Origin of the sequence: Lampropedia puyangensis (assembly GCF_004833285.1) — a bacterium.
GTDB classification, from domain to species: domain Bacteria; phylum Pseudomonadota; class Gammaproteobacteria; order Burkholderiales; family Burkholderiaceae_C; genus Lampropedia; species Lampropedia puyangensis.
This window is the reverse complement of the sequence record NZ_STFG01000009.1, coordinates 57,135-114,805: the sequence shown is the minus strand read 5'-3', so window position 1 is coordinate 114,805 and position 57,671 is coordinate 57,135. Positions and strand designations below refer to the sequence as shown.

55 protein-coding genes (2 of these 55 cut by a window edge) are annotated in these 57,671 nt (G+C 54.6%); 39 read left to right on the top strand and 16 right to left on the bottom strand.

The annotated features are described in order from the left end of the window. The 4 genes from E9531_RS09915 to E9531_RS09900 form a co-directional block, all read left to right on the top strand. A protein-coding gene (locus E9531_RS09915) for an ABC transporter substrate-binding protein (protein ID WP_136573598.1) crosses the window boundary here: on the top strand, positions 1-972 show its 3' portion. The gene continues 48 nt to the left of window position 1, outside the view; only the last 972 of its 1,020 coding nucleotides appear in the window; its start codon lies beyond the left edge, outside the window; the stop codon is at positions 970-972. A gap of 174 nt (positions 973-1,146) precedes the next feature. Beyond that, positions 1,147-2,169 carry an ABC transporter ATP-binding protein gene (locus tag E9531_RS09910; RefSeq protein ID WP_136573597.1) on the top strand — a complete coding sequence of 341 codons (1,023 nt, stop codon included), beginning with the start codon at positions 1,147-1,149 and terminating at the stop codon, positions 2,167-2,169. Then, entirely contained in the window at positions 2,166-3,848 is a 1,683-nt protein-coding gene (locus tag E9531_RS09905; RefSeq protein ID WP_211343410.1) for an ABC transporter permease subunit, read from the top strand. The genes E9531_RS09910 and E9531_RS09905 overlap by 4 nt, the downstream gene beginning before the upstream one ends. Positions 3,849-3,930: 82 nt before the next feature. After that, positions 3,931-4,704: a DeoR/GlpR family DNA-binding transcription regulator gene (locus E9531_RS09900; protein WP_136573596.1), complete on the top strand. Its 774-nt coding sequence runs from the start codon at positions 3,931-3,933 to the stop codon at positions 4,702-4,704. 199 nt (positions 4,705-4,903) lie between these two features. Here the strand turns inward: E9531_RS09900 and E9531_RS09895 are convergent, their stop codons facing one another. The 3 genes from E9531_RS09895 to E9531_RS09885 form a co-directional block, all read right to left on the bottom strand. Further along, positions 4,904-7,099, bottom strand: coding sequence for a TonB-dependent siderophore receptor (locus tag E9531_RS09895; RefSeq protein ID WP_136573595.1), 2,196 nt, complete (start codon positions 7,097-7,099; stop codon positions 4,904-4,906). A 259-nt stretch (positions 7,100-7,358) separates the two neighbouring features. Beyond that, the gene (locus E9531_RS09890) at positions 7,359-8,288 is read right to left on the bottom strand and encodes a LysR family transcriptional regulator (RefSeq protein WP_136573594.1); all 930 of its coding nucleotides are present in this window, start codon (positions 8,286-8,288) and stop codon (positions 7,359-7,361) included. Between the two features lie 57 nt (positions 8,289-8,345). Continuing rightward, a complete protein-coding gene (locus E9531_RS09885) occupies positions 8,346-9,080 on the bottom strand; it encodes a FadR/GntR family transcriptional regulator (RefSeq protein ID WP_136573593.1) in 735 nt (244 codons plus the stop codon). Positions 9,081-9,394: 314 nt separating this feature from the next. On the opposite strand from E9531_RS09885, the gene lhpI reads away from it, so the two are divergent. Both lhpI and E9531_RS09875 read left to right on the top strand, forming a co-directional pair. Continuing rightward, complete coding sequence (gene lhpI, locus E9531_RS09880) at positions 9,395-10,330, top strand: bifunctional Delta(1)-pyrroline-2-carboxylate/Delta(1)-piperideine-2-carboxylate reductase (RefSeq protein ID WP_136573592.1); 936 nt, start codon at positions 9,395-9,397, stop codon at positions 10,328-10,330. A 40-nt stretch (positions 10,331-10,370) separates the two neighbouring features. After that, entirely contained in the window at positions 10,371-11,672 is a 1,302-nt protein-coding gene (locus E9531_RS09875; protein ID WP_136573591.1) for an MFS transporter, read from the top strand. 126 nt (positions 11,673-11,798) lie between these two features. Here E9531_RS09875 and E9531_RS09870 read toward each other — a convergent pair whose 3' ends face one another. Further along, positions 11,799-12,302 carry a YraN family protein gene (locus E9531_RS09870; protein ID WP_244610063.1) on the bottom strand — a complete coding sequence of 168 codons (504 nt, stop codon included), beginning with the start codon at positions 12,300-12,302 and terminating at the stop codon, positions 11,799-11,801. On the opposite strand from E9531_RS09870, the gene rsmI reads away from it, so the two are divergent. Continuing rightward, positions 12,303-13,226: a 16S rRNA (cytidine(1402)-2'-O)-methyltransferase gene (rsmI, locus tag E9531_RS09865; protein ID WP_136573590.1), complete on the top strand. Its 924-nt coding sequence runs from the start codon at positions 12,303-12,305 to the stop codon at positions 13,224-13,226. It begins immediately after the preceding gene. Positions 13,227-13,619: 393 nt separating this feature from the next. Then, positions 13,620-14,531: a bifunctional GNAT family N-acetyltransferase/nucleoside diphosphate kinase regulator gene (locus tag E9531_RS09860; RefSeq protein WP_136573589.1), complete on the top strand. Its 912-nt coding sequence runs from the start codon at positions 13,620-13,622 to the stop codon at positions 14,529-14,531. A 76-nt stretch (positions 14,532-14,607) separates the two neighbouring features. Here E9531_RS09860 and E9531_RS09855 read toward each other — a convergent pair whose 3' ends face one another. Continuing rightward, positions 14,608-15,435 carry an AraC family transcriptional regulator gene (locus tag E9531_RS09855; RefSeq protein ID WP_136573588.1) on the bottom strand — a complete coding sequence of 276 codons (828 nt, stop codon included), beginning with the start codon at positions 15,433-15,435 and terminating at the stop codon, positions 14,608-14,610. Between the two features lie 288 nt (positions 15,436-15,723). Between E9531_RS09855 and E9531_RS09850 the strand changes: the two genes are divergently transcribed. Then, positions 15,724-17,391: a 2-isopropylmalate synthase gene (locus E9531_RS09850; protein WP_136573587.1), complete on the top strand. Its 1,668-nt coding sequence runs from the start codon at positions 15,724-15,726 to the stop codon at positions 17,389-17,391. A gap of 242 nt (positions 17,392-17,633) precedes the next feature. Further along, a complete protein-coding gene (locus E9531_RS09845) occupies positions 17,634-18,092 on the top strand; it encodes an acetyltransferase (protein WP_136573586.1) in 459 nt (152 codons plus the stop codon). 6 nt (positions 18,093-18,098) lie between these two features. Here the strand turns inward: E9531_RS09845 and E9531_RS09840 are convergent, their stop codons facing one another. The 4 genes from E9531_RS09840 to msuE all read right to left on the bottom strand — a co-directional run bounded on the left by E9531_RS09840 (position 18,099) and on the right by msuE (position 21,860). Beyond that, complete coding sequence (locus E9531_RS09840) at positions 18,099-18,842, bottom strand: SDR family NAD(P)-dependent oxidoreductase (protein WP_136573585.1); 744 nt, start codon at positions 18,840-18,842, stop codon at positions 18,099-18,101. A gap of 321 nt (positions 18,843-19,163) precedes the next feature. Continuing rightward, complete coding sequence (locus E9531_RS09835; RefSeq protein WP_136573584.1) at positions 19,164-20,192, bottom strand: methionine synthase; 1,029 nt, start codon at positions 20,190-20,192, stop codon at positions 19,164-19,166. A gap of 36 nt (positions 20,193-20,228) precedes the next feature. Further along, positions 20,229-21,206: a DUF1852 domain-containing protein gene (locus E9531_RS09830; RefSeq protein ID WP_136573583.1), complete on the bottom strand. Its 978-nt coding sequence runs from the start codon at positions 21,204-21,206 to the stop codon at positions 20,229-20,231. Between the two features lie 48 nt (positions 21,207-21,254). Next, complete coding sequence (gene msuE, locus E9531_RS09825; protein WP_136573615.1) at positions 21,255-21,860, bottom strand: FMN reductase; 606 nt, start codon at positions 21,858-21,860, stop codon at positions 21,255-21,257. A 227-nt stretch (positions 21,861-22,087) separates the two neighbouring features. On the opposite strand from msuE, the gene E9531_RS09820 reads away from it, so the two are divergent. From E9531_RS09820 to E9531_RS09760, 13 genes are all read left to right on the top strand, one after another. After that, on the top strand, positions 22,088-22,978 hold the full coding sequence (locus tag E9531_RS09820; protein WP_136573582.1) for a LysR family transcriptional regulator: 891 nt from the start codon (positions 22,088-22,090) through the stop codon (positions 22,976-22,978). A gap of 431 nt (positions 22,979-23,409) precedes the next feature. Next, positions 23,410-23,730: a hypothetical protein gene (locus E9531_RS09815; RefSeq protein WP_136573581.1), complete on the top strand. Its 321-nt coding sequence runs from the start codon at positions 23,410-23,412 to the stop codon at positions 23,728-23,730. Between the two features lie 144 nt (positions 23,731-23,874). Continuing rightward, positions 23,875-24,369, top strand: a complete 495-nt coding sequence (locus tag E9531_RS09810; protein WP_136573580.1) for a TspO/MBR family protein — start codon at positions 23,875-23,877, stop codon at positions 24,367-24,369. A 96-nt stretch (positions 24,370-24,465) separates the two neighbouring features. Continuing rightward, on the top strand, positions 24,466-24,783 hold the full coding sequence (locus E9531_RS09805) for a hypothetical protein (RefSeq protein WP_136573579.1): 318 nt from the start codon (positions 24,466-24,468) through the stop codon (positions 24,781-24,783). 426 nt (positions 24,784-25,209) lie between these two features. Next, positions 25,210-26,253 (top strand): taurine ABC transporter substrate-binding protein, encoded by a 1,044-nt coding sequence (gene tauA / locus E9531_RS09800; protein ID WP_211343409.1) that lies wholly within the window; start codon positions 25,210-25,212, stop codon positions 26,251-26,253. Then, positions 26,240-27,154 (top strand): taurine ABC transporter ATP-binding protein, encoded by a 915-nt coding sequence (locus E9531_RS09795; RefSeq protein WP_136573578.1) that lies wholly within the window; start codon positions 26,240-26,242, stop codon positions 27,152-27,154. The genes tauA and E9531_RS09795 overlap by 14 nt, the downstream gene beginning before the upstream one ends. A gap of 10 nt (positions 27,155-27,164) precedes the next feature. Beyond that, entirely contained in the window at positions 27,165-28,016 is an 852-nt protein-coding gene (locus E9531_RS09790; protein ID WP_136573577.1) for an ABC transporter permease subunit, read from the top strand. Positions 28,017-28,237: 221 nt separating this feature from the next. Next, a complete protein-coding gene (locus tag E9531_RS09785) occupies positions 28,238-29,365 on the top strand; it encodes an acyl-CoA dehydrogenase family protein (protein WP_136573576.1) in 1,128 nt (375 codons plus the stop codon). 81 nt (positions 29,366-29,446) lie between these two features. Then, complete coding sequence (locus E9531_RS09780; RefSeq protein ID WP_136573575.1) at positions 29,447-30,316, top strand: phosphate/phosphite/phosphonate ABC transporter substrate-binding protein; 870 nt, start codon at positions 29,447-29,449, stop codon at positions 30,314-30,316. After that, positions 30,276-31,490 carry a ferritin-like domain-containing protein gene (locus E9531_RS09775; RefSeq protein ID WP_136573574.1) on the top strand — a complete coding sequence of 405 codons (1,215 nt, stop codon included), beginning with the start codon at positions 30,276-30,278 and terminating at the stop codon, positions 31,488-31,490. The genes E9531_RS09780 and E9531_RS09775 overlap by 41 nt, the downstream gene beginning before the upstream one ends. 17 nt (positions 31,491-31,507) lie before the next feature. Further along, the gene (locus E9531_RS09770) at positions 31,508-32,623 is read left to right on the top strand and encodes an acyl-CoA dehydrogenase family protein (protein ID WP_136573573.1); all 1,116 of its coding nucleotides are present in this window, start codon (positions 31,508-31,510) and stop codon (positions 32,621-32,623) included. 9 nt (positions 32,624-32,632) lie between these two features. Beyond that, complete coding sequence (gene selD, locus E9531_RS09765; protein WP_425293575.1) at positions 32,633-33,712, top strand: selenide, water dikinase SelD; 1,080 nt, start codon at positions 32,633-32,635, stop codon at positions 33,710-33,712. A gap of 52 nt (positions 33,713-33,764) precedes the next feature. Beyond that, positions 33,765-34,397, top strand: coding sequence for a YbhB/YbcL family Raf kinase inhibitor-like protein (locus E9531_RS09760; RefSeq protein ID WP_136573571.1), 633 nt, complete (start codon positions 33,765-33,767; stop codon positions 34,395-34,397). Between the two features lie 67 nt (positions 34,398-34,464). Here the strand turns inward: E9531_RS09760 and E9531_RS09755 are convergent, their stop codons facing one another. The 3 genes from E9531_RS09755 to moaA form a co-directional block, all read right to left on the bottom strand. Beyond that, a complete protein-coding gene (locus tag E9531_RS09755) occupies positions 34,465-35,394 on the bottom strand; it encodes a formate dehydrogenase accessory sulfurtransferase FdhD (protein ID WP_136573570.1) in 930 nt (309 codons plus the stop codon). A gap of 218 nt (positions 35,395-35,612) precedes the next feature. After that, positions 35,613-36,125 carry a molybdopterin-guanine dinucleotide biosynthesis protein B gene (gene mobB, locus E9531_RS09750; protein ID WP_136573569.1) on the bottom strand — a complete coding sequence of 171 codons (513 nt, stop codon included), beginning with the start codon at positions 36,123-36,125 and terminating at the stop codon, positions 35,613-35,615. A gap of 7 nt (positions 36,126-36,132) precedes the next feature. Beyond that, positions 36,133-37,131 carry a GTP 3',8-cyclase MoaA gene (gene moaA / locus E9531_RS09745; RefSeq protein WP_136573568.1) on the bottom strand — a complete coding sequence of 333 codons (999 nt, stop codon included), beginning with the start codon at positions 37,129-37,131 and terminating at the stop codon, positions 36,133-36,135. Positions 37,132-37,431: 300 nt separating this feature from the next. Here moaA and E9531_RS09740 point away from each other — a divergent pair, with 300 nt between their 5' ends. After that, positions 37,432-38,184, top strand: coding sequence for an RnfABCDGE type electron transport complex subunit B (locus E9531_RS09740; protein WP_136573567.1), 753 nt, complete (start codon positions 37,432-37,434; stop codon positions 38,182-38,184). A 111-nt stretch (positions 38,185-38,295) separates the two neighbouring features. On the opposite strand, the gene E9531_RS09735 is transcribed toward E9531_RS09740, so the two are convergent. The 4 genes from E9531_RS09735 to ftsY all read right to left on the bottom strand — a co-directional run bounded on the left by E9531_RS09735 (position 38,296) and on the right by ftsY (position 41,777). Continuing rightward, complete coding sequence (locus E9531_RS09735) at positions 38,296-39,099, bottom strand: IPTL-CTERM sorting domain-containing protein (RefSeq protein ID WP_136573566.1); 804 nt, start codon at positions 39,097-39,099, stop codon at positions 38,296-38,298. Positions 39,100-39,246: 147 nt separating this feature from the next. Beyond that, a complete protein-coding gene (gene pyrC / locus E9531_RS09730) occupies positions 39,247-40,293 on the bottom strand; it encodes a dihydroorotase (protein WP_136573565.1) in 1,047 nt (348 codons plus the stop codon). Between the two features lie 57 nt (positions 40,294-40,350). Then, positions 40,351-40,668, bottom strand: coding sequence for a DOPA 4,5-dioxygenase family protein (locus tag E9531_RS09725; protein WP_136573564.1), 318 nt, complete (start codon positions 40,666-40,668; stop codon positions 40,351-40,353). Then, positions 40,665-41,777, bottom strand: a complete 1,113-nt coding sequence (gene ftsY, locus E9531_RS09720) for a signal recognition particle-docking protein FtsY (RefSeq protein WP_136573613.1) — start codon at positions 41,775-41,777, stop codon at positions 40,665-40,667. Before ftsY ends, E9531_RS09725 begins: the two co-directional genes overlap by 4 nt. Positions 41,778-42,511: 734 nt before the next feature. On the opposite strand from ftsY, the gene E9531_RS09715 reads away from it, so the two are divergent. From E9531_RS09715 to gspD, 15 genes are all read left to right on the top strand, one after another. Further along, positions 42,512-44,035: a M16 family metallopeptidase gene (locus E9531_RS09715; protein ID WP_136573563.1), complete on the top strand. Its 1,524-nt coding sequence runs from the start codon at positions 42,512-42,514 to the stop codon at positions 44,033-44,035. 53 nt (positions 44,036-44,088) lie between these two features. Beyond that, positions 44,089-45,432: a M16 family metallopeptidase gene (locus tag E9531_RS09710; protein WP_425293576.1), complete on the top strand. Its 1,344-nt coding sequence runs from the start codon at positions 44,089-44,091 to the stop codon at positions 45,430-45,432. Beyond that, on the top strand, positions 45,429-46,097 hold the full coding sequence (rsmD, locus tag E9531_RS09705; protein ID WP_136573562.1) for a 16S rRNA (guanine(966)-N(2))-methyltransferase RsmD: 669 nt from the start codon (positions 45,429-45,431) through the stop codon (positions 46,095-46,097). Before E9531_RS09710 ends, rsmD begins: the two co-directional genes overlap by 4 nt. A 35-nt stretch (positions 46,098-46,132) precedes the next feature. Then, entirely contained in the window at positions 46,133-47,197 is a 1,065-nt protein-coding gene (locus tag E9531_RS09700) for an asparaginase (protein WP_136573561.1), read from the top strand. 300 nt (positions 47,198-47,497) lie between these two features. Beyond that, on the top strand, positions 47,498-49,198 hold the full coding sequence (locus E9531_RS09695) for a GspE/PulE family protein (RefSeq protein WP_136573560.1): 1,701 nt from the start codon (positions 47,498-47,500) through the stop codon (positions 49,196-49,198). Further along, positions 49,191-50,456, top strand: a complete 1,266-nt coding sequence (locus E9531_RS09690; protein WP_136573559.1) for a type II secretion system F family protein — start codon at positions 49,191-49,193, stop codon at positions 50,454-50,456. The genes E9531_RS09695 and E9531_RS09690 overlap by 8 nt, the downstream gene beginning before the upstream one ends. Positions 50,457-50,526: 70 nt before the next feature. Continuing rightward, positions 50,527-50,985, top strand: coding sequence for a type II secretion system major pseudopilin GspG (gene gspG, locus E9531_RS09685; RefSeq protein ID WP_136573558.1), 459 nt, complete (start codon positions 50,527-50,529; stop codon positions 50,983-50,985). A gap of 128 nt (positions 50,986-51,113) precedes the next feature. Then, positions 51,114-51,602: a type II secretion system protein gene (locus E9531_RS09680; protein ID WP_158291757.1), complete on the top strand. Its 489-nt coding sequence runs from the start codon at positions 51,114-51,116 to the stop codon at positions 51,600-51,602. Continuing rightward, positions 51,599-52,066, top strand: coding sequence for a prepilin-type N-terminal cleavage/methylation domain-containing protein (locus E9531_RS09675; protein WP_136573556.1), 468 nt, complete (start codon positions 51,599-51,601; stop codon positions 52,064-52,066). Before E9531_RS09680 ends, E9531_RS09675 begins: the two co-directional genes overlap by 4 nt. Further along, a complete protein-coding gene (locus tag E9531_RS09670) occupies positions 52,066-52,761 on the top strand; it encodes a prepilin-type N-terminal cleavage/methylation domain-containing protein (protein ID WP_136573555.1) in 696 nt (231 codons plus the stop codon). The genes E9531_RS09675 and E9531_RS09670 overlap by 1 nt, the downstream gene beginning before the upstream one ends. Next, on the top strand, positions 52,758-53,549 hold the full coding sequence (locus E9531_RS09665) for a type II secretion system minor pseudopilin (RefSeq protein WP_342210855.1): 792 nt from the start codon (positions 52,758-52,760) through the stop codon (positions 53,547-53,549). The genes E9531_RS09670 and E9531_RS09665 overlap by 4 nt, the downstream gene beginning before the upstream one ends. 7 nt (positions 53,550-53,556) lie before the next feature. Further along, entirely contained in the window at positions 53,557-55,047 is a 1,491-nt protein-coding gene (locus E9531_RS09660; RefSeq protein WP_136573553.1) for a PilN domain-containing protein, read from the top strand. Beyond that, positions 55,044-55,622 (top strand): type 4a pilus biogenesis protein PilO, encoded by a 579-nt coding sequence (pilO, locus tag E9531_RS09655; RefSeq protein ID WP_136573552.1) that lies wholly within the window; start codon positions 55,044-55,046, stop codon positions 55,620-55,622. The genes E9531_RS09660 and pilO overlap by 4 nt, the downstream gene beginning before the upstream one ends. A gap of 134 nt (positions 55,623-55,756) precedes the next feature. Continuing rightward, positions 55,757-56,239 carry a hypothetical protein gene (locus tag E9531_RS09650; protein WP_158291754.1) on the top strand — a complete coding sequence of 161 codons (483 nt, stop codon included), beginning with the start codon at positions 55,757-55,759 and terminating at the stop codon, positions 56,237-56,239. A gap of 167 nt (positions 56,240-56,406) precedes the next feature. Beyond that, positions 56,407-57,671: the 5' portion of a type II secretion system secretin GspD gene (gene gspD / locus E9531_RS09645; RefSeq protein ID WP_158291753.1), read on the top strand. The gene runs 1,171 nt beyond the window's last position; 1,265 of the gene's 2,436 nt are visible here — the first part of the coding sequence; it begins with the start codon at positions 56,407-56,409; its stop codon lies beyond the right edge, outside the window.

Genomic DNA, 57,671 nt, shown 5'->3' with positions numbered 1-57,671 from the left:
CCTCTGACGTTGGCCTGCGCCATGGCGTACGCAGGCACCATCACGGTTTACACCTCGCTGGAAGAAGATGAAATCAAAGACTATCTGGCACAAGCACAAAAAGACATGCCTGATGTCAAAGTCGATGTCCTGCGCTTGTCCACTGGTGACTTGGGCGCACGCATTCTGGCCGAAGCTGCCAATCCGCGCCACGACGTGATCTGGGGTTGGGCTGTCACGAACATGATGGACCCGCGCATTCTGGCCTTGCTGCAGCCCTACGAACCAGCCGGTAGTGACAAGCTTCAAGCCAATTACCGCGCCACCGATCACAAATGGACTGCGGCCACCGGCTACATGGCCGCATTTTGTGTAAACACCGCCGTACTGGAGGCTAAGAAACTGCCTGTTCCGCAAAGCTGGGCGGACTTGCTCAAACCAGAATACAAAGGTGAAGTGGTCATGCCCAACCCCGTATCCTCCGGCACGGGCTATTTGCAAATTGCTGCCTTGCTGCAAAAGCTAGGCGACGACCAAGGCTGGAAACTACTGAAAGACTTGGACCAGAACGTCGCACAGTACATCAAATCTGGCTCGCGCCCCTGCAAGGCTGCCCAGGCGGGCGAGTACGCCATCGGCACATCACTGGCGTTTGCCGCCATCAAAGCGGTAGAGTCCGGCGCACCCATGAAAATGGTCATTCCAACAGATGGCGCAGGGTATGAGCTAGAAGCTTCTGGCTTGATGGCCAGCTCCAAAAACAAAACCGATGCACAGAAATTTCTGGATTGGACCTTGTCTGCCCATGCCGCAAACCAATACGTGAAATACAAAGAAATCGTCACCATTGCTGGCGCGCCGCAATCGCAAGCAGCGAAAGCAGCGGGTCTTCCTGCCGATATTTCCTCTGTCGTATTTCCTGTGGACTTCGTGAAGTCTGCGCAAGAACGCACGGCCATCCTCGAGCGCTGGAACAAGGACATTGGCCGTTAATGGCTTGAGCCTGCACTTAAAAAGAACCGCCGCTAGCGCCTCTACCGGGCGGCGGCTCAAAGCAGCAACACACGTGCTTGCCCCTGCACTTGGCACACCCCACCCACAAGGCCCTGCGGGTAAGCGCGACACTCTTTACCAACATGCAGCAAGCACGCTTCTTGCAAAACCTCCATGACGCTCGAGATCCAAAGCATTCACAAAAGCTTTTCAGGTCAACCCACCCTGTCAGACATCAATCTTCAGATTGCTCCCGGTGAGTTTGTTTGTCTGCTCGGACCCAGTGGCTGCGGAAAAACCACCTTGCTGCGTATCGTCGCAGGCTTGTTATCACCAGATGCAGGAGCCTTGCGCTTGAACGGCCAATCACTGCAAACGCAATCTGCTCGCGAGCGACGCTTTGGCATCGTTTTTCAATCTTACTCGCTGTTCCCACACATGACGGTGGCAGACAATGTGGCTTATGGACTGCGCCTGCTCAAAGCCAATAAGCACGACATCCATGCACGCGTCACACAACTGCTCAACATGGTTCGCCTAACCGATTTGCAGGACCGTTATCCGCAGCAACTCTCAGGTGGACAACAGCAACGTGTGGCACTGGCGCGCGCGCTGGCCATTGAGCCACGGGTGCTGCTGCTGGATGAACCTTTGTCCGCCCTGGATGCACAAGTGCGTGCGCAGCTGCGCATGGAAATACGCGACATTCAACAACGTTTAAATATCCCCACCTTGATGGTCACACATGACCAGGATGAGGCCATGGAAATGGCCGACCGCATCGTCTGCATGCAGCAAGGCCGCATTGCACAGGTAGGAACAGCTCAGCAACTCTACCAGCATCCCCAAAACCGTTTTGTCGCCGAATTCATGGGCAGCAGCAATATGCTGCAATCCCACACAGTCATACAGTTATGGCCGCACTTGGCGCAGCCATCCGACACGGGACAAGAACGGCAAAAAGTTCTGTGCGTGCGTCCGGAACATCTGCACATCCACCCACACCAACGCCCCATCAAAAACGCTGCCGCTGCGCAAGTGCAGCAGGTGCTTTTCAGCGGGCCATGGCAAAAAGTACAACTGCAATGCCACCACCAATTGCTATGGGCACAGGCTTCTGCACAAATGGCCTTGCATACAGGTCAAAACGTGCATGTTGAACTAGCGTCAGAGCACGCCACATGGGTAGCCGCATGAACAGCATAAACAAGCGCACCCGCCGCGACGGTGCATTCTCGCAAGGCATGGACGCCTCTTTTTTGCAACTGTGCTTGTGGATTCCTCTTGTCGGCTTAGCCCTGTTTTTCATTGCCCCCATGTTGGCCATTGGCTGGCGCAGCCTGCTGCAAGACACCACCCAAACCTTTGGCTGGGGCAACTATGCAGCACTGATACGCACTGGCAGTTTATGGCAGGCCACCGCCAACAGTTTGCTGCTTGGCCTGTGCGTCACTGCCAGTTGTGCCCTCTTGGGTTTCATCGCCGCATATGCGCTCGAGCGCAGTGCAATGCCCGGCAAGCGATGGGCAGCAGCAGCTTTGAACCTCCCTCTCATGGCCCCGTCCTTGGTGCTATCGTTGGGTTTGCTGTTTCTGCTTGGCCGCAACGGTTTGGTGGGCTCATGGCTAGGCATCCGTCCTGACCTCTATGGCTTTTGGGGCTTGCTCATTGCCAATACCTTGTATGGTTTGCCGTTTGCCATTTTGATCATGCGCTCCGCCCTGCGCCATGGCGATGCTCGCCTATACGAAGCAGCGCAAACGCTAGGCGCCAATGGCTGGCAGCAGTTTCGCGACGTGACATGGCCTCAAGTGCGCTATGGCGTGCTCAGCGCCATTTTCGTTGTATTCACAATGACCATCACCGACTTTGGCAATGCAGCCGTGATTGGCGGCAACTACAACGTACTGGCCTCAGAGATTTACAACCAAGTCAGCGGGCAAATGCGCTTTGGCATGGGAGCCGTAGTCGGCATTGCATTACTGTTTCCCGCTGTGCTCTCTGTACTGATTGAGCGCTTTGCACGCAACCGCCAAGGCTGCGGTGCAGAGTCAGCCCAACTGCCACCCCTTGTTCCTAACTTGCCACGTGACACTATCTTAGGCGCCATCACATGGGCCTGCGCCCTTTTCATGCTCGCAGTCATTGTCGTCGTGGTCGTTGCCAGTTTCATGAAACTCTGGCCTTATCGGATGGAGCCCACGCTGGCCAATTACAACGTCAATATGTCCAACGCATGGGCACCGCTTTGGACATCGCTGAACGTGTCCTTACTCACCGCACTATGCGGCAGCATGCTGGTATTGGTGCTAGTGATTGCTTTGCGCCACGCACATGGACGTTTAGCAAAAGTGGCATCCGTGGTCAGTACCATGCCAGTTGCCGTACCGGGCTTGGTGTTGGGGCTAGGTTATGTGTTTGTCTTCAACGCCCCCAACACCCCGTTGGTTGCACTGTATGGCAGTTTGGTTATCTTGATTGCCTGCAACTTCTACCACTACCATGCACAAGCCTTTTTAATGATGAATGCTGCTGCACGCCAAATTCCGTATGCGCTCGAAGACTCCGTGGCCTCGCTTGGCGGCGGTGTCGTGCATGCACTGCGCGATGTCTATATACCGTGGCTTCGTGTCACGCTCGCCTCTGTCGCGGTATTCTTGTTCATGATGTCGATGGTGACCTTGTCTGCCATTATTTTCCTCGTCACCCCTGCAAACATGTTGGCAGCGGTCACCGTGATGCGCCTGGACGAAGCAGGCTTTACGACCCAAGCGGCTGCCTACTCAAGTTGCATCATGGGCATTGTTGGTCTTTGCACCGTGCTCATGCGTTGGTTGCAAAACCAGCGTACAACCGCACCGCATACAGCGCCATAGACACTGTCGCTATTTGCAAAAAGCCAAACTGACCTCCGAACGCCACCCCCTACGTTGTCCTCTCACTTTCTGCCCCTCCTCCATGCTGCAAGAAGACCGCTTTGTTCGCATTCAATCGCTTCTGGACTCTTTCTCCCGAGTCACCACAGAACACTTCATTCAAGACATGCAGGTCTCGCGTGAAACCGTCAGGCAAGATCTGCTTGCACTTGAAGCCTTGGGCCTGCTGCGTAGGGTTCATGGCGGCGCTGCCAAAGTGGCGCAAGACGAGCCGCCCTTTGTGCACCGGCAAAATACCCGCGTGCGAGAGAAAACAGCGATAGCCAAAACGGCAGTGAAGCTACTCTCACCTGGGCAACTTCTTTTCATCGATGCAGGCACCACTACTGCCATCTTGGCGCAAGAACTCTCGCTCTTGTCAGGATTGACCATCATCACCAACTCCATCCCCATCGCAACCACGCTCAGTGCCACACAGCACCACAACAGGGTCGCCAACCATGTGGTTTTGCTCGGAGGGCAAGTCAACACAGAAGTGCAATGCACCTATGGTGAAGCCACACTCAATGCACTGCATCAATACCATGCCGATGTTGCGCTCATCTCCCCGGTAGGCATCACAGCTGCGGTAGGCTGCTCTTCATTCGATGCGCATGAGTTCCATATTGCGCAGGCCATGGCCCGCCATGCCGACAAACTCGTGGTGCTGGCCGACCACAGCAAAGTTGGTGTGCAAAGCCGCTACGTTTCTGCCAGCAGCCAAAACATCCACACGCTGGTGACCAATGCGCACGCAAAAAATACAGAAGCACTTGAGCAATTGGCCCAAACACCCATCGACATCAAACTGGCCTAAGTGCGTAAACATGTTCTAAACACACACAGTAAAGCGCCAGTTTTTGGGTCCATTGAAGACACAAACCATGCGCGTCAAAAGATGGTTTAAAACTTTTCTTGATAAAAGAGTGAGGACCTCACCTAAGCAGTGTGGGGGGATTGCATCATGATGCAATCCCCCATCCCCTACTACAGAGCACTACAGAGGTTTCGTGACGTCAAAACGTCATGCGCAGGGTTGCCATATAGGTACGGCCAATACCGTAAAAGTTGCCGCCCGCAGGAGTACCCAACTCTTGCCAATAGGTCTTGTTGAACAGGTTATCGATGTTGACGCTCAGTTCCGTGTAGCGATTGACTTTGTATCCCGCGCGCAAATGCGCAGTGGTATAGCCTGGCGCTTCTAAGCGCGGTGTATTGCCACGTGGCAAACTGCCCAAAACCTTGCCTGAATAGCGCAAGCCACCGCCCACACTCAAGCCACGCAACTGGCTTTGTTCTCCAAAACGGTAGTTGGTGTAGAGGTTGGCTGAATGTGTAGGAGCATTAGCCACACGTTGGCCTTGTCCGTTGTCTGCCTTGGTGTACTTCGCATCCACATAGGCATACGCGGCGCCCAACGCCCAATTCGGTTGTACGCGCCCTTGAATATCAAATTCTGCACCGCGGGTGCGCTGCTCGCCCGTGGGGATGGAAAAACCTGTGTGATCCAAGTCAGCGCGTGCGGTATTTTTCAAGCGCAAGTCGTATACCGCTGCCGTGGCCGTCAAACGGTTATCCAGCCAAAAGCTTTTAACCCCTACCTCCAGTTGCTTACCAAATTGATGTGGCAACAAATCTCCCGGGTGACCTTCTGCTACCCACGAACGAGCCGTGCTGGGATTGAACGTTTCTGTATAGCTGCCATACACCGTCCAGTTTTGGTTAATGTCAGCAACCAGACCAAAATAAGGAGTGAACTCCCCTTTGGCAGGTTGCGATCCATTCGAATTGGTTACCCAGCTCCAACGGCCACCTACTGGCATCTTGAGCCAATCATTGATACGCACAGTGGCACGCGTATAAATACCGCGTTTGCGTGAAACATTATTGAAACTGGTTGAGGGCACCCCTGCCATAGGCGGTGTGTCAATCACATGCGGATTGGGATTCAAGTAGTCATTCAGAAAATCGTACTGAGGGAAGGATCCCCCCAGCGTGCGACTCATCTGATTGCGCTCCCAGTTCGCGCCGACAACGACATCATGGCGCTGCCCCCACAAATCAAGCTTACCGCCAACGAACACATCCACGTCGCGATGCTTGTTGTCGTCTGTCCAGAATTCCGTGGTGAAGCAACGCACCGAAGAAGCTGGATTATTACGATCAATGCCTGAGAAAGACGTATTGGATCCACAAGCGCTGTTTGAGCGTGACGCGCCGGGAGCAGAGTAATACGCAGGATGCCCTGATTCACCATCACGGTAGGACAGCTTCATGCTCCAGTCATCATTGAAGTAGTGCTCTACATCAGCCAATAACCAAGTTGCCTTGAAGTTGAAATCGGCCCAATCTTGCGTCATCGATGTGCGAGGATCGGCCTCCCACAGCAAGCCCCCATCGGTATAGGCAGCCAAGCCTTGGCGAAAGCTCTGACGGGCATTGTTCTTCTGCTGCCAATAGCCCAATGACGCCACCGTACTTGGCGTGATGTCATATTCCAGCACGCCGTAAACAGAGGTACGGTCGCGCCGCTCCACGTCCACATACTCATCACGCTTATCATTGAACAACACAGCGCGTGCTCGCAATGCACCAGACTCAATCACCGGGCCGCCAATATCAATGCCCGCATTACGCGCTTGATCCGCCCCAAGCGCCAATGTGGCTTCGCCTCTGAATTGCGATGTTGGCTTTTTGAATTGGTAGTTGATACTGCCGCCAGGAGAACCATTGCCTGTCATCAACCCGGAAGGCCCCTTGATCACCTCAATGCGGTCAAAGGCCGAAATGTCTGCATGGGTGCGGCCCACCAAGCCACCAGTCGGCACGCCATTGACGGTGGTTTGTGCAGAGAAGCCGCGTAAATTCACAAAACCTTCTTGGTTCAGCACATTGCCCATGCCTGGGATCCACTGAAAATACTCTTGCGCCGTGCGCAAATTCTGATCATGAATACGCTCTTGCGTAATCACAGTGACCGACTGTGGAATTTCGCGCAAGGAGGTTGCCAGCTTGGTTCCTGCTGAAGTCGCCTCAGCCTTGTATGAGTCAACATGCTCAGTACTCGCATCAGCAGCCGCATCGCCAGTCACAATGACAGAGTCCAGTTGTTGATCTTGGTCTGTCTGAACGCCCCCAGAGCCAATTGCAACGTTTTGTGCGTAGCTTGCACAAGCACACAACGCTGCAGAAAAAATGATGGTTTTCTTCACTCATTACCCCAATCGAAAAGCCTTAAACAATCGACTTGAGACACCACATCCAACGATGTCTAAAGACGGTGGTCTTGGCTATTCAACAGACAGTCCTGAAGTTGGCTACCGACACTACGTGCTTTTCATGCCCACAGATCCCCAAACCAGCACGCATGAAAACGGAGGCAAATGTACTGTTTTGTAATGAGAATGGTTTCTGCTTTTCTTATGTATATTGGCTATTCGCCAAATGAATAATGTCTGTTTTGAAACCGAATCAACGGGCACTACTTGAATTAAAAGGCTTGCTAAAAGCATCCAAGAGCCACTGAATAGCTGGGTCTCTACGGCTGCGCTCGTGCCAATACAACCAATAGTCAAACGTCCCAAAATCCACCTGCGCAGGACGAGAGGTCAAGGCAAACCCAGCTTGCAGGAAATACTGGTACGTTTTTAACGGCGTTACAAAAAGCGCGTTTGTTTTTTGTAGAAGCAATGGGGCAGAGGCAAAAAATGGCAAGCGTGCGGCCACACGTCGCTGGTCTACTGCCGATCCAAGTGCCATTCCGAACGGATCCACATCCATGCCATTGACCGTCACCAACACATGAGGCCAATTCAGCAACTCCTCGGTACTCAGTGGAACGTCGCTGCCAACGCTGGCCAACGGATGATCACGCTGAAAAACGCAGCAATATGTCTCCGTAAACAGATGCCGCTCATGCGTTCTTCCAGGCTCAGGGTCAAATCCACTGACCACCACATCTACAGCACCGCCGCTGAGAAGATTCAGGCTTTCGGGCACCAAGGAACAAATATCCAGAACCAAATCTGGCGCATGCTGCATGATGAATGGCATTGCAGGTTCAATCACCGACAACACACCGAAATCAGTTGAGGCGATGCGAATAGGCCCCGACGGGCACCCTCCATCGGCTGCCCCGGTTTGCCGTACCACCTGGCGCGTGGCAAACAACCACGCGTCTACCGGCTCGCGCAAAGCTTCAGCCCGTTGCGTCAAGGTCATGCCACTGCCAGTCTTGACCAACAATGGATCAGAAAACAAGTGGCGCAACACCGCCAAGCTCCTGCTGACGGCAGGTTGACTCATTCCCAACTGCCTAGCCGTTCGCGTCACACTGCGGCTCGACAACAAGGCAGCCAACACGCGCAATTGGTTTAAATCAACCGACTCAAAAGGACTCATCTCGCCTCATCCCAAAATCATGCAATACCTCGCCGTCTGCACTTCACCGTCACCTTATCAATCCACCGGTGCAATGTCTGCACGCACGCGCTCAAGGTGTTTACGAACGTAGAAACTCGCAGCCTCCGCGTCGCCTTGCACCACTGCGTCATAAATCAATGTATGTTCGGCCACATACAGTTGAATACGCTGGGGCTCATAAATACCATCATCGCGCAAGCGTTTCCATAAAGGTTGGTCCATGCTACGGGCAATCTCATCGGCCATTTTCATCACCAGTAAATCTTGGCTCATGTAGGCCAGTTGCCGGTGAAACAGCCGGTCGGTATCGCTCCACAGTAATTGTTGCCGTGGGTCATTGATGTCACGAATCCCTGCCATTTGTTCCAGATAGCGTTCTGCTTGCATATCTCGCCCAGGGTGCCTGCATGCGAGCTTGATGATCGCAGGCTCAATCATCATGCGTACTTCCAGTATGGCCACAGGACTCATATCGGCATGGCCTTGCCCAAAGTGCGCAACATCTTCAGGTGCAATCTGCAATTGCGCTGCAGTCACGTACGAGCCAGAACCTTGCCGCGTGGCAATCAAACCTTCGTTCTGTAATGCGCCAATGGCCTCGCGCACCGCCGGCCGACTGACATTAAAGCGTTTGGCCAATTCACGCTCGGCAGGCAAGCGACTACCAACGGAAAAGGTACCGTCATCAATCGCCCGTCGAATGGCATCTGCCACCTGCTCATAAACCTGCTTAGGGCGAAATGCGCCGTATGCGCCTGTAGGTAACTCCATGGTCATCGTGTGGTCAATTGCTGCAAAAGAAAACGCATTGTCGCAACCATTGTGGCTTACGCAGAGCAACAGGGATAAGGAAACGACCACACAAACCGCAGCGAAGCAGGCTGATTCGCACCGCACCTCTATGCACGCCCATCACTCAGTACTTACCCTTAATTCTTTCGCATTGCACCAATTTGGTAATTTTAAAGAACCAAAATTGGTTATAAATGCAAATTATTCACCCAAAATTGGCACGAAATTTGCAAACTCCTTGCAATTGATTCGCTATTTTGGTTTTAAAAAAATCCACTTAACCGAGTATCACCATGACAGTAGCAGCCCCTTCCTCCCTACAGGTTTATTCGGCAGAGCACACTGCAGCACTGCTGCCCTTCCCTGCCTTGATTGACGCACTGGCCGATACCTTGCGTCACTATGAGGCTGGCGCCATCCACAGCCCTGAACGCATGGTGGTGCCCTTTGACAGCGCCGTTCTGCTCAGCATGCCAGCAGTGGCAAAAGACATCGTGGCGCATAAATTAATCACGGTGCAACCTGCCAATTCAGCCAGAGCGCTTCCCGCCATTCATGGTTTAGTTACAGCTTTCGATGCCATCACCGGAACCCCTTTATTTGTACTTGATGGCCCCGAAGTCACTGGGCGGCGCACAGCAGCTATTTCCATGTTGGGGTTGCGCACATTGGGGCCCGCTGCCGTTCGCAACATTCTGCTTTACGGCACTGGCACACAAGCGCACTACCACCTGCAGGCATTAGCCGATTGCTACCCCAACAGCACGGTATATATCAAAGGGCGCACGTTGGAAAACGCGCAAACATTTTGTGCACAACACGAGACTTTGCCCTTGCAACTGCACCCTATTGATGACGTCATGCCTGACAAGATCGACGTGGTCATCACCGTCACCACCAGTTTGCAAGCCATCTACGATCTGCCCGCATCACCGGCGCGTTTGGTCATTGGTGTCGGTGCCTTCCGCCCTGAAATGGCCGAAATTGGTGCCAACACACTGGCTGGCAGCACGCTCTATGTGGACGACCCCGTAGGCGCTCCGCACGAAGCGGGCGATTTGATGCAAGCCGGGGTCGATTGGGCGCAAGTGCGCAGCCTCGCTAGTGCGCTGGATCAGCAGCCAGATCGCACCAAGCCGATTGTGTTCAAAAGCGTTGGCACTGCCGCTTGGGACTTGGCCGCATGCCGACTGGTGCGCCAGCAATTACACAGCCAAACTGCCACTTAAACAAACCTCGCATCTCTCAACCCTTTCAACACACTAAAGCATGACTGCAAGCACAAGCACAGCCTCGCCACCATCGGCCGCCACCAACAAACGGGTATTGGCCGCCAGCCTGATGGGCAGCTCCATCGAATGGTTTGACTACTTTTTGTACGCCACCACTGCAGCGCTGGTATTCAATAAAGTGTTCTTCCCCACGACTGACCCAGTCGTAGGTTTGATGCTGTCTTACCTCACGTTCTCGTTAACCTTCTTCATCCGGCCATTGGGCGGCTTTATCTTTGCGCACATTGGTGACCGCATTGGCCGCAAAAAAACCTTGGTCATCACGCTCTCCTTAATGGGCGGTGCCACCGTAGCTATTGGCTTGCTGCCGGGCTACGACACCATTGGTATTTGGGCTCCCATTTTGCTGATTGTGCTGCGCTTAATTCAAGGTTTGGGCATTGGTGGCGAATGGGGCGGCGCATTACTGCTGGCTTACGAATACGCCCCCAAAAATCGCAAAGGTTTGTTTGGCAGCGTGCCACAAATGGGCGTGACGATTGGCATGGTGATGGCCACCTTGGCCATGACCGTTATGAGCACGTTGCCTGATGACCAATTCCTCTCATGGGGCTGGCGCGTGCCATTTTTGCTGAGTGCCATCTTGGTGTTTTTAGGTCTGTGGATTCGCAAAGGTATTGATGAAACACCCGAATTCAAGCAAGCCAAAGCCAGCGGCAACGTGGCCAAAATTCCACTGGTGGAAACACTGCGCCACCACTGGCGTGCCGTCTTGGTCGCTGTGGGCATGAAGTTTGTGGAAACGGCACCGTTCTACATTTTCTCCACCTTCATCGTCAGCTACGCCACCACCAGCCTGAAGTTTGAGCGTATTACCGTGCTCAACGCAGTGACGATTGCGACCTTGGTCACCACCTTGATGATCCCCATCATGGGGCGCCTGTCTGACAGCATTGGCCGCCGCCGTCTGTTCGTTATCGGCACCATCATCATGGCGCTGTTCACCTTCCCGTACTTCATGCTGTTAGAACAAGGCACCACCACCACACTGGTGATTGCCACTGTCGTGGGCTTGGGCTTTGTTTGGGCACCGATTACCGCTGTATTGGGCACCTTGTTCTCAGAGATTTTCTCCACCCGCGTGCGCTACACCGGCATCACCTTGGGCTACCAAATTGGTGCAGCGCTGGCAGGCGGTACTGCACCATTGGTGGCCACATGGTTGCTCAAGTCCTACAACGGTTCTTGGGTGCCCGTGGCGCTGTACCTTGTCGGCACAGCTGTGATCTCATTGATCGCTATTTCATTTGCGAAAAATGCTTCAGAGGGCGACCAATAAACAACCTTGACCCCAGCAGCAAAAACAGCGGCCTTGTGCCGCTGTTTTTATGTCTCCCGCATTCACAACGCACACAGCCAACACATACAACCACCGCACACAACCACCGCGTTCATCCATGCGCCATTAAGCCGCATCAAACGCACCACGCATCCATTCACACTGCGGCGCACTGTGCAGTGCCGAACCTTGCAACACCACCACATCAAAGCGGCACGGTGGTTCGCGGCCACCAAGCTGCTGCAAATAATGCTGCGCCGCCAACACAATGCGCCGCTGTTTGCTGGCCGTCACACTGGCAGCCGCACCGCCAAAATCAGCACGCTGGCGCCTGCGCACCTCCACAAACACCAAGGTGCCATCGCGCTCACGCATGATCAGATCAATCTCGCCACCGCCGCGCCCCGGCGTGCGGTAATTGCGCGCAACCAACTGCAAGCCTTGCGCTTGCAAGTAGGCACATGCCCAGTCTTCACCTTGGTCCCCCAGCGCTTTGCGCGTTGGCGCCGTGGCGCCTGTAGCACGCGCACCATGGTTCACGCCCACCGCTTGCGGTGCGACAATGCTCTCCTTCGCCTGCGGGGCTTGCCCCTTGCCGACCTGACTCCACATTGCTTTGAGAAACCGCACGTGACTCCCTCCTTCGCCTTGGCTTTGCAAGCGGCTGATGCCGCCGCCGCCGCGCAACATTATCCGCAAGCGACTTTGTACGTGGTTGCTACCCCCATTGGCAACTTGGCCGACATCAGCCTGCGCGCGTTGTATGTACTGCAACTGGCAGATGCCATTGCCTGTGAGGATACACGCCACACACGCCAAATGCTGCAAGCCTACGGCATCGACAAGCCCGGTAATGCACTGCTGGCCGTGCACCAGCACAACGAGCGCAGCGCCAGTGCGCAGATTATTGAGCGTTTAAGCCAAGGCCAGCGGGTGGTGTACGTCAGCGATGCAGGCACCCCCGGCATTAGCGACCCCGGCGCCATCGTTGTGGAAGAAGCCACGCGTGCAGGGTTCCGCGCCAGCCCGCTGCCCGGTGCCAGCAGCGTCACCGCGGCCATGAGTGCAGCCGGCATCACCCAAGAAGGCGGCTATGTGTTTGCAGGCTTTCTGCCAGCCAAAGGCAAGGTGCGTCAAGAGGCCGCGCAGCAACTCGCGGCCGAGCCTCGCGCTGTCGTGCTCTTAGAGTCCCCACACCGCATTCTCGACTTAGCCCACACGCTCCAGATATTGCAGGAGCGCCCAATCACCTTTGCGCGTGAAATCACCAAACAGTTCGAGCAAATCCATACCCTCGCGGCTCATGCCGCTGAAGCGTGGTTGACAGAAGATCCCATTCGCCAAAAAGGCGAATTTGTTGTGGTCATTCACCCCCAGCCATCGACCAAGGACACCACCGAACTGCCACCGGAGGCCTTACGCCTCTTGCAGCTATTGCTAGAGGAAGGGGTGTCACTCAAAAGTGCCGTTCGGGTAGCCGCCGCACATACCAACTTGTCACGCAACGCCTTGTACGATGCAGGCCTGCTGCTACAAAAAGAAATATCCCATTAAATCCATCTCAATGAGTACTTGCAGAGCAAAACAGGTTCTTTATCTCTTCTCATCCTGACGATGCATTAGTTGCGCTTGTGCTGACATGGACTCTGTAATTTTTTCTGCACTTTGCACTTGATGTCATCTTTAAAAAACCAGAGCCTTGAACAACAGCCTTCTTTACCCACTGTCTCCGCCTGCTTGTTTTCAAGCTTAGGATGATTTTTGCAACAAATTTATAGACATGCATCAACGATGCTGCCACATCAATGCAGCACCCCAAAAAAAGTAGCACGCCGTCAGCGCCTTAACCGCGCATGGAGGTGCGGCCTATAATCGGCGCTTTGTTGAAAGAACCGTCATGGCCGCGGCCATGGAGGGCTTTCATTCTTGCAACCAAAAGTGGTGAAGATGAGTAAGCCTTTCATTGCGCTGTGTCCGGAGATCACACGGTCCCATGCGCTGCATTTGATCGACTGGCTGGAGGACGAATGCGTCATCCGCTACCTGAGTGATTCCCGGCAAGTATCCCGCTTCATTGAGCAGGCCATTGACCGTGTGCAACTGCCAATCCTGACCCATTTATTCAATCAAGGCGGCCGCTTCTTCATGGCCTACAACCGGCACGACGTTCCTGTAGGATTTGTGCGCTTAGTCCCGTCTGGCAGTGATTGTGAAATGGTGCTGGTCATTGGTGACCGAGACAATTGGGGGCGAAAACTGGGTTCCTGCGCTATTCAAGAGGGGATGAAATTGGCCTTCTTCGAAATGCGGGCAGACCGGTTGATTGCCAAAATCCATGCGGACAATACCCGCTCGGTCAACGCCTTCTTGCGCAATGGCTTCGTGCTTGAAAGTCAAACGCCAACCCTCCGATCATTTACGCTGACTTCAACGCGTTACATGCAGCGCTTGCGTGATCGTGCAGCAAGCGACGGCAACGCCATTTACGTCACCGAAATCGACCAGGCCAGACTGCGACAACTTGTCGCACTAGAGCCTGAAACCAGCATTTTTGAGCTTGAGCATGAAATTGAACGCGCCATCGTGGTCGATGCCCAACACGTTGCCAGCCATGTGGTGACGATGAATTCGCGCGCCTTGCTGCGACTCAACGACGAAAAGCTGGAGGTGGATTTGGTCTACCCAGAAGATGCAGACGACAATGCCGGCAAACTCTCTGTCTGCTCTGATATTGGCACGGCCATTCTCGGCTACAAGGCGGGAGATGCCATCGACTGGCGCACGGCCAATCGCACCCAACATATTCGCATTGAACAAGTGCTCTACCAGCCAGAAGCGGCAGGCCACTTCCACCTGTAGATTGGCTGTGCAGTGATGAACGAAGAGCCAATGAAAAGACGTCGAATCAATTTCACAAGAAGTGAGGCAACTGCAATCAGTTTGCCTTCATGGGTGCCTTCACAGGCTCCAGCTTGGTGAGAAATTGCGAAGGCGAGCAATCAAAATGTTTCTTGAATGCCACGCAATAGGCACTGTGGCTTTCATATCCACTCTCCAATGCCACTTGGGTGATGGGCAGCCCTTGCAACAGCCATGGCATCGACTTCATCAATCGCATGGTCTGGCGCCACTGGCCAAATGTCATGCCTGTACTTTTCAAAAAATGCCGATGCAGGGTTTTCGGGGTCATGGCCAATCGGCTGGCCCACTGTGATGCCGTCTGTGCATACTCACGCTCTTGCATCAAACCTTCACACAGTTGGCGCATCGGCCCTTCCTCAGGCCATGGCAGATAAAAAGGCAGCGACGCTACGGTTTTGAGTTCCTCCATAAAGAGTTGCCCCAACAGCTGACTCCTCAAAGCCAATGGCGCATCGTGGGACACCCGCGCCAACGCATCAATCAACTCGCGCAGCAATGGCGTGACATGCACCACACAATCGGTCTCAGGCAATTGCTGCGCCCATGCCTCATCAATCAACATGCCATAGGCCGTCATAGCCGTAGCTGCTGTGAGCTGGTGAACAACCCCAGGGCGTAACCAAACCGCTGTAGTAGGAGGCACCAGCCACCTGCCCGAAGCTGCTTGCACCAACAGCACACCAGACGATGCGTAAATCAAATGCCCACGTCGGTGCTGGTGCGCTGGCACTACATGGCCAGCAAGATAGTGCTCAACCACCCCTGTCACTGGCAATGGAGACGTTTCTGCACTGTGCAAATCCAGTGCATGCCCACCCCGTGTTGAAGAAGAAAAGCCCATGAAGCAAATGTCCAAAATGATAAAGAAAATGGATTTTTTTCTATAGAAGCCATTTTTATCGCAGTTTAAAGTGCAAAGACTGGTTGTTTCAAGCCACTCATTGACTCCATCACCGCACCCCCATGTTGAGAACCCTACTGCTATGCCTACATGCTCTGACCACTGGTCGGGGTCCGTTCGCATGCGCATGCGATTGTTCCCATCCTGGTTTCCCCAGACCCCGACCGTAGCCAGCTCCTTGGAGCAGGGAAATCAGGCACTTGATGATTTCTCCTATTTGAGGTTTTTATGTTGGCTCAACCTTCTCAAAAATACCGTGCCCATCCTGTGGTGGATTTGCCCCACCGCCAATGGCCTTCACGCACCTTGACTCAAGCTCCGGTATGGCTTTCCACTGACCTGCGTGATGGCAACCAGGCCCTGTTTGAACCCATGAATCGCGAGCGCAAACTGCGCTTGTTCCAAGAATTGGTGCGCATCGGCTTCAAAGAAATTGAAGTGGGCTTTCCCTCTGCTTCGCAAACCGATTACGACATCGTGCGCCACTTGATTGATGCGCATCTGATTCCTGATGATGTCACCCCCATGGTCATTACCCAATTGCGCGAGGACTTGATTGAAACCACCGTGCGCAGCGCTGTTGGTGCCAAACGCGCGATCGTGCACCTGTACAACGCCATCGCACCGGCATTTCGCGAGATCGTTTTTGGCATGCAGTTGCCCGAAATCATCGCCATGGTCGAGCACCATGTGCAACTGCTCAAGCGTCTGTGCGATCAGCACCCCCAAACCCAGTGGGTTTTACAGTATTCGCCCGAGACATTCTGTATGGCCGAGTTAGACGTATCACTGGCCGTCTGCAATGCCGCGATTGCCGCTTGGGATGCTGGCCCCAACCGCCCGATGATTGTCAATCTGCCCACGACCGTAGAAGTCACCACGCCCAACGTCTTTGCCGACCAAATCGAATGGATGCATACACATCTGGCTCGGCGTGAGCATGTCGTGCTCTCAGTGCACCCACACAACGACCGCGGCACTGGCGTGGCCTGTGCTGAGCAGGCCTTGCTGGCTGGTGCCCAACGCGTCGAAGGCTGTTTGTTTGGCAACGGTGAGCGCAGCGGCAACCTCGATGTCGTCACCCTCGCGTTGAACCTCTACACCCAAGGCATCGCCCCAGGGCTGGACTTCTCTGACATTACAGGTGTTGCCCGCATTGCCGAAGAGTGCACCGCACTGCCCATCCACCCGCGCCACCCGTACGTGGGCGACTTGGTCTTTACTGCATTTTCTGGCTCGCACCAAGATGCCATCGCCAAAGGTTTTGCGGCTCAGCAAGAAGGTAAGCTCTGGCGTGTACCGTACCTGCCGATCGATCCACAAGACCTCGGCCGCACCTATGACAGCATCGTGCGAGTGAACAGCCAATCGGGCAAAGGCGGCATTGCCTTTCTGTTGCAGCGCGACCATAGCATCGTCATGCCAAGGCGCATGCAAATTGAATTCAGCGCGATCGTCCAGGCACAAGCCGACACCAGCGAAACTGAATTGAGCAGTCAACAGATATGGGGGCTTTTTGAATCCACTTATCTGCAAGCGAGCCAGCAATCTTCGCGCCTGCGCTACATCGGTCATCGCTTGTTAGAAGTCCCGCAAGGCCAAGGCATTGAGTTGCAGTGGTGTGACGCGGCAGGCCAGCACATCACCCGCACCGGTACTGGCAACGGCCCTATTGCCGCCACTGTCAATGCTCTGGGCCTGCCCCTGCGCATTGACAGCTTTGAAGAGCGCAGCATCGGAGTAGGCGCAGAGACCACGGCGATCGCCATCGTGGAAGTGGCTTGGCCCGGTACTGCAGGCACCAAATTTGGCGCAGGCAAAGACACCAATATCCTCACCGCCTCCATCATGGCCCTCTTCAATGCAGCCGCCAGGTTTGAAGCGTCGGCCATGTAATTATCGTTAGGCAAAAACATCAGCAAGGGACACGGGCTACTCACATCTTGCATTGGCCCGCGTCTCTTGCTGCACATGAATACGAGTGCTGCAAGCGCAAGGCAAGCCCACTCTCAGAACGTGATCAGGATCTCCACACAGTCGCGCAAGATTCAACAAAGAGGCAGTGCAAGTCGCTATCCAGTGGTGTACATTCAGCGCGCCCTGCTGACTCAAAAGCCCAATCGACTCTATTTCTGCTGATGATCTCCATTCGAATGTCTCGCCCTGATGAGGGCAACCGTGCCATTGAAATATGGCGTCTTGCTGTCGATGCCACTCACCATTTTCTGGCTCAGGAAGATCGCCTAGCCATTGAGAAAATGGTTGCGACCTTTCTTCCACAAGCGCCGCTATGGTTGGCTGTTAACGGCAACGACTATCCGCTCGCGTTCATGCTTGTAGAAAAAGGCCATATGGAGGCCTTGTTTGTTGACCCTGCATATCGAGGGGTGGGAATTGGAGCAATGCTGGTGCGTCACGGCATTGCCCAGCACCCCGCGTTAACAACAGATGTCAACGAGCAAAATCTGCAAGCACTAGGCTTTTATGAAAAGATGGGCTTCAAACAGACTGGGCGCTCAGCCCTAGACAGCGATGGGCGCCCCTACCCCATCATCCACCTGCAATTCACCGGAATCGAACGGTCTCATGCGCAGTGAACATGTTCATGTCAGATTCAATCCGCCATCGGAGAGCAGGATCTCACCCGTCAAATAGGTGGACTCGACCAGCATCGCAACCGCTTGTGCAATCTCCTCCGGGTGAGCGGCCCGCTGCATAGGCGCACGCGCACGCCATAGTTGCTGTGCCTGCGCCCAGTCAGCCGTCATCGGTGTATCAACAAGACCTGGCGCAACTGCATTCACGCGAATAGCCGGAGCCAGAGAAACCGCGAGTAAACGCGTGACATGGTTCAGCGCAGCTTTTGTTGCAGCATAAGGAATGGAAGCCCCTTTTGGCCGCACGCCGGCATGCGAACTCACATTGACAACACAAGCAGGCGTCCCACTCGCAGCAGAGGCACGCAATGCCGCCTCTGCCTCAGCAACAATACGAAACGGCGCAACCACATTCACCTCGTGCAGCAAACGCCAAATGTCAGGCGTCGCTGCTGCTAAATCAGTATGAGGAACTACACGGCTAATACCGGCATTGTTCACGATCACATCCAAACGACCCCATTGCGCAACCGCCTCCTGTACCAACCGGATGCGGTCGGCATCGTCTGCAAGGTCGGCTTGAATATATGCGGCAACGCCCAACTCACTGGCCATCGCGCGGCCAGCTTCCACAGAACTGCGCGAATGCAAAATGACCGCATAGCCATCCCGAGACAATCGGCGCGCTACCGCGGCCCCTATCCCTGAAGTGGATCCTGTGACTAGAGCAACACGTTGAGATGGGTGCATAGACAATTCAAAATAAAACTGAAGGTGGACTGTACAGGCTATGCCGGCCATGAATCAGGCATATGGAAACGTGCATTCCCAATGCCCCCTCAATGTAGCCCTGAATGCGTTGGCACACATCGGCATATTGATTGCGCCAAGCCTATGTGCGGTTGCCTGCAGTTGCGCTTTTCAATGGCCCGATAATCCCCTCTCGCCTTTGGCACCAACAGCCATCGCTTTGATTGCCTCGTTGAGAACGTATTTGGGAGAGTTCCATTTTTTTCGCTGAACTCCATTGAACTTCAGCGTCTATGCAATTTGCCTCTGAAGTGCCCCCCATCAAGCAGACAGCTCTCCCCTCACAATGGCTGCGCCTGCGCTAAGCGCATGCAGCTTGCCACGTGCCACACTGCGTGCCAGTGGCGCCATGCCGCAGTTCGTGCTGGGGTAGAGCTTGTCGGCATCCACAAAACGCAGCGCGTTGCGCAGTGTCTTGGCCACATCTTCTGGGGTTTCAATGGTGTTGCTCGCCACGTCAATGGCCCCCACCATCACCTTTTTTCCACGAATCAGCTCAATCAAATCCATCGGCACATGTGAGTTTTGGCATTCTAAAGAGACGATATCGATATTCGATTGCTGCAGCTTGGGGAAAGACTCTTCATATTGACGCCACTCAGAGCCCAATGTCTTTTTCCAGTCGGTATTGGCTTTGATGCCGTAGCCATAGCAAATATGCACTGCGGTTTCGCATCGCAACCCTTCAATAGCGCGCTCTAAAGTAGCAATCCCCCAGTCATTGACTTCATCAAAAAACACATTGAAAGCGGGCTCGTCAAACTGAATGATGTCTACACCTGCGGCCTCTAACTCTTTGGCTTCTTGGTTGAGGATTTTTGCGAATTCCCACGCCAGCTTTTCGCGGCTTTTGTAGTGCGCGTCATAGAGGGTATCAATCATTGTCATGGGGCCAGGCAGCGCCCATTTGATGGGCTGGCGTGTTTGCTCGCGCAGGAATTTGGCATCTTCCACAAACACAGGCTTGATACGACTGACCGCACCGGTAACGGTAGGCACGCTGGCGTCATAGCGGTTGCGAATCCGCACCGTTTCGCGTTTCTCAAAATCCACGCCGTCAAGGTGCTCGATGAAGGTGGTCACAAAGTGCTGACGAGTCTGTTCACCATCACTGACGATGTCAATGCCTGCGTGTTGCTGCTCTTGCAACGACAGACGCAAAGCGTCTTGTTTGGCTTCGCGCAACTCTTCTCCATCAAGCTTCCAAGGCGACCACAGTTTTTCTGGCTGCGCCAGCCAAGAGGGCTTGGGCAAGCTGCCCGCAGTAGAGGTTGGCAATAGTGTGTGCATGGTTCGTGATTCCGTTTATTGAAAAATCTGGTGTGTTCAGAGCGCGTTGTTGGCCGCCCAGGTATTGAGCTGGCTCTGATAGGGCTTGATGAAGTGCTCCTCGGTGAACTTGCCCTGCTTTACGGCCAGTTGGCTGCGCTCAACTCGGTCATACACAATCTGCGTTACCGAATAGTCTTGGTGTTGCAAACTGGGCTGGTAGCATTGCCCCGCTGCCGAATTGGCGTTGTAAATCTCAGGACGGTAGATTTTCTGGAAGGTTTCCATCGTACTGATGGTGCTAATCAACTCCAGATTGGAATAATCGGCCAGCAAATCACCTGGAAAATAAAAAGCCAAAGGTGCCACGCTGTGCGGCGGCATGAAAAAGCGCACTTTCAGCCCCATCTTTTCAAAATACAAATCCGTAGAGGACAGTGCATTTTGCTGGTACTCCACGCCCAAAATGGGGTGGACATTTTCCGTGCGCTGGTACGTCTTGCTGCTGGAGGCGCTGATGCAAATCACTGGTGGTTTACTAAAAAGCGCTTGGTATGTTGGGGATTGAATCAGGTGCTTGAACAGCTTGCCGTGCAAAACACCAAACCCCTCAGGCGTGCTGAACGTGGCGCGCTGCTCATTGTGTTCCAGCAGCAGCACACTGAAGTCGTAATCGCGCACGTAAGAAGAGAAGCTATTGCCCGCAATGCCATCCATGCGCTCGCCAGTTTGCAGGTCTACAACCGTGGTTTTAAGCATCTCAATCAAAGGAAATGCATCGCTAGCACCGCCCATATGCATGTCTACCGAAATGATATCCAGCTCCACCTTATAGCGATCAGCCTTGGGGTTGTCCCAGTGGGCCAGACTGTTGAAGCGGTTATTCACCATCCTCAAGGTGTTGCGCAAATTATCCTGTCGGCTTTCGCCTCGCGCCAGATTGGCAAAATTCGTAGTGATGCGTGTGCTCGCCGATGGTTGGTAGTGCTCATCAAACGGCGTGGTAGAGATACTGAATGTGAATGCTTGGCTCATGGTGATTCGATGTGATGGAGTTCTGAAAACAAAAATGGATACTGCCTTTCAGGCAGTGATCGACTCTGGCGCGCGAAACGCTTGAATTGGGGCAACAACGCTTTCTGCCACTGGAGCTGACAAACGGATCAAAGGCCATGCCCGTGCAACGGCCAGCCTGGCGCGCTCAAGCAATGCCTGGCTTTGCAGGCGATAGTCGACAAAGTCCTGATCGGTCGCATATATGCCCAGTGGCAACGTACGAGCCTGAAAAAAGCTGAACAAAGGCCGTAACTGGTGGTCGATCACCAAAGCATGGCGTTCGCTGCCGCCGGTTGCAGCCAGCAGCACCGGCTTGTCAATCAAGGCATCCTGATGAACCAAATCGAAAAAGTGTTTAAACAACCCTGTGTAAGCCCCCCGGTACACCGGCGTGGTGACGATCAGAACATCAGCTTGTTCCACCAGTGCCAGCGCCCGCTCCACAGCAACGGGCAATTGCGAACGCCACACGCAGCCCGCCATGGCAGGAGTCAGTGCGCCCAGTTCAATCAGATGCGGTTCACACGCCATTTCGCTGGTGATCAAGTCCATTAAATGTCTAGCCAATGCTGCAGCCTTGGATGGACGTTGCAAACCACCAGAGACAGCAACGATGCGTAATGCTCGTACCATTTTTTCCTCATCAAATGAATGCATGGGCGTTCAGCCGCAAAAAGCCATTACCCATGGGATCGGCAAAAAAACTAAAACAGCAACCGCATCCGCATCTGTCAACAATGAAGCTGGGAAGCGGGTGTCTACCAACCCGTGTCAATCCACAATAGGCACGCATACTAGTGGCCGCATCACATGAAGTAAAATGGTCATTTCTCATAAATCAATGAAAAATATTCATTCAAATGATTGAGCGCATTCATTTACGCATCGTTTTAGAGGTTGAAAAGCAAGGCTCATTAACGGCTGCAGCTGGTGCGCTGAACCTCACCCAGTCGGCGTTAAGCCACAGCATGCGAAAGCTAGAACAGCAATTAGGGACCGATATTTGGCTGCGCGAAGGGCGCAACCTGCGTCTGACACAAGCAGGCCAATACCTACTGGCAGTCGCCAACCGTGTGTTGCCACAACTGAACCTGGCAGAAGAGCGCTTAGGCCAATTCGCACAAGGCGAGCGTGGAGCATTGCGCATTGGGATGGAATGCCACCCTTGCTACCAGTGGCTGCTCAAAGTAGTGGCCCCCTATTTGGCAGCTTGGCCTGATGTGGACGTTGACGTCAAGCAGAAATTCCAATTCGGGGGAATTGGCGCGCTCTTTGGTTTTGAGATTGACCTGCTGGTCACGCCTGACCCGCTGTACAAACCCGGTTTGGTTTTCGAGCCTGTGTTCGATTACGAACAGGTGCTGGTGGTTGCCAAAGGGCATGCATTGGCCTCAGCCGTCTACGCAAAACCTCAACAACTGACCAAAGAAGTGCTCATCAGCTACCCTGTAGATATCGAGCGGCTGGACATTTATAACCAGTTCCTTTTGCCAGCCGGCGTCACGCCCAAACGCCACAAAACCATTGAAACCACCGACATCATGTTGCAAATGGTCGCCAGTGGCCGCGGCGTAGCCGCCCTGCCACGTTGGCTGGTTGAAGAATATGCCACCAAGATCGACGTAGTGCCAGTTCGGCTTGGCCAACGGGGCATTGCCAAGCAGATTTTTCTTGGAGCGCGGCAAAGCGATACGGCCATCGACTACGTGCGCGCCTTCATCGAACTGGCTCGCCAACCCATGCCGACCTGAGATGCGGCAAACTGCCCAATTTCGGAGAACAGTAACAAACCAGAGGCGGTTGACTCAAATCGGCCAAGACGGTGTGAAAACGCTTGGTTGAATACACTTGAAAAATTGAATGCAACGAATCCCTTGCGCATGGTGAACCAAGAAGCAATTTCTAGAAGACCAGGGCTGCGTGCAAGATATCTTGCAAGCCTGATTGACTTGAAGACATCAAAGACCAGCGCTCAAACAGCAAGCGGTGCAAGTTAACCCAAATTACCTATTCCGATTAGCGAGCCTCATTTTGGTAGAAGCTAAGGCAAAATACAGTCAGCAAGCTACCAGCCACAGCACCTCAGCGTAGACGACGCCATAAACCAGCACCCAACGTTACGCCCGAGTAACACCGCATTCAACGCGATCTCCATTCACCTCTAACCCACTCCACCAGCACCATGTTCGAAGAAATAACGATTCAACGCATATCGACAAGAACAATCCTCAAACTCACCAGCATTGGGCTGCTTTTGTCGCTAGTGCCAATGACGTTACTACTGGGTGTTTGTGCATTCTTTGGCGCCTCCACGGTCAGTTGGAACCAGCAACCCATGACCGGGCTTTCTGGGTTATTGGCTGCGCCGCTCATCGGTTTGTTTCTTGCCGTTATTTTTTCCGTCTTACTTGGCCTATGCATGGCACTGGGCTTGTGGCTGTATTCGAAGTTCCGCCCGCTGCAAATTCGCATCAAAAAGGTCCAAGTGCCTACACTGGGCTGATTGGCTATTGGATTAATCAATAGTGATCAATAGTGCGACTTGAATTCCGCTGGCCAAGCAGCCATGACCATTTGCGCTATTGACCACCGCCAGTTTGTTTCAAACGCATACGCCCAGCCGCATTGCAAATATAGGAAATTTTCCATGACGCCCTCAACCAAACACCAGAGACTCGGTTTGTTCGCATGGCTGGGGTTGAGTCTGCTTGCGGCCACATTGGGTGCCATTGCATCGGTTGATGCAGCCCATTTTTATGCCCAACTCACGCAGCCATCGTGGGCGCCGCCAGCTCGCGCATTTGGTCCCGTGTGGAGCATACTGTATGCATTAATGGGTCTTGCTGCATGGTTAGTTTGGCGTGTTGGTGGCTTGCGCCATGCGCAAACAGCACTCTCTTTGTTCATCGCTCAGCTTGTTCTCAATACGGTTTGGAGCTGGCTCTTCTTTCGTTGGCACTTGGGGGCCTGGGCAATGGCCGATATCGCTCTACTGTGGTTGTTGATCGCAGCCACTGTGGCTGCGTTCTGGCGCATCAGACCGCTTGCAGCGGCCCTGTTGATTCCGTACCTGCTCTGGGTCAGCTTTGCTATCGCGCTGAATTACTCGGTTTGGCAACTGAATCCGCACCTGCTGGGTTGAGTCAACGCGCATGAAGCTTTATTAACAAGCCATATGCACCAGCGTTTCAGGACGAATTGGAAGACTACCCTTCACGCGCCTTTGAGAAGAATTTTTATGCAAAAAAAACTCTGTTTTCTGCTTGCTCTGTTTGCCCCGTTGGCAGCGGGTGCCGCAAGTCCAACGCAAGCGCCCGAGCAGAAACCACAAGTAGGCCATTACGGCTTCAACTGGCTTGAGCCAGACAAACCTTGTCATGCATTGACCGCGAAAGAAATTGCCAGCTTCGCTCGATGTGAGCTCCAAAAAAGCGCGTTTGGGATTGACCTCGATGCGCTGGCATGCCCTGCCAGCGATGGGGTAGAAATGTTCATCTATCCCACTGCCAAGCAATGCAACCGTGCATTTGAAGCAATGCAGTCAAATGCGCCGTGATGAGTCCACTAGGTCTCGCACCAATCATTCATGCTTTTGAGATCAAAAATTACAAATCGTTGATAACAACTTTTCTCTCTCCAAGGCATGGCACTGCAAGTGCCCTCGCCCTCTATATGCAAGGGCAGATCAAGCCGTAGCCTCTACCAATTTACGACCACCAGCTGGCGTGGGTCAATGGCGTGATAGCGGGCCTCTGCGGATGCGTTTAACACGAACAGCTGCGCGCACCATGGCGTCAACAATCGTTGCTTGCCTACTAGCAAAACAAGCCACTCTCATGCCAGAGCCTGCTCGCATGCCAAGCCTAGCGTGCTTCATGCATGAGCCGAATTAGCTCATGAAAACAATGTCTTGAAACGCCCTATTGCGCCAAGCCGACTGGCTTTACCATCGTTTTCCACTGCAACAAGCAAAGGAATTTCGATGACGCATACACGCCGCCACTGGTTGAGCCGTACCGCACAAATGGCTACCCTTCTCGCGCTCGCGGGCACCTTCTCAGGCCATGCCATAGCCCAATCCAAAGAAGTTGTGATTGGGTACCAAGACATGGTGGTGCCTTGGCGTTATGCGCAAGAAACCAAATTGGTGGAAGAGCGCACTGGCTACAAAGTCACCTACCGCAAAATTGGCAGCGGAGCAGAAGTGGTGCGTGCACTGGCTTCCGGCGCGATCGACATTGGTGAGGCGGGCTCTTCACCTTTTGCTGCGGCACTCTCTCAAGGCGTTCCGATTGAAGTATTCTGGATTCTGGACAACATCAACAACGCCGAGGCTTTGGTAGCCCGCAATGGCTCTAACGTCAACACAGTGGCTGACCTGAAGGGCAAAAAAATTGCGCTGCCTTTTGCTTCGACCACGCACTTTCATACTCTGGTTGCTCTAGAAGGCGCAGGCATTTCTCCCAACGAAGTTCAATTGCTGAATCTGCGCCCACCGGAAATTCTGGCTGCATGGGGTCGCGGCGACATTGATGCCACGTTTGTATGGGATCCCGCCCTTGCACAAGCCAAGCAATCAGGAAAAGTGCTCATTACGTCAGGCGAGATTGCCCGTCAAACAGGCAAAGCCACTTTCGATGCATTGGCAGTAAGCAAAAAATTCAGCAAAGACCACGATGCCTTTCTCACTGAATTCGTCAAAACGCTTGCACAAGTTGATCAAGAGTACGTAAACCACACAAGCCAATGGACCAGCGATTCGCCACAGGTACAGGCTGTAGCCAAATGGAGTGGCGCTGAACCAACCAACGTACCAGCCAGCCTTGCGCTGTACGAGTTCGTTCCCCCTGTGCAACAGGCCAGCAAGCAATGGCTGGGTGGCGGCCAAGAGTCCGTAGTGTCCCAATCACTGGCGGCCACCGCCGCATTCCTGAAAGAGCAAGGCACGATCCAATCTGTATTGCCTGACTACAGCGTTGGTGTGAACGCGACCTGGGTTACGCGTGCAGCCAATGGCCAAAAGTAATTTGCAATTGTGCCAACAGCCCGAGTGGCCTGACAGCATCGCGTCAAATGTTGAGCCCCAATCTGCAGAAGCGGACACGCGGATCTCCGCTGACCTACTGCAGCCAGCCTGCGAAAGTGGCCTGCACATCCGCAATCTGTCTGTGCGCTACCAAGGTGCAGGCCAGCACAGCGACACGTTGGCGCTAAGCCAAATCAACCTGCACATTGCGAAAGGGGAGTTTGTAGTCGCTGTCGGGGCCTCAGGCTGCGGGAAAACCACATTGCTCAATGTGATTGCAGGCTTTACCCAAGCCTCGGCAGGCACGCTCAGCCTGAATGGCGCGGCCATTGACAGTGCCAGTGCCAACCGTGGCGTCGTGTTCCAAAAGCATGCACTGATGCCTTGGCTCTCGGTGCTGGACAACGTGGCATTAGGCTTGCGATTGCGCGGCTTGGGCAAAAAACAGCGCCATGCTATTGGGCACGAAAAACTAGAGCAAGTGGGTCTAAAAGATTTTGCACACGCATCCATTTGGCAGCTGTCTGGCGGCATGCAGCAACGCGTTGGTATTGCAAGGGCGCTGGCCAGCGATCCGGACGTTCTGTTGCTGGACGAGCCCTTGGGCGCGCTCGATGCATTTACACGGGAATCAATTCAAGAATTGCTGCTGCGTATTTGGCAAGAGACACGCAAAACCATTTTTTTCATCACACACGATGTGGAAGAAGCATTGTTTCTCGCATCACGCTTGATTGTCATGTCGCCACGCCCGGGGCGCATTGTGCAAGACCAAACCTTGCCATTTAGCCAAGCCTACTTGCAAAGCGACAATGCCCGCGCCATCAAATCCAGCGCACCATTCATTGAATGGCGTGAGCGCGTACTGGGCTGGGTTGCGCCATCCGTTCACGCGCCATAAAAGGCTGTTCATGCAAAAAATGCTCCACGCAACACATGCACCACAAGATGATGCCGCCCCACTGGTAGCGGTAGCTCCGTTTCGCACACTGAGCGAGAAATCCAGCCGATCCATCAGCCTCCTCACAATTGTGGCTTTGGTTGCGCTGTGGTGGCTGGCCACACAACGCGCTTGGGTTCCCACGCTGTTCTTGCCGGCACCTGCAGCTGTGAAGGACGCTTTTATTGCCGCGTGGTCAGGCCAGATTCAAGGTGGGCAGCCCTTGCTGGAACACCTGCAATGGAGCGCTATTCGCGTGTTTGGCGCCTTTTTTGCGGCCTTGGTGACCGCCGTGCCTATTGGCATTGCCATGGGCGTCAGCCGTGTGGCTCGTGGCGTTTTCGATCCACCACTGGAGTTCTACCGCCCATTGCCTCCATTGGCCTACCTCCCGTTGATCGTGATCTGGTTTGGTATTGATGAAACGTCCAAAATCCTCTTGATTTACCTGGCTTGCTTTGCCCCCATTGCTTTGGCAGCCAAAGCCGGCGTGCGCAGCGCCAGTGTGGAGCAAATCAATGCAGCCCTGTCGCTCGGGGCCTCACGCTGGCAGTTGATATGGCATGTCATCATTCCCGCAGCACTGCCTGACATTCTGGTTGGTTTGCGCATTGCCATTGGCTTTGGCTGGACGACGCTGGTTGCAGCAGAAATGGTCGCTGCCACTGTCGGAATTGGGCAATTGGTGCTCAATGCTTCAAATTTTCTGCGCACCGATATGGTGGTCATGGGAATCTTGGTCATTGGTTTGGTGGCGTGGAGCTTTGACCTGCTGATGCGATGGTTAGAACACCGCTTGGTGCCTTGGCAAGGCAAAGCCTGAGTCGCCAATAGCGTTGCAGCGCATGCCGGCCCCATAACGCGCATAATGGCACCTGTCTCGCCGTGCAGTTGCATACTGGCGAGTGCATATTCGCAAATGATCCCTGTTGCAGGTCTGCACGGCGGCGGCGGTGGGCACGACTAGGCAACCTGCTCCGCCCCCTGATGGGTTGCAGGTACGTACGCAATAGGGTCACAACAACGCACCTTATCGCTGCCACCATGTCCTATCTCGACACCCTTGAACCAATCGTCCGTGATCTGATTGCACCTGCTGCTTTAACGACAGATCGCCAAGCCCAATATCCCCGCGCAGCACTTGATGCATTAGGCCAAGCCGGTTTACTGGGACTCATCAGCGCCAAAGAGGTCGGCGGTATGGGCGCTGGCATGGCGCAAGCGGCCCAAATCGTGCAGCGTATTGCACAAGACTGCCCATCCACTGCCATGGTATTGACCATGCATTACTGCGGCACCGCAGTGATTGAACGTTGTGGCCCCGAAGCGACTCGCAAAGCGATTGCAGCAGGTCAACATACCAGCACACTTGCATGGTCAGAAATCGGCTCACGCAGCCACTTCTGGGCACCGGTAGGTACCGCCACGGTTGAAGGCGATGCCGTATTGCTCAACGCTGCCAAAAGCATGGTGACATCAGCAGGGCAAGCCAACTCCTACGTCTGGACATCGCGCCCCATGCAAGGCGAAGAGGGCCTCTCAATCTGGCTGGTCGACAGCCAGTTGCCTGGCCTTCAGGTTGCAGGGCCATTTGATGGCCTGGGGTTGCGTGGCAATGCCTCCTCCCCAGTCAAAGCCAACGATGTACGCGTTACTCTGGCCGATTTGTTGGGCGAAGACGGCAAGGGCGCTGAACTGTCCAACCAAGTGGTTTTGCCCATCTTCACCATGCTCATTGCCTCATGCTCCATCGGCATGATGGATGGCGCACTGGCACGGGCTACAGCACACATCACCAGAAACCGTTTTGCAGAAAGTGGCAGCAGCCTGTCTGACCTGCCAACCATTCGCGCCTACTTGGCCCGCGCCAAAATTCGTGCAGACCAAGCCCGCACTTTGCGTGACGATACATTGGCCGCGCTGGCGGCAGGCCGCCCCGACACTATGCTTCGCGTGCTGGAAAACAAAGCCAGCGCCGCAGAAGCAGCGCTGGAAGTGACCGACACGGCCATGCGCATTTGTGGTGGCGCTGCATTCCGTAAGGAAGCTGGCATTGAGCGCTTGTTCCGCGATGCGCGTGCAGCCTCCATCATGGCACCAACATCAGACGTGCTGTTTGACCACATTGGCACCGCCCTGTGCGATGCTGCAGCGGCAGAACAAGCCAACTGAGAAAATGACTTCTGCTCTGCTGCTGCGCCAGCCGTGGCAGGCAGCCGTACGTGTTTGACCTCCAACATTCGCAAACAACCCATGAGTACACCGACCTCCCCTTTTATTCTTGGCGCCGTCGCTTACGCCCCAAAAGTCATCACCATCTGGGAAGGCTTCAAAGCCTATCTTGCAGAGCGTGACTTCGCAATGGACTTCATCTTGTATTCCAACTACGAAACCCAGGTCGAAGCCATGATCAATGGGGACATCCACTTTGCATGGAACTCGCCATTGGCGTGGGTGCGTACAGAGCGACTCGCCAGCGCCCGTGGCCTGCAAGCGGGGCAAGTGGTCATGCGCGACACCGATATCGACCTGCAGTCAGTGCTGGTCGTCAAGGCGGACAGCCCCTACCAAAACACGGCAGACTTGCGTGGACAAACCGTAGGTTTTGGTACGATTGATTCGCCACAAGCAACATTGATTCCGCTGGACCACATGCAGCATGTAGGCGGCCTGCAGCCGGAAAAAGACTTTGTGGTGCACCGTTTTGATATTCTAGGAGGCAAACATGGTGACCACATTGGTGGTGAACGATTAGCTGCCCAAGCCATGCTTGAAGGCAATATTGCCGCCAGCTGGATGATTGCCAAAAACTACAAGGCCTTTGCCGCAGAAGGAACTTTGCCCGCTGGGGCGACCCGCATTCTCGATTCGACTGGCCTGTACGACCACTGCATCATGAGTGCCGCCCCCGGTCTGGATGCGGCGGTCAGCCAACGCTTTGGCGACTTGCTGCTGGCGATGGACTGGAACGATGCGCCCGTGCGCGCATTACTCGAGCTTGAAGGGCTCAAGCAATGGCAACCTGCCCGCACCGAAGGCTTTGCCCTATTGCAACGCGCTGCAACTGAACAAGGTTTTTACGATGAACAAGGCCGCATTGTCGCCAAAGACTATCGATATTGAGGCGCTAGGGTTTGATGCTGGCGCACACCTTCTGGTCAAACATGCGCTGGCAGCCCTACCCCAAGGTCAAAGCCTGCGGGTGACCAGCCGCGCTCCCGGCTGGCAATCCCAACTTGCAGCGTGGGCACGTGCGCAAGGCCACCCCTTGCAGTGGGAATCAGGCCAGCAAGCGGCACTCATGCAACGCGGCAATGCTGAAGCTGGGCGTTGGCACAACGCAGCCTATACAGGCCATGCCGATGCCCAAGCCGTTGATGCGGTGCTGGAACACGCCTTGCCTGGCTGGGGCTTGGCAGCGCGCGGTGCACGGGTGGAAGCCGGTGGCCCGCAGTTCCATTTCAAACTTGACCACAAACAAGACTTCTGGGCAGAAAATGCCGCAGACCTGTATACACAGGCCGTGCATGCGCAGTGGAATCCAGACACTGCATTGGATTGGAATGAAGTGCTCAATCACCCGCCAGAAATTGAGGCGGCGATCGTTCAGGTCATGACCTACATGATTGAAAACGAGAATGCCGCTTTGCTGGTGCCCGCTCGCTTTCTAGGCCAGTTGCACCCACATTACCGCGAACTGCAAGCGGCATTGGCCATTCAGGTGGCAGACGAGGCGCGCCACATTGAAGTCTTCACGCGCCGCGTACGGCTAGGTGGCGCCGAGCCGGCCTTGTCCACCGCAGGTGGGCAAGCCTCACTCAAAAGCCTTCTGGATGAACCAGATTTTTCGATCGCGGGTTTTCTGCTATCGGTCTTGGGCGAAGGCACCTTTGTGAACCTGCTGCAATACCTGCAAGCCTACGCGCCCGATGCGTTGACACGCCAAATGTGCCGACTTGCTGCGCGCGATGAAGCCCGCCACGTGGCGCTCGGCATGTCGCACCTACTCTACCGTCTGCAAAGCGAGCCCTCGTTGCGCAGTCGTCTGGCCAACGCCGTTCAAGCACGCCATGACCAGCTGGCAGGCAGCTCTGGGCTGAATGAAGAGGTCTTTGACGCCTTGATTCTGATTGGCGCCGGATCGCTCGAACCCGCCGCAGTTCAAACCGGATTTGAGCGGGTACAGCAACTCATGCGCGACATGGGGGATGGCCGTTTCACACGTTTATTGCGCCTAGGGTTTGAACGTGAAGAAGCCGAGCGCCTGTCTTCCCTGCACACCCGCAATTTCATGTAAGCCTTGGCGGTACCACCATGCATTTTTTAGAACAACTCGAACCCATTATGCGCGAGGTAATCGCGCCCAACGCCACTACCACCGACGCCCACGCGGCCTATCCGCGCCAGGCACTGCAAGCGTTAGGCCAAGCCGGCTTGCTTGGCTTGATCAGCAGTACCGATGTAGGCGGTTTAGGCCTTGGTTTGCCTGAAGCTGTGCAAGTCGTTGAGCGCATCGCGCAGGACTGCCCCTGCACCGCCATGGTGTTGACCATGCATTACTGCGGCACGGTGTACATTGAACAATTAGGAGGCAAAGATGTGCGCCAAGCCATTGCTGCAGGTCGGCACATCACCACACTGGCCGTGTCAGAAACAGCCACACGCAGCCACATTTGGGCCATGACCAGCCAAGCCCAAATGCAAGCGGCCGATACGGTGTTGATATCTGGCGAAAAAAGCATGATCACCTCCGCCGGCCAAGCCGACTCTTACGTCTGGACTACACGCGCCATGCAAGGGGAAGGTAATACGTTGTGGCTGCTCAATGCCAAAGACCCGGGGTTTAGCGTGCCACGCGCTTTTGATGGTCTCGGCCTGCGCGGCAACCACTCCGCCCCCATCAGTGCCCAAGCCGTGCCCACAGCGCTGTCAAGCAGACTCGGAGCAGATGGTCAGGCCGAGCCGCTCAAGGCGCAGTATCTGATGCCCTACTTTGCCACCTTGATCGCCACAACCTCCATTGGGTTAATGCAAGGTATTTTGCGCCGCGCCATCACGCACATCAGCACTTCACGTTTTGCAGAAAGCGGGACCTCGTTGGCAGATTTGCCCACTATTCGGGCTTACTTGGCCAAAGCCCATCTGCGTGCCGATCAGGCCCGGCTACTGCGTGACGACACCGTTGCCGCCGTGCAAGCTGCCCGCTTGGACAAAGGCATGCGTCTGCTGTTGGTCAAAGCAGCAGCAGCTGAGGCAGCATTAGAGGTGAGCGACACGGCCATGCGCATTTGCGGCGGCGCGGCATTTCGCAAAGAGCTGGGCATTGAGCGCTTGTTTCGCGATGCCCGCGCAGCCTGCGTGATGGCCCCCACCAGCGATGTGCTGTTTGACAAAATAGGCACGCTTTTGTGTGCAACGCCAACCCCCTGAATGCCAACCATGAATACTCCCTCCAAATCCTCCCCCGCATCACCACGCCTGACCTCGCTCTCGCACGGTGGTGGCTGCGGCTGCAAAATAGCCCCTGGTGTGCTCAGTGCGTTGCTGGCCAACAGCAGCCTGCCCAAGCAAATGTATGAACACTTGCTTGTTGGCACTGAAACCGCAGATGACGCAGCCGTCTACCAAATCAACGAGCATCAAGCCATTGTCGCCACCACCGACTTTTTCATGCCTATCGTGGACGATCCGTTTGACTTTGGTCGTATCGCAGCGACCAATGCCCTTTCGGACATTTATGCCATGGGCGCAACCCCTTTGTTTGCGCTAGCCATTGTGGGTATGCCCATCAACGTGTTGCCACACGAAGTCATTGCCAAGATTCTTGAAGGGGGCGAATCAGTCTGCCGCGATGCAGGCATTCCCTTAGCGGGAGGCCACTCCATTGACTCAGTAGAACCAATTTATGGCTTGGTTGGCATCGGCATCGTCAACCCCGCCCAGCTCAAGCGCAATGCCAGTGCTCAGTCTGGCGATGTGCTGATTTTGGGCAAACCATTAGGCGTAGGTATTTTGTCGGCAGCACTCAAAAAGAACTTGCTAGATACTGCAGGCTACGCAGCTATGGTGGCCGCGACGACTCAACTCAACCGACCCGGTAGTGCACTGGCACAACTCGATGGGGTGCATGCGCTCACCGACGTAACAGGCTTTGGCCTGTTGGGGCACACCCTCGAATTGGCCCGTGGGGCAGGCTTGACCGCCGAGATCGACAGCACAGCCCTGAAACTGTTGCCTGACGTGCGTGACTTTGCCGAGCAAGGCGTCATCACCGGCGCATCTGGGCGCAACTGGCAGTCTTATGGCAGCCACATTGAGCTGGCACCACGCATTGCGCAAGAAGGCAGTGGAGCCACCCAAGGCATTCTGACCGACCCACAAACCTCAGGCGGCTTACTGGTGGCATGCGCCCCCGAGATCGCCCAGCAGGTTTTGAAACTCTTTGATGAGCAAGGTTTTCACGATGCCGCTATCGTCGGACACATGGCCGCTGGCGAGGCCAAAGTGGTGGTCAAGTAATTACCTCTCTGCACACGCCAGCCCCTCTCTTTTACTTCGTCAGGTATAGACCATGAAACTCACTAGCCAAAGCATTCACGACGGACAACCCATTGCCGGTACATATGCATTTGCTGTGCCCGATGCCGCCAACCATGTGGCGCTCTCAAGCAACCACAACCCCCATTTGGCATGGACGGATATCCCCGCAGGCACCCAATCGTTTGTGGTGGTGTGCCATGACCCCGATGTACCCAACAAAGGCGATGATGTCAACCAGGAAGGTCGTACGGTTGCCGCCGATCTGCCACGCGTGGACTTCTACCATTGGTTGCTGCTCGATATTCCCGCTAGCTCCACAGAAATTGCGGCAGGCGCACATTCCGACGGCATTACGGCAGGCGGAAAGTCAGGCCCACAAGCCCCTAACGGTTGGCGCCATGGCATCAACGATTACACCGGTTGGTTTGCCGGTGATGCGCAAATGAAAGGCCAGTACTTTGGTTACGACGGCCCATGCCCACCATGGAACGACTCCATCGTGCACCACTACATCTTCACCGTGTATGCACTGGCTACCCCTACGCTGGAGGTGACCGGTGAACTCAACGGGGCCAATGTGATCGCAGCGCTGGCCAAAGCGCAAGTGCTAGGCCAAGCCAGCTTGACCGGCACCTACTCGCTCAACCCGGCAGTGGCAGCTTGAGTCCCCTGCGCTTGCAGCGCAGCTAAAAAAACCAAACCAGCGGCGACCAGGCCAACAACCGAGCAAGTTAGCGGGTATACCGCACGGCGCGTGGTGCACGTGCCAACCCCCACAGCTGCAAGCCAGCTGTGTGGGCCACTTGTATCGCCAGCGATGTAGGCGCTGAAATAGTAGCTAACAAAGGAATGCCAAGGCGCGAGCATTTGCGCACCAGTTCATAACTGGCACGACTGGACATCACTACAAAGCCCTCTGGCTGCCATGGCAAGCCATGCAAACCCAAAGGTTTTTGCGCGGCCTCAGCCAAGGCCTGCGCCCTTGCTCCCAGCAGCTTATCTAGGGCATTGTGGCGCCCTACATCTTCATAGACGGCCACCAAATCGCCATCAGGTGTGGCGTAACCTGCTGCATGCACGGCCCCTGTGGCCTTATTGAGTAGCTGCTGCGCGGGCATTGCGGCCAAAGCCTTGAACAGGGTTTGCGACGTGATAGCTTCGAGCCACTGCGGCCGTTGCTGCACTGGCGGCACCAAATCCAATGCCTGCAAGTTGTCAATGCCACAAACGCCACAGCCTGTGCGACCAGCCAAACTGCGGCGTTGTTCCTTGAGCCGTACAAAGGCACTGCTTGCAATCTCCAGCCGAACCTCGACTGCAGGCATCTCTGGTTCCTGCAGCAGGGTTGGCAGATCCACATGCTGCGCATCACTACCGGGCGTGCATGCATCCACGGCAACCACGTCGATGTCGTAGCACTGCGAAGGACTGTCGATGACCCCTTCACTCAATGCAAACCCCAGCGCCAAAGCATCCAAATCCTGTGGAGTACACATCATGACTGCATGCGAGATGCCATTGAAAACCAAGGCTACAGGCACCTCGGCAACCACTTGGTCATCAACCCAGGGGGAAACCTCACCCTCGATATGGCGCTGCACAGGTACCGTAGCCAGCGCTGAGGGCAACAAAAGATCTGACTCATCAAACCAAGCAGACATGGTTTACCACCAGTTAGAACGTGTTTAGGATCACCACGCAGGCCACGCTGTAGTCCAAAAGGATGCGATACGCGGCAAAAACCGCTTTCGGACTATCAACGCGGCAAAGATTTTAAACACAGCAACGCGCCTTTTTGACTCCACCCCGAAGGGCAAGATTCAAAAAGCGCCCGCAGTAAAAGACAACACGGATACGAACCGCAAGCGTTGTGCCAACGTCAAGCACTGGGGTACTGCACAATAAATGCCGCAATCACTTCAGGTTCGTTCAACGGCAGCCAGTGTAACGATGCGGGTGCATCGCTGGGCTTAGGTACATCGCTGGCCACCGCCACGCATTGAAAGCCTTCTTGCGTATACAAAGGGGCTTGGCCCGTTGCAGGGCGATACACTTCGATGCGGTCAATAGCATCGTGTTTGAAACCTTCGACCAAAGTCAAATCAGCAGGAGCTAACCGGCTTAACTGCTCTGCCAGACTAGGCTGCTCTTGCTCTCGTAATTCGTGCATGATGGCAAAACGATAGGGGGAGCTGACCATGACCTCTTGCGCACCAGCAGCACGAAAACGCGCACTGTCTTTGCCCGCCGGCTCTAGCGTGATGTCATGGTGGCTGTGCTTGATGACGTTCACCGTCAAGCCGCGCGCCAACAGCAGCGCAAGCAACGCCTCAAGCAACGTAGTTTTCCCGCTGCCTGAGCGCCCCGCAATGCCAAATACCCGCTTGGTCATAGGAGTATCAGCCTCCAGTTTGCGACATGAAGCGCACCACCTGAGCACGCTTGGTATTGAATTCATGCCGCTCAGGCTTGGCAGCAATACCGCCGTTGATTGCTGCGATCAACTGCTCGTCATCAGCACCATCACGCAACATACGCCCCAACGGCACACTGTTTTCCTGCCCCAGACACAAATGCAAAGTGCCATCTACCGTCAAACGAACGCGATTGCAGGTTTCACAAAAATGCTGCGACATCGGCGTAATCACGCCCAACACCGGCGCACCGCCTTGACCTGACGTCCAGTAGCGCGCAGGCCCGGTATCGCTCGTATCCAACGCGGGCACCAAAAATTTGCGCGCCGCGATGGCCGAGCCCATCTGCGTTAAATTGGCATGTTGAAATTGCTGACCGGTACTGCCAATGGGCATGTTCTCGATCAACCGCAAAATAAAACCATTGTCCAGCGCATATTGCAACAACTGCTCAATGTCTTGAGCAGGCGTCTGTGCATTCACCACGCAATTGAGCTTAATAGGGGTGAAACCCACCTGCCGTGCAGCTTGTAAACCCGCAAGCACATCAGCCAAACAATCACGCCCTGTGATTTCGGCAAACCGTGCCGCATCAAGCGAATCAAGGCTGACATTCAGTCGCTTGACCCCCGCCTCTTTAAGATCTTGCGCATGCTTTGCCAAGGTCGTCGCATTGGTCGACAGCGACAAATCACGCACCTGTGGCATGGCAGTAATGCGGGCAGCCAACTCCGCCACACCACGGCGCATCAACGGCTCACCGCCAGTCAAACGAACCTTGCTGACCCCAAGCCTCACAAACAAGCCAACCACACGGGCCATTTCAGCATGTGTCAGCCAGTGCGCTGGCTCTTCAAACCCCTTGAACCCTTTGGGCATGCAGTAGTTGCAGCGCAAATCGCAACGGTCCGTCACCGACACGCGTAAATAGCTGATCTTGCGACCATAGCTATCAATCATTGGCGTGGTGGGGCTGGAATTCATGCGTAAACGGGCTGGCCGTAGCTTCAAATGTGGACGCGAGTGTACCTGCGACGGCCCGCTTATGCAGACCAGCGTCACAATCCCATAGTTGAAATATGTTTACCTTTGCCCGAGGTTTCCATTGCATGGCATACCGTCTGGCTGCAACTTCAGGCACACTACGCCCCTCAAGCCATATAGGCTAGCGCGTGCGCAGAAACTCCCGCAGCAAAGTCAACTCAAGAAGCTGTTGGTATTTCTCCCCTATATAGCCCGCACTCTGAACCACGATACCAACTCCACGCCCCAAGTCTTTGCCCGATGCACACTCCACAAGAGTTGGCCCAATTGCTCGATGCAGCACTGCCTCAAACCCAATGCACTCGCTGCGGCTACCCCGACTGCCATGCCTACGCCAATGCCATGGCTCTCGAGCAAGCGCCAATCAACCAATGTCCTCCGGGCGGGGCCGAAGGCGTCCGCCGCCTAGCAGCCCTTACCGGGCAAGCAGCAACACCGCTGAATCCAAACAACGGCGCTGAAGGCCCCCGCGCCATGGCCATCATCGACGAGCAGTGGTGCATTGGCTGCACCTTATGCCTCAAAGCCTGCCCAGTAGACGCCATTGTGGGCGCCAACAAAACCATGCACACCGTATTAGAGGCCGAATGCACCGGTTGCGAACTATGCATTCCCGTCTGTCCAGTCGATTGCATCGTGCTCGAACCCATGACTGGCGCGCACACTGGCTGGCAAGCATGGAGCCCGGCACAAGCCCAGCAAGCACTGCACCGCTATGTGCAACGGGCAGATCGTTTAGGCCTGACCGTGGGTGCGCAGCAAGCCCCCTTGCACCAACGCAGCACCCTGCATTCGTCAGCTTTCAGCACAGCGGCAGCCACATTCACAGCAAACGACAGCTTGCCAAACGCAAATCCATCTACACCAGAAACAATGGCAGCTCAAAACGCATCAGAGCAGTCGGCTCAAGTCACCGCTGAGACTGTGGCACCAAGCAAGGCCCAACTACTGGCAGAGATCATGAAAAAGGCACAAGCACGGCGCGCGCATTGAATGGCTTGATTGGCATGGCGTTGCCAACGCCCAAGTCTGACAACCCTTTATCGCTTCACCACACAAAAAAAATCCCTGTACAGCAGGGATTTTTACAATCAACGAAAAAGTTCAACGATGAATGCGTCGGCGGCGAATGGCAAACCCACCCAACATCGCAGAAACACCTAATATTCCCAACGTTGACAGCGTTGGCACGGGCTGAGGGTTAGCAGCGACAACAGGACGCACCTCTGTAATTCTCACTCCGTCAATACTGGAGTAGCTCCGAGAGTCTGCAGTGGCCGCTGTAGCTGGATCGATTGCGGCTGAGCCAAATCCAATAGTATGGGTAGTTGCAGTCGCTGTGAACTCTACACTTTCTTCAACCCACCCTTCTTGAACCGGCCGATAAGTCCCATTTCCAATCTTCACACCATCGAGTGAAACAGCAATAGCCGCAGGGCTATCTACTAATTGCACAACAGCGCCATCTATTATTGTATGCAAGCCAAAATTAGCGTGGTACCAAGATATGCGGTAGGTCTTACCAATATCAAAATCCGCCACAAGTTGACTGACTTGCTCACCAAAATCACCGTTGCCAACAATATTCCCCAATCCAACCCATGTCCCTCCATCTGGGGAGTTAGTTGCTTGCGCCAGCGTCACCATACTCATGTTTGAAGGTAAAAGTACGCTGGGATAACCTTGAGTAGCATCTACAGAATTAATATCTGGTGTCCCAGCCAAAACTTGAGGAACAGTGAATTCACCACCAGCAATCCAGTGATCTGGTGCTTCAGCAACCCACTTTGACGATACATTCAGCTCACCAGACCGCGTTGTATCAAACGATCCGTTAGTAAACTGTGGCGCAGCAAGCACGGCACTGCCCCCAGCCAAAACAGCAACGATGGCAATTTTCTTCAGCATACAAGCGACTCCTAGCGATTGAATCAAAACATCCCTTATGAAAGAGAGTGTTTTTAAATGTTTCAAAAAGAAACATCAAGTCAATCATTGCAAACCAAGCGAAAACCCTGATGCACTGGTAAAGGCCGACGAAATCACAGGTGTTGGCTAAACCACGAATCTCCAAGCCATCGGCTCGCCCGCACGCAGAGGCTTGAGTTCAGTTTCCACATAGGGGTAAGAGGCTGGCATGTTCCAAGTCTCTTTGGTCAGCGTGACGGTGCTGGTGTTGCGTGGTAGGCCATAAAAATCAGCACCATTGAATGCAGCGAAGGCTTCCAGTTTGTCTAAGGCATTAGCGTTATCGAACGCTTCTGCGTACAACTCAATGGCAGCCGCAGCGGTATAACAGCCTGCACACCCAACAGCGGCTTCTTTCAACGGGGCTGCATGTGGGGCACTGTCGGTGCCCAAAAAGAAGTGTGCGCTGCCCGATGTCGCCGCTTGCACTAGGGCTTGGCGATGCACCTCGCGCTTGAGCACCGGCAAACAGTAATAGTGCGGACGTACACCGCCCAGAAACAGCGCGTTGCGGTTGTATAGCAAATGGTGCGCGGTAATGGTCGCGCCCAAGTACGCATCCGCTTCGCCTACATAGTGCGCAGCCTCTTTCGTGGTGATGTGTTCCATCACGATTTTCAGCTGCGGAAAATCACGGCGCAATGGAATCAATTGCTGATCGATGAACACCGCTTCGCGGTCAAACAAATCGATGTTTTGGTCGGTGACTTCCCCATGCATCAGCAACACCATCCCCGCTTCTTGCATGGCTTCGAGCACGGGGTAAATGTTTTTCATTGCGGTCACACCCGCATCGCTATTTGTAGTGGCCCCAGCTGGGTAGAGTTTGCATGCCACCACGCCTTGCGCCTTGGCCGCTCGAATAGTCTCTGGCGTCATGCGATCGGTCAAATACAAGGTCATCAACGGCTCAAATGCAGCTTGTGGCGCTACGGCTTGCAGCGTATCAAGAATACGCTGGCGATATGCCAGTGCCATCGTTGCATCCGCGACTGGGGGGCGTAAATTGGGCATGATGATGGCACGCGCAAACTGGGCTGCGGCATGGGCCACAGTGGTTTTAAGTGCATCGCCATCGCGCAGGTGCAGGTGCCAGTCGTCAGGACGGGTAATGGTGAGAGAACGTACGGTCATCACAAAATGGGGTTGAAATATTGAATAAAAAATGGCTAGAGAGGGGCCCAAAACGCGTCAGAGATACTCCAACCGCAACAATAAAGGCATTCCTAACCATGTCGCTTTTTCCGTATGCGCCAAAATTTCATCCTCTAAAACAGGATGAATCAGCACAGAAAAGTCGCCTCGTGTCGTTTGCAGCACTTCACGCACACGTTCCGCGTGTTCCTCGTCATACGCGATTTGAAACATGGGCTGAGGCAAAGGGCCTGCAGCGCGAAGCAATAGCGGGCCAACTTCAATACCAGCAGGCCACTGCAGTTGTAACTGCTGCTGCAGCGCGAGGGCTTGCTCCCGCGCATTCAAATCAAAAAACACATGGGCATGCATCATCCGAGTAGCGCCTGCGCAAACTCACGCGCATTAAAGGTTTGCAGGTCTTCCAGCTTTTCACCCACGCCAATAAAATAGACAGGAATCGGCCTTTCTTGGGCAATTGCAGCCAACACGCCACCCTTTGCTGTACCGTCAAGCTTAGTCACAACCAAACCGGTCAGTTGCAATGCATCGTCAAACGCTTTGACTTGGTTCAAAGCGTTCTGCCCTGTATTGCCATCAATCACCAAGAGCACTTCATGCGGGGCTGAACCTTCGGCCTTGGTGATCACACGCTTGATTTTTTTCAACTCTTCCATCAGGTGCAGTTGCGTAGGCAAGCGGCCAGCGGTGTCCACCAACACGACGTCTTTACCACGGGCTTTGCCTGCAGTGACTGCATCAAAACTTACGGCAGCCGGGTCACCCCCTTCCTGCCCCACGATTTCGACCGTGTTGCGCGTAGCCCAAACGCCTAATTGCTCACGCGCAGCCGCGCGGAAAGTATCGGCTGCCGCCAGTAATACGGAAGCATCAGCCTCAGCCAAATGGCGGGTCAGCTTGCCAATGGAGGTGGTTTTGCCTGCGCCATTGACGCCAGCAACCATGATGACCGTGGGTTCGTGTTCGCCAATGACCAAGCCTTTTTCGAGAGGCTGCAATAACTCTGCAATCGCATCAATCAACAAGGCTTTGACTTGCTGGGGATCGGTCGCTTTGGCCGCTTTGACGCGTTGGCGCAAATCATCCAGCAAGAACATCGTGGCTTTGACACCGGTATCTGCCATGAGCAACGCTGCTTCCAACTCCTCGTAAAGATCTTCGTCAATCTTGGTGCCGGTAAATACTGTTGAGATGCTGCTACCCGTTTTGCGCAAACCAGCTTTGAGCCGCTCCATCCAGCTTTTGCGCTCAGGAACAACAACGGGAACCTCTTCAGCCCTAATAACCGCAGCTGGCTCTGGCTCTGGCTCTGGCTCTGGCTCAAGTACTGGTACTGGTACTGGTACTGGTACTGGTACTGGTGCTGGTGCTNCTGGTGCTGGTGCTGGTGCTGGTGCTGGTGCTGGTGCTTCAAGCGTATCCGACTCAACCGATACGCTGGTGCTCTCTACTGTGGAATGCACGTCCACGACCTCCTGCTCCGGCGCTTCAATAGGCTGCGCTTGCGTAGGCAACGCGATTGAAGTCGGCGTAGGCGCTAACTCGTGTTCCTCCTCGACTTGCTGCGCCTCTACAGCAAAATTATTCGCTGGCGCCACTATTGGTGACTCAGCAGGCTCAACGGGTGGAACAACAGGTTCTTCTGCAACGGGCAAAGGTGCGCTGGCACTCTCAGCCTCAGGAGCGACCTGAACTTGCGCCGCTTGCGCTTGTTGCACAAATGGATTCACGTCCTCAGCAGCCGGGGGGATTGGTGCTGGCTGCGCATGAGAAAGTTCGGTTTCTTTGGCCGTTGTCCCAAAGGATTTGCGCAACCACCCCATCACACCACTCGGAGCCGCAGGCGTCGCAACCACCTCAGGCTCTGCATCAGATGGGACTTGGGGAACCGCACTTGCGCCCATACTGGATTCTTCTGCAGAAGATGGTGCAGATTGAACCGCCGCTGTTTCTGGTGCAACCGACTGTGCAACTTCTTGTGGGGCTTTTGACTCTGAGCTGTCGGACGCAGGCGTTGGAGATGATTTTTTCTTGAAAAAACTGAACATAATGCTTGGCTTGCCGATTCGGCACGGTGCCTCTTTCGCCCTCTTGAGCGAGAGAATCAGGGTTGGCGGTGTGTGCAGGCTGTAGGCCCGCCACCACCGACACTTAGGAAGACGCCAGATTGCGTGAGAAATAAAACAGGGTCAATTGTATGAAACGTTTCACTCTATGGGGCGGATGTGTGCTTGCCGCCAGTGCATTCTTAGCAGGTTGCGCCGCTCCGGTTGCGCCAGATCAACGTGCAACCACCACCAACAGCACATCAACCACCGAGGCAAACCCTGCAGGGGCCAGCGCCTCTTCTGTACAAGTACTGCAAGAATCTGCCACGCTGGCCCATTATCGTTTGGCCAATGGGCTTGAAGTCATTGTCAAACCTGATCGCCGCGCGCCCACGGCTATCAACATGCTGTGGGTTCGCACCGGCTCTATTGATGAAGTCGATGGCACCACGGGCGTTGCACACATCTTGGAACACATGATGTTCAAAGGCAGCAAGCACCTAGCTGCCGGAGAGTTCTCGCGCAAAGTGGCGGAATTGGGCGGGCAGGACAATGCCTTCACCAATAAAGATTACACAGGCTACTACCAACAAGTGCCATCCAACCAGCTTGAAGCCGTGATGGCACTGGAAGCAGACCGTTTTCAGCACAACCAATGGCCCGACGAAGAGTTCAAGCGTGAGTTGGAAGTCGTCAAAGAAGAACGCCGCATGCGCACCGATGACCAGCCACGCGCAAAACTCTATGAACAACTGATGGCCACAACCTACATTGCGTCGCAAGAGCGCCGCCCTGTTATTGGATGGATGAGCGACCTCGATCACGTAACCGCTGACGATGCACGGGCCTTCTACCGCAAATGGTATGTCCCAGGCAACGCAGCTGTGGTGGTAGTCGGTAATGTGGAGCCCAAAGAGGTTCTGACTTTGGCGCAGAAATACTATGGCGCAGCACCTGCCGTTGATTTACCAGTGCGCAAAGCCACACAAGAGCCGAAGCAACAAGGGCCGCGCCGCATCGTTCTGCGCGATCGTGCCGAACAGCCTGTGCTCATCATGGCCTACAAAACACCGGCCCTCACCAATCTGCAATCGCCCACCACCAGTGACCGTGAAGCCTTGGCCTTGATGGCCTTGTCTGAGGTTCTCAGTGGTTACGAAGGTGCCCGTTTAGACCGCGCTTTGACACGCGGTGCTAACCGCGTGGCCGACAGTGCAGATGCAGGCGCCAGCACTGGCGGGCGTAGTGGCAATGGCTTGTTTTTCCTCAGTGGCGTGCCTGCCACCGGCAAAACCAATGCTGAATTGGAGCTCGGTCTGCGTGCCGCTGTACAAGCTGTGGCGGACAAAGGCATCACTGCACAAGAACTCAAACGCGTAGTCACGCAATGGTCTGCAGCGACGGTTTATGGTCAGGATTCCATGATGGCGCAGGCCAATGATTTGGGCAGCAATTGGGTGGAAGGCCTACCGTTGAATGCCACCGAGCGCACCATTGAACTGCTGCGCCAGGTCACACCAGAACAAGTTCAGGCAGTCGCAAAAAAATACTTTAGCGATGATGCATTGACCGTGGCCGAGTTGATTCCCCAAGCAACCGACAGTAGCTCAACCGACCAAGCAAAGCCTCACCAATCGGCTAACGACGCAGCGCCCGCAGGAGAGATAAAGTGACCCATTCAACCCCATGCACCCTAGCCGAAATAGCACGCAAAAACCACGGTTCCATACGCCATTGGCTGACCTTTGTGTGCGCGACAGCATTAGCCGCAACCCCGTTATTGACTCACGCACAAAACCAAGGCCTATTGCCCATTGAGCAATGGCAGCAACCCAACGGCACACAGGTCTGGCTGGTGCAAAGTAATAGTTTGCCGATGGTGGATGTGCAAATCGACTTTGATGGCGGTGAGCGCCGCGACCCCGCAGAGCAAGTAGGCTTGGCTGCTGCCACGGCCAACATGCTCAGCAAAGGAATCGCAAGTACCAACGGCCACAAAGCATTGGACGAAGACCAGCTTGGTGAGGCTTGGGCAGACCTAGGCGCCTCCTTCAACGCCAGTGCAAGCAGCGACCGCTTTACCTTTCATCTGCGCAGCCTGACCGACCCCGCCTTGCTGCCCCAAGCTGTGGCACTGGCCGCTCGCCAAATCGGGCAAAGTACGTGGCCGCAAAAGGTATGGGAGCGTGAACGCGCCCAATGGAGCGCAGCCCTGCGTGAAGCACAAACGCGCCCTGGCACGATTTCCAGCCAAACCTTTGCCCAAGCTGTGTACGGCAGCCACCCATATGGCTACCAAACGACACCGGCCAGTCTGCAGCGCATCGACATCCGGGCGATGCAGCAGTTTTATGCAAGCCATATCCAAGCTTGCCGAGCAAAAGCCACTGTAGTTGGCCAAGTCGACAAAGCCCAAGCGGACCAGCTCGTACAAAACCTGTTGGCAGGTTTGCCACAAACAGCGCACTGCGCCCCCTTGCCAAGCATTGCTGAAATACAACCATTGCAACACGCCGTTGAAAAGCGCATCCCTTTCGCTTCCGAGCAAGCCCAAGTGCTGATTGGGCAACCGGGCATCAAACGCGATGATCCAGATTTCCTGACACTGCTGGTGGCCAACCATATTCTGGGAGGCAGCGGCTTTGGCTCACGACTGATGGAAGAAGTGCGCGAGAAGCGCGGACTGGTGTATGGCGTCTACAGCGGCTTCAGCCCTGGAACACATGCAGGGGCCTTCACAATTGGCTTGCAAACCCGGGCAGATCAAGCCCAAGAAGCCACGACGCTTGCCAAACAAGTGTTGGCAGATTTTGTAGCGAACGGCCCCACCGACAAAGAGCTACAAGATGCCAAAGCCAATCTGATTGGCGGTTTCGCCCTGCGTATTGACAGCAATGCCAAGCTACTGGCCAATGTGGCCAATATTGCATGGAACAACTTACCGCTGGATTACTTGGACACGTGGACAAGCAAAGTGCAAACGATTACCGTGCAAGATATTCGTCGTGCCGTGCAAAAAGTGCTCAAACCAGATGCGATGGCCACCGTCATTGTGGGAGCGCCCTCTTGACTTCCCCCCTTCAACGCACGAGCACAAAAGCGCCTCCCAGAAAGGGAAGCAGCACCACAACGCCAGCCGCCGCCAAAAACGCCAGTCAAGGGCGCGTGCGGATCATCGCAGGCAACTGGCGCCGCACGGTGCTGCCAGTCGCCAACAAGCCAGGCCTGCGCCCCACACCAGACCGCGTGCGTGAAACGCTCTTCAACTGGTTGGGTCAGGACTTCAGTGGCCTGTATTGCCTAGATGCATTTGCAGGCAGTGGTGCGCTGGGGTTTGAAGCGGCCTCACGCAACGCCGCGCAGGTGGTACTGGTGGAACAAGACCGCTTGGTCACAACGCAATTGCAAGCCAATGCCCTGCGCTTAGCCGCTTCGAATATTCAGATTCAACGTGGCGATGGACTGCAAGCGCTCAGGCAAACACCGCTCAATGCCAGCGGGTGGGACGTGATTTTCATTGATCCGCCTTACGCTGCGCAGTTAGAGCAGCCGGCCTTGCAAGCAGCACGCCACAGTTTGCGCCCTGATGGGTTGGTGTACCTTGAAAGCGCGCAGCAATGGAACACCAATATCTTGGCCGAGCATGGCTGGCTGTTACAGCACTACCTCAAGGCCGGCGCAGTGCACGCGCATGTATTACAGCGGCTGGAGCCCATCGAGCCGCCACCTCTTTAAGAATGTGTTCACGATCTCCACACCCGTTCTAATATATGGAAACTGCGCCTATGCCGCATCCCTCATCGACGGCCAATCCCGCCAATGTGGGTGACCCCACAATACGCATCTTGGCCACTGGCGGCACCATTGCAGGCACGGCGCACGCAGCCCACGATAACGTCAGCTACCAAGCTGCCGCCCTGCCCATCGATGCACTGCTTGATGGCGTTCCTGCTTTGCGGCAGTTGCCCGCTCGCATCCAGGCACAACAAATCCTCTCCAAAGACAGCAAGGATCTCGACCCCGCTGACTGGCTAGTCATTGCTCGTGCGACCCATGCGGCCTTGGTTGACCCAGATGTGGCAGGTATAGTCATCACCCACGGTACCGACACGCTGGAGGAAACCGCCTGGTTCCTGCATCGCACCCTACCCCACTGTGAAAAGCCTGTAGTGCTGGTCAGCGCCATGCGCCCAGCCACCGCACTGGGTGCAGATGGCCCGCAAAATTTGTGGGATGCATGTTGTGTCGCCTTGGCAGGTATTCACCAAAGCGTTGACCAGCAATCTGCCACCATTCCCATGATCGTCTGCGTAGCAGCAGGCGAAGTGCACTGCGCCAGCACCGTACAAAAAATCCAGCCTTATCGGATTCCATCCTTTAGTTCAGGCAACGCAGGGCCCGTGGCTTGGGTAGAAGAAGGCCGCGTGGTCTGGACCAGTCCCGGCGCTTCAATCCAGGTTCCCTCCCAAGCCCCCCTCTTTAGTCGCGGCCATTACGAGTGCTTGCTAACCACAAGCAGCCCCGCTCCTTCAGTGGTTTGGTTGACCAGTCATGCAGGCTGCGATGCCTATCTTATTGATGCACTGCTGGCGAGCGGGTGCAACGGAGTGTTGGTCGCAGGCACAGGCAACGCCACGTTGCACCATGCCCTGGAGGCGGCGCTGCATAAAGCCGCAGCAGCCGGACTTCCCATTGCCGTGACCAGCCGTTGCGCGCTAGGTCATCCTGTCGCTTCTGCCAACGCGCCCACTCCGTTTCGCCTAATTCCACTGCCTGCTGCCAAAGCCAGACTGGAGCTGCTAATGGAACTTTGGGCACAGAAGACGAGTCAGTAGGCGGCGGCCTCACACACGCTTACAATAGTCCAGCTCTGGCTTAAAGGTTGGAACGAACATGTGTAAGTTTGGCTGTGCTGCTGCTAAACAGACGCTACCGTTTGCCAGTACACACAGCACCTGCATGCGTACTGACAGCGGGAGTTGTGTCCTTTCGCATAGTTCGGACTGACGAGACCAAGCGCCTCCTTCTCAAAGGTTGCGCATCCATTGATTAACGCTTACCGCCACCTGCCTGTGTCTTCGCTTGACTCCTCTGCCCCTCTAGCGCACCGCGCTGACCCCAGCCTCACCACAGCCATGGCTGCGCCGACCATTCGCTTGGGCGACATGCTGGTGCAAGCAGGCAAACTTGGCCCACGCGATTTAGAGCGGGCCTTAGCCGCACAACAAGAAATGGGCGGAATGCTTGGCCGGGTGTTAACCCGCCTGGGCGTTGTGTCTGAAGTGGACCTGATGCCTGTATTGGCACAGCAACTTCAAGTGCCGCTTGCCGTTGCTGCAGATTATCCTGAGCAACCGCTAGAAATCGAAGGCTTGGCACCAGGTTTCTTGCGCACACATAATATTTTCCCGCTATGGCTGCGCGAGGGCAGCCTGGGTGTCGCCATGGCGGTGCCGCAGGACAGCTTCGTCAGCAAAGCCCTGCACTTGGCAACTGGTTTGGAAGTGGTGCCCTACCTAGGACTGGAAAGCGACATTGAACGCGCGCTGGATTTAGCCGATGCAGCTGCCGCCCAGCAAGCCGAAGAGGAGGCCAGCTCAGACGACCTGCTTGGCGGCTTGGATGCAGCAGATTTTGTTGAGCAGCTCAAAGACATGGCCAGCGAAGCGCCGGTCATCAAACTGGTCAACACCATCATTGGCCGCGTCATAGACATGCGTGCCTCAGACATTCACTTGGAGCCTTTTGAAGATGGCTTGCATGTGCGCTACCGCGTTGACGGAGTGATCAATGTCGCAGAGATCATCCCCCAACGGCTCTCGCCTGCGGTGGGCTCGCGCGTCAAGCTGCTGGCCCATCTAGATATTGCCGAGCGCCGCCTGCCGCAAGATGGACGCATCAAAACCCGCGTGAAAGGACGTGAGCTAGATTTGCGGGTTTCCACCGTCCCCACGGTCTATGGCGAAAGCATTGTGATGCGCGTGCTGGACCGAGCCAGCGTGCGTCTCAATCTTGATGACATGGGCTTCTCGCCTGACACGTTGGTGCGTTTTAACGAACTGCTGGCCAAGCCACACGGAATCTTCTTGGTCACGGGGCCAACCGGCTCGGGTAAAACCACCACGTTGTACGCGGGTCTTGCCAAACTGGACGCCGACAGCCAGAAAATCATCACCGTGGAAGACCCGGTGGAATACCAATTGCCTGGCATCAACCAGATTCAGGTCCACCCGCAAATCAACCTGACCTTTGCCAACGCCCTGCGGGCGATTTTGCGGCAAGATCCGGACATCATCATGATTGGTGAAATGCGTGATGGCGAAACCGCGCAAATTGCCGTGCAATCTGCATTGACTGGTCACTTGGTGTTATCCACCCTGCACACCAACACGGCCCCCGGCGCTATCGTACGTATGGAAGACATGGGCGTTGAGCGTTACCTTATCACGTCTTCGGTCAACGGTGTTCTGGCACAGCGTTTGGTCCGAACCCTGTGTAAACAGTGCAAAGAACCACACGACCTCTCACCCAAAGTCAAAGAAGAGTCTGGTTTGGCGCGCTTTTTGCAACCCGGCCAAACACTGTACCGCCCAGTGGGCTGCGAACTCTGTCGTGGCACAGGCTACAAAGGCCGCACCGGCATTCATGAATTGATGGTGCTTGATGAAGTCATTCGCAGGGCCATCCTTGATGGCAAAGATGCCGCACAACTGAGCACGTTAGCCGCACAGCGCGGCATGCTCAGCCTTTACGAGGACGGTTTACGCAAAGTGGCCAATGGCGTGACCAGTCTGGAAGAAGTGACCCGCGTCACACAGGACCAAAGCGATGCCTGATTATTCTTGGCGTGCTGCAGACGGCAGCGGAAAAGTCAGCACAGGTGTGGTCGCGGCAGCCTCCATCCCTGCTGCCATGAAGACGCTGCGCGATCGCGGCCTGCACCCATTGGCAGTCACGGCCGCCAGCGCCAGCGATGTGCAGCAAGCACAAAATGCATCATCAGAATCGGCCGGCAAAGCCTTGCTAGGGACCGGAAAACCCAGCCGCAAAGACAAAGGGCCAGTCAACCAAGAAGACATTCGCGCCATGACGTCGGAATTGACCATCATGTTGCGCTCAGGCCTGGCCTTGGACAACTCTCTCAAAGTGCTGATTGACATGAGCCACAAGCCTGCCATGCGGCAATTAGCGCAGGAGTTGCTTGAATCGGTCAAAGGGGGAAACGCCTTCAGCAAAGCGCTGGCACAGCACCCGAAACACTTTGACGATTTCTACATCAACATGATTCGCTCAGGCGAGGTCAGCGGTCAAATGTCTGGCGTTTTGACACGACTGGTCGAGCACATGGAGCGCCTGCGCGCCCTGCGCGAAAGCGTGGTATCGGCTTCGATTTACCCACTGATCCTGATGGTAATGGCCCTCGCTACGTTGGTCTTCATGATGACCTTCGTTGTACCCAGCTTCCGTCCCATGTTTGTGGAAATGGGTGACGCTCTGCCGATGCCAACGAAAATTTTGCTGGCCACCAGTGATGCCTTTCTCGCCTGGGGTTGGTTGTGGGGAATTGGTGCTGCTGCCATTGGATTTTTCACTTGGCGTTGGCTGCACTCCCCCAGCGGTAAGTTATGGTGGCAGGCCAAGATTTTGCGACTCCCCATTTTGGGCAACTTAGTGGCACGTTACCAAATGACACTTTTTGCGCGTTCGTGGGGAACATTGTTGGGAAATGGCGTTCCAATGCTCACTGCGCTGAATATTGCAACCGACACCGTGAGCAACCAAGTCATGCGTGCACCGTTACTGCGGGTAGGCCCGGCAGTCAAAGAAGGCACTCGTGTTGTGGACGCCGTATCCAGACTTGGAATTTTTGAGCCACTGGCCATCAACCTGATTCGCGTGGGAGAGGAAACCGGAAAAATTGGCCCTATGTCTCTGGAATTGGCTGACATTCTCAACCGCCAGGTTGAAACTGGAATCAAACGGGCGTTGACATTGCTCAGCCCCTTGATGATCGTGTTTCTGGGGGTGATGGTGGCATTCATTCTGGTGTCGTTGATGATGGGTATTCTCTCTATCAACCAACTGGCCGCCTGATGACTGCGCCATGTGCGTGAATAGCGCTTAGCAGATACCAGATCGTTTTTATTTTTCGAAAGTGTGTTCTATGTTCGCCTTATCCGCTTCTTCCCGTCGCCCGGTTGCCAAAGCCATTGGAAAAATCCAGCGTGGCTTTACCTTGATTGAAATCCTCGTGATTGTGGCCATTCTGGCACTGCTGGCCAGCTTGGTTGGCCCTCAGGTGATGGGCGTACTGGGTGGTTCGAAAGCTAAAACTGCAAAAATTCAAATCGCTGAAATCGATAAAGCCATGGATGTATTTAACCTGGATGTAGGCCGCTACCCTACTTCCAGTGAAGGCCTGCAGGCTTTGGTCAACCGCCCTGGCGGTGTGACTATCTGGAATGGCCCCTACCTCAAAGGCGGTGTTCCTAACGACCCATGGGGCAAGCCTTACGTGTATAGCAACCCCGGTCCTAATGGGGGCATCCAGATTCTCTCTTACGGGGCTGATGGCGTACCCGGTGGCGATGGCGAAAACGCTGATATGACCAACGCCAAATAGGGCACATGTCTAGGGACGCCACACACTCTTTTTGACGGCTCTGCGTCATCGCCGCATTGTCTCTACCCGTTGTGCAGCATTAGCTGCAAGCGAGCATGGAAGGCTGGTCACTTGCCGTTTTATTTGTTATGTCTCTGAAGTCACCTGTGCTCCCTTTGCTCACTCCGCATCGCCCACCAGTTCAACGCGGCTTTACGCTGCTGGAAATTCTGGTGGTGATTGCCATCGCTGGGCTATTGGCTGCGTTGATGCCGCTGGCATACAGCAGGATCAACGAAGGTGCGCAATACCGTGATGCCGTACGCAGTCTGTGGACCTCACTGCGTACCTTGCGAGAAGAAGCCCAGAGCACGGGAGCTACCACACAGCTGGTTCTGAACCTAGATAGCAAGCAGTTCAATATTGGCAGCCAAACTTACCAGCTGCCCGCAGATTTGGAGGTTCGAACATCAGTGGCTGATTTAGGCGGAGATGGAAGAACCGCAGCTATTTGGTTCTTGCCGGAAGGCGGCTCGACCGGAGGGAGCATTGAACTGCTACGTCCCAATGGTGATGGCACCCGTTTACGGGTGGATTGGCTGACCAGCGATATCACGCAGGAGGCATTGCTTCCATGAGTACCTGGATATCTGCCACTCGCTTACGCCTGCACCAACCCAACCGCGTAGTTCGGCAAACTGGTTTTACCTTGATTGAAGTTTTGGTGGCCATGGTCATCATGGCCATGGGTTTAGCCCTGCTTTACCAAGTTTTGGGCACCAATACCCAGGCGGTCAGCGTGACCAGCCAATACCAACGTGCAGCCATGTTGGCCCAATCACTTTTAGCCGCGCATGACGCAATTCCTGAGTCAGGCTGGCACGCGCAAGGCCAGTCTGGCGGCTTTGACTGGCAAGCCAACACCCATCCTTACGCAACACCTGCAAACAGACAAGACATGGCGCTTGTTCCACTCCACCAACTCGACATCACCGTGCAGTGGCAAGAAAACGGCAATACACGATCCATTGCACTGTCCACACTGAGGCCGCAACGGTTCGTGCAAGGTTCTGCCCAAAATGCCAGTGGGGAGGAGGAGTGATGGCGGAGTCAACATTCCGGCCACCCATGCCCACATCCAAGTCACTCACGATTGGTACACAGCACAGCGGCTTCACATTATTGGAGATGCTTGTCGCGGTGGCTTTGCTGTCTTTGGTGATGCTGGGTTTGGCCTCGTCATTTTTCAGTCTAGGGCAAACAGAAACGCGTATAGATGCACGTTTGGACCAATCTAGTCAACTGCGCGCTTCGATGAACTTTTTGGATCAGACGCTGGGGCGCGTATCTGCACGCCGAAGAACGGGTTTACAAAACACCAATGAATCACGTTTTTGGTTTGAGGGTACCGGCCAAACCGTTCAATGGGTGGGAATTATGCCGCCGCGTTATGGCGCAGGAGGGCGCTATTTTTTTATGCTTCAGCTAGAAGGAAGTGATCTAGTCTTGCGTTTTACCCCATGGAACGGCGCGCCTCAATTCCCCTCCCCATCTGGGATGGATGCCAGGACGCTACAGCAGGATGTCACACAATTTTCCATCCAATACCGCGGCGAGGAGCAAGACTCGATCGACTGGACTGATGTCTGGACTTTCACTGAGCAAATGCCTTCACACATCATGCTGAACATCGTGACAGCACAAATGGCTTTGCCCACCAAAATATTGGCGATGCGAGCTGCAGGGCTGTCTGCCCAGGGCTCTGGGTTAGCCGTAGTAGGAGGTGGTAGAAGATGATGCAAAGAAATACTAAAAGCCCAAGAAACCAACACGGCATCGCACTAATTGCAGTACTCTGGGTCGTCGCCATCATGAGCCTGATCACCATCGGACTGGTGAGGTCAGTGCGCTCGGAAGTTAAAATATCCAGCCTAGACAGGCAAAAAGTGCAAGCGCAGGCAATGGGAGAAGCCGCCATTGCTTTGGCAGCGCAACAATGGCCTGTCATTCAACGAGAAAACCCAACTTCTGCCATTTCCAACATCCAAACACAATTCGAAGGGTACGCTATTTCCGTTCGGATTCAGAGCCTCACGGGATTGATCAATCCAAACTTTGCGCCATTGGAATTGCTAGCAAAAATGTTTGAAAATACGGGCGGCTTATCCCAAGGCGCTGCTCAAGAGATGGCGCTAAGGGTTGTGCAATGGCGCAGCGAAGTGGGAGACTCTGGCGTACAAAGAGGCGTTGAAGTGCCAGAAGATTTGTTGCAGGTTCCAGGCTTCACCTATGACCTCTATGCTAGAGTCGCCAGTTTATTGACGACCAGCGTGCGGTCCAGCAATTTAGATGTGAATTCTAGCCCGCCTGAGGTGCTAGCCATGTTGGGGCTAGAACCTCAAAGTCCAGGCTCAAATCAAGCGCGTGCGCAAAGTCCATTTTTGCGCTTTACTGCAACCGTCGAACAAGGGCAAACACAATTTGAGGTCATCCGAGATATGCGCGTTGGCTCCAGTCCCTCTCGCTCGGGTTTGTACTGGCATATCTTAAACAGCCAGCAACACGTGGCCCATCCTTCGCTGTAATTTATCCATGAGTGCCTCAACGCCTTCCCCCAACCAAGCATCACCCTCCCCCTGGGTGTTATTCGGTCTCGATCTCAGCACTATAGGGCAAGATTGGTTGCACGCCATGCGCCAACTTTACCGACTGCCGCCTCTGCGCTGGTTCGAACTCAACCCCAGAATTGGACTATTGCGCGAAGACGGCAATACAGCGCACTGGCAATCGAATCGAATCGAGGCCGCTAACGATCAGACCGCTCAACCCACCTCTCTATGGGCTGTCGAGCTGCCCGAGACACTTCTTTTGCGCCGAACGCTATCACTTCCAGACTTGCCTGCAGCGCAAATCCAGGATGCTGTTGCACTGGACCTGCTCAGCAGCAGCCCATTTCCTGCTGATGATATCGCTTGGGGCTTTGTACAAACGCCATCAGACACGGGCACTCACATCCAGGCGGCCTTTGCTTCACGCACGCAGATCGCAAAATATTTGCTAAACATCCAAGAACGCTATCAATGGCCGAACGCCAGCAGTGAAATCTGGGCCTTTGCGCCAGGCTCGGCAGAACCCATCGTTTTGCAAGGCTACGGTGAAAGCATTGCTGAGCGGGCACGCAATGCACGCAGAACAAAAACAGCATTCGCCTTACTCACCTTTATAGGCCTGTTATGCGCCTTGGCTATTACACCAACACTTCAGATACGCCACCAAGCAATCCAAGCCGACCAAGCATACCAAAGCCTTGTGGCACAAACCAAAACCCTAACGCAGGAGCGAGCCTCCCTAACGAAAGCGCTTGAGGGTGTTGCACAAATCAAGCAATACCATGAGAAGCGAATCAACCCATTGGAGGTTTTAGAATTGCTCTCAGCACAACTGCCTGACGATGTGTCTGTCACCACATTGAAAATTGAGGACCAAACGGTCGAGCTGACCGCTGAAGCGGACAATGCTGCTGCCATCATCCAACAGTTGAGCGAGCTCAAGCAATTCAGCGAAGTGCGCAGCACCCGCCCTGTGCAACAAGTCGCTCGCGCCAATAAAGAGCGCTTTACCGTTGAAATGCAAGTGACCGCCCAAGCTTTTAATGTTAAGTATGAGCCTAAGGCCATAGCACCACCTACTGCGACTGAGCCATTAGAGCAGAAACCTGATTCAACCTCGGGGGCAGCGTCTGAAGTGCCCCCCAACAGTGCAGAGCAAGCACCGCCAAACACGGCGACAGAACAAACATCAACTGTCCCTACTCCTGTCACTTCTACAGGAGACACCGCATCTCCCGCAGCACCAGCAATGGCTACAGCCACGCGCAGGCCACGTGGTGCTCCGAGTCAAACCAGTGGCGTTGCTCCAACTCCTGATGCCCCCTCTCCAATTCGACAAGTGGCTCCGCCTAAGCAAGAAATTCATACCGATGACGCTATGACTCCAGCATCAGAAAGCCATAACGACACACATGAAATAGATGAACATCAAACGGACGACCTTTCCACGATGGATGAGGAGTCTAGTCAATGAATACAACGAGTACAGAACCCGCACGCAAGCGGCGACTCACCAAAGAGCAATTGCTGCAGTTGATCACAGGACTGGTCCTAGTATTAATCGTGGTGCTGTTCGCCAGTACTGTGGTCAAACGCCACCTGTTTGCCAAACAAATGCTGGAAGACACAATTCCCCGCTATGAGCGGCTGCTGGGCATTGAACGCTCTGCAGACAACATGCAGAGCCTCAACAAAAGCAGTGCACAACTGCTCAATACATACGCTTACCCTGCAACTAAAGAAGCTAGCCAAATAGGTACAGACATTCAACAAAAACTGCGTAGCGCTTTCGCGGGTCAGCAACTGTCTATTCAAAGCAGTCAAGTATTGCAGGAGGAAGAGGACGCAGCGTTGATGGCCGTTCCCGTCGAACTGAGAATAGAAGGCGACGTCCAATCTCTGCGCAATGCCTTGGCCATTTTGTCGGAGCAGCGCCCTGTCATTCAGTTGCGGTCTATCAATATCCAAAAGAGCCGCAAAATGAACGACAACAGTCCCATTTTGCTGACAATACAAGCCAAGTTTTTTGCCTGGAGGGAACGTCCATGAGCGTCAAAAATCCTCTTGCATCGGTATGGTCAATCAACGCTATATTACTGGCCGTTTTAGCCGTTTGGTGGTTCTCCCTTATACAAAGCACTTGGCAGCCACCTGCCCCACTGATCCCTGATTACTCCTCCGCTTTGGAAGGCGCCGAACTGCCTGGTCAGCTTAAAGCAGACCAGTACCCTTCTATCGTTAGCCAGCCTCTCTTTGAGAGTGATCGCCAATGGCCAAAACCTGCCCCGAAAGAGGAGAAGGCACCAGAGCCTCAAGCCCCTGTCAAAGATGCGCTTGATGGCATAGTCTTGCAAGGTATTTATGACCAAGCGAGCTCTGGTATGGCCATCTTCTCAGTTGAAGGCAAAAGCCATCGCTTAAAAGTGGGTGAATCGTACGAAGGTTGGACCTTAAACAAAGTGGAACCTTTGTCTGCTAGTTTCAGCCATGCCACGCACGGTGAAAAATCTGTCGAATTGAAACGAAAAATCATTCCTGATGAAGCCAAGCAATCTAGTGAAACTTCTTCTAGGTCACAAGGCTCCAACACGCCAAAAGTAAATCAAAATACGCCGCCTTCAAGGCCTGCTCCAGCAAGAAGAAGTGCGCCAGTGGGACTGCTCTAAAAGCCAAAGCTTTGTTTGCAAGTGATTTTCCCACCACACTCAGCCGCTAGTATTCAGGTCTGATTCCGTCTATTCTTTGATATGTCTCAACGTCTTTCTTTTTTCTCCCATTGCATGACACATTCGAGCCGCAACTTCAAAAAAATACCCTCTGGATGTGTTTGGCCGTGGCTTTCAGCCAAGCAGCCTGTACGCAGGTAGGATTGCAGGCTGACTCTCAGGATCAGGCTCTGGCAGTCCAGCATGGCAACTCTGAAGATGTTCAGTCCTGGCAAGGCACGGTCATGAACGTCGCAGGCGATGCGCCGCTAGCCAACCCGGCTTTAGGCGAGAGCAAAAAACAAGGCACTGAAGACGACACGCCACCCGAACCAAAAATTCGTATTTACGAAGGTACCGGTGTGACGCTTAATCCCCCTAAGAGGTCGGTTGCATTGGCTGGAGAGGCCGGGGAATTTAACTTTGAAGAAGCCCCCATCACAGAGGTCGTGCACGTGATGATGGGCGAAATCCTCAAAGCCGATTATGTACTGCACCAGCCAATTACCGGCACATTAACACTCTCCACCCGCAAAGCGGTTTCCAAAGATACGGCCATGTCGTTATTGGAAACAGCCTTACTCGCCAACGGGCTCCTGATTGCTCAGGACAGCCGCGGCTTTTACCACATCGGCAAGCCCGAATCATTGCGTGGCATTGTCCCAGCTCCGAGAATGGCTGGGGCAAGTTACGGTCCTTTGCCTCCAGGTTACGGCATCGTTCTGATGCCACTGGAATTCATTGGCGCTGCGGAGATGGCAGAAATTCTCAAGCCAGTCATGACCGAGAACTCATTGCTGCGGGTTGATCCTATCCGCAATATGCTGGTCTTAGCAGGAACGCGCCCTCAAGCAGAGGGCTGGCTCGACCTCGCGAAAACGTTTGATGTAGACATGCTCAAAGGCATGTCTGTCGGCATATTCCCGCTGAAATACGCCACCGTGTCAGACGTTCAAGCTGCCTTGCAATTGGTTGCTGGCGGCACCTCTGCTACTGAAAGCTCGCCTGCTGGTGGTGCTGCACCAGGCCAACAAGGGAACCTGACTCCACAACAGCGCGCTGCCCAACAAAGGGTCCAGCAGCAAACCAGCCAGGTGCGCCAACAAGCTGGTGGTGCGGCTGGCGCACAACAAAGCACACCTGCATCCCCTCAAGTCCTGCCGGTTTTGGGATCGTTACGCGTTGTTCCCCTTGAGCGGCTCAACAGTCTCATGGTCATCACCCCACGTTCGCAGTACTTGGAGCAAGTCAAAACGTGGATTGAACGCCTAGACCAACCCAACGACAGCACTGAGCCACAGCTCTTTGTCTATCCCGTTCAAAACGGCTCGGCGGCACATTTGGCCCAAGTATTGGGGGGCATTTTTGGCGGCAGTAGCGCAGGCGGCACCAC

Coding starts and splice junctions, on each gene's coding strand:
- E9531_RS09860 (WP_136573589.1), top strand. CDS start 13,620: ATGAGTAAGCCTTTCATTGCGCTGTGTCCGGAGATCACACGGTCCCAT.
- pilO (WP_136573552.1), top strand. CDS start 55,044: ATGAATACAACGAGTACAGAACCCGCACGCAAGCGGCGACTCACCAAA.
- E9531_RS09670 (WP_136573555.1), top strand. CDS start 52,066: ATGGCGGAGTCAACATTCCGGCCACCCATGCCCACATCCAAGTCACTC.
- E9531_RS09760 (WP_136573571.1), top strand. CDS start 33,765: ATGAAACTCACTAGCCAAAGCATTCACGACGGACAACCCATTGCCGGT.
- E9531_RS09700 (WP_136573561.1), top strand. CDS start 46,133: ATGGAAACTGCGCCTATGCCGCATCCCTCATCGACGGCCAATCCCGCC.
- E9531_RS09695 (WP_136573560.1), top strand. CDS start 47,498: ATGGCTGCGCCGACCATTCGCTTGGGCGACATGCTGGTGCAAGCAGGC.
- E9531_RS09885 (WP_136573593.1), bottom strand. CDS start 9,080: ATGGAGTTACCTACAGGCGCATACGGCGCATTTCGCCCTAAGCAGGTT.
- E9531_RS09780 (WP_136573575.1), top strand. CDS start 29,447: ATGAGTACACCGACCTCCCCTTTTATTCTTGGCGCCGTCGCTTACGCC.
- E9531_RS09755 (WP_136573570.1), bottom strand. CDS start 35,394: ATGTCTGCTTGGTTTGATGAGTCAGATCTTTTGTTGCCCTCAGCGCTG.
- E9531_RS09660 (WP_136573553.1), top strand. CDS start 53,557: ATGAGTGCCTCAACGCCTTCCCCCAACCAAGCATCACCCTCCCCCTGG.
- E9531_RS09770 (WP_136573573.1), top strand. CDS start 31,508: ATGCATTTTTTAGAACAACTCGAACCCATTATGCGCGAGGTAATCGCG.
- E9531_RS09675 (WP_136573556.1), top strand. CDS start 51,599: ATGAGTACCTGGATATCTGCCACTCGCTTACGCCTGCACCAACCCAAC.
- E9531_RS09815 (WP_136573581.1), top strand. CDS start 23,410: ATGTTCGAAGAAATAACGATTCAACGCATATCGACAAGAACAATCCTC.
- pyrC (WP_136573565.1), bottom strand. CDS start 40,293: ATGACCGTACGTTCTCTCACCATTACCCGTCCTGACGACTGGCACCTG.
- E9531_RS09830 (WP_136573583.1), bottom strand. CDS start 21,206: ATGAGCCAAGCATTCACATTCAGTATCTCTACCACGCCGTTTGATGAG.
- E9531_RS09820 (WP_136573582.1), top strand. CDS start 22,088: ATGATTGAGCGCATTCATTTACGCATCGTTTTAGAGGTTGAAAAGCAA.
- lhpI (WP_136573592.1), top strand. CDS start 9,395: ATGACAGTAGCAGCCCCTTCCTCCCTACAGGTTTATTCGGCAGAGCAC.
- E9531_RS09890 (WP_136573594.1), bottom strand. CDS start 8,288: ATGAGTCCTTTTGAGTCGGTTGATTTAAACCAATTGCGCGTGTTGGCT.
- E9531_RS09775 (WP_136573574.1), top strand. CDS start 30,276: ATGAACAAGGCCGCATTGTCGCCAAAGACTATCGATATTGAGGCGCTA.
- E9531_RS09680 (WP_158291757.1), top strand. CDS start 51,114: ATGTCTCTGAAGTCACCTGTGCTCCCTTTGCTCACTCCGCATCGCCCA.
- E9531_RS09715 (WP_136573563.1), top strand. CDS start 42,512: ATGAAACGTTTCACTCTATGGGGCGGATGTGTGCTTGCCGCCAGTGCA.
- E9531_RS09910 (WP_136573597.1), top strand. CDS start 1,147: ATGACGCTCGAGATCCAAAGCATTCACAAAAGCTTTTCAGGTCAACCC.
- E9531_RS09905 (WP_211343410.1), top strand. CDS start 2,166: ATGAACAGCATAAACAAGCGCACCCGCCGCGACGGTGCATTCTCGCAA.
- E9531_RS09790 (WP_136573577.1), top strand. CDS start 27,165: ATGCAAAAAATGCTCCACGCAACACATGCACCACAAGATGATGCCGCC.
- selD (WP_425293575.1), top strand. CDS start 32,633: ATGAATACTCCCTCCAAATCCTCCCCCGCATCACCACGCCTGACCTCG.
- E9531_RS09795 (WP_136573578.1), top strand. CDS start 26,240: ATGGCCAAAAGTAATTTGCAATTGTGCCAACAGCCCGAGTGGCCTGAC.
- E9531_RS09665 (WP_342210855.1), top strand. CDS start 52,758: ATGATGCAAAGAAATACTAAAAGCCCAAGAAACCAACACGGCATCGCA.
- E9531_RS09845 (WP_136573586.1), top strand. CDS start 17,634: ATGATCTCCATTCGAATGTCTCGCCCTGATGAGGGCAACCGTGCCATT.
- E9531_RS09785 (WP_136573576.1), top strand. CDS start 28,238: ATGTCCTATCTCGACACCCTTGAACCAATCGTCCGTGATCTGATTGCA.
- E9531_RS09725 (WP_136573564.1), bottom strand. CDS start 40,668: ATGATGCATGCCCATGTGTTTTTTGATTTGAATGCGCGGGAGCAAGCC.
- E9531_RS09840 (WP_136573585.1), bottom strand. CDS start 18,842: ATGCACCCATCTCAACGTGTTGCTCTAGTCACAGGATCCACTTCAGGG.
- moaA (WP_136573568.1), bottom strand. CDS start 37,131: ATGAATTCCAGCCCCACCACGCCAATGATTGATAGCTATGGTCGCAAG.
- E9531_RS09805 (WP_136573579.1), top strand. CDS start 24,466: ATGCAAAAAAAACTCTGTTTTCTGCTTGCTCTGTTTGCCCCGTTGGCA.
- E9531_RS09855 (WP_136573588.1), bottom strand. CDS start 15,435: ATGGGCTTTTCTTCTTCAACACGGGGTGGGCATGCACTGGATTTGCAC.
- mobB (WP_136573569.1), bottom strand. CDS start 36,125: ATGACCAAGCGGGTATTTGGCATTGCGGGGCGCTCAGGCAGCGGGAAA.
- E9531_RS09740 (WP_136573567.1), top strand. CDS start 37,432: ATGCACACTCCACAAGAGTTGGCCCAATTGCTCGATGCAGCACTGCCT.
- E9531_RS09690 (WP_136573559.1), top strand. CDS start 49,191: ATGCCTGATTATTCTTGGCGTGCTGCAGACGGCAGCGGAAAAGTCAGC.
- tauA (WP_211343409.1), top strand. CDS start 25,210: ATGACGCATACACGCCGCCACTGGTTGAGCCGTACCGCACAAATGGCT.
- E9531_RS09835 (WP_136573584.1), bottom strand. CDS start 20,192: ATGCACACACTATTGCCAACCTCTACTGCGGGCAGCTTGCCCAAGCCC.
- gspG (WP_136573558.1), top strand. CDS start 50,527: ATGTTCGCCTTATCCGCTTCTTCCCGTCGCCCGGTTGCCAAAGCCATT.
- E9531_RS09900 (WP_136573596.1), top strand. CDS start 3,931: ATGCTGCAAGAAGACCGCTTTGTTCGCATTCAATCGCTTCTGGACTCT.
- E9531_RS09810 (WP_136573580.1), top strand. CDS start 23,875: ATGACGCCCTCAACCAAACACCAGAGACTCGGTTTGTTCGCATGGCTG.
- E9531_RS09875 (WP_136573591.1), top strand. CDS start 10,371: ATGACTGCAAGCACAAGCACAGCCTCGCCACCATCGGCCGCCACCAAC.
- E9531_RS09850 (WP_136573587.1), top strand. CDS start 15,724: ATGTTGGCTCAACCTTCTCAAAAATACCGTGCCCATCCTGTGGTGGAT.
- msuE (WP_136573615.1), bottom strand. CDS start 21,860: ATGGTACGAGCATTACGCATCGTTGCTGTCTCTGGTGGTTTGCAACGT.
- E9531_RS09735 (WP_136573566.1), bottom strand. CDS start 39,099: ATGCTGAAGAAAATTGCCATCGTTGCTGTTTTGGCTGGGGGCAGTGCC.